Below are 56606 nucleotides of genomic sequence, written 5' to 3'. Positions count from 1 at the left end.
TGCGCTGGCCGACGAGGCGATCGCCCGACGCGAGGCGATCGAGCAGTTCCTGCGCCAGGCCGAAGGCGGCTGCAGCCAGCCAGAGATGCTGCGCCAGATGCGCAAGGTGCTGGCATGACCCCCGGGGATCTGCAACGGCTGCACGCCGTTCGCCAGCGCCGCGAGCAGCAGGCGGCCACGGCCAGCGCGCTGCAGCGCCAGGCGTGCGCGCAGGCCGCCGTGGCGCTTGGCGACGCCGGTGAGCAGGCCCGGGCGCAGCGGGCTCGCCTTTGCCAGCAGGCCGAAGCGCTGCACGCCAGAGCCTCGGCCGCGGCGCTGCCGGTGCGCCAGTGGCAATCGGCGCAGGCCGAGGTCGAGGCGCAGCGCGAGCACCACGCCGCGTCGCTGCAGGCGGTCGAGGCGGCGCGGCAGGCGCATGCCGAGCAGCTCGACCGGCAGGCCGCGCTGGATGTCGAGCTGCGGCGCTGCCAGCGGCGCCTGCAGGCCTGGGCCAGCCTGATCGAGCGCGAGCGGCTGGCCGCGCGGCGCTTCGAGGAGTGCCATGACGAGCAGGAACAGGGCGAGCGGCCCTGGTCGTTCAAGGAGGTGATCCGATGATGCTGGCCGAGCCGATACCGGGACTCGCGGTGCTGCCCTATGTCCCGGCCGAGCGACTCGAACCCCGCTGGGTCGATCTGCACAATCGCCTCCACCGGCGCCGGCAGTTGCCGCCGCTGCGCTATCGGGGCGAGGACCTGCGGGTGCAATGGCCGGGCGTGGCGCTGCCGATCGAGCAGCCGCTGACCCTGTCGCTCACCCTGGATGGCGAGCCGCTGCGCCTGAGCCTGCCCGGCGCGCTGCTCGCCTCGCCCCATGGCGTGCCGTCGGGCCTGGCGCGTGCCCTGCTGGCCGAGCAGGCGCTGCTGGCGCTGATCGAGCCGCTCGAACGGACGCTCGGTTGCACGCTGCGGGTGGTGGACGTGGCGCCTGACGGTGAATGGCCGTTGCCGCTGTCCTTGTGGCTGGGCGTCGCCCTGGGCGATGCGCCGGCCGCGGCCCTGGAACTGCGGCTGGGCGCTGCCGCGGCGCGGCGGCTGGTCGAGGCGCTGGAGCGCGACTGCCCGGTGGCGCCACGGCCCTTCGATGCGCTGCGATTGACCGCGCGCGTCCAGCCCGGCTGGCAGTGGCTGACGCTGGGCGAGCTGCGCAGCCTCGCCCCGGGCGACGTGGTGATGCTCGAACACCCCGGCGAGGGCGCGCTGCGCCTGTCCATCCAGGATCAATTGCAGGCGCGCTGCAGGCGCCAGGCCGACGGCCTGCGCCTCGAACACTTCCCGCAACCCTCAGTGGAGACCCCCATGAACAACGAAGCCGCCGCCCTGGGCGTGGACGCATCGCTCGACGACCTGCAACTCCAGCTGGTGTGCCAGCTGGGCAGCAGCCAGTTGTCGCTCGCCGAGCTGCGCGAGCTGGGCGAGGGGAGCGTGCTGCCGCTGGCGGCCCGCGAACCCGATGCGGTCGATCTCACGGTCAACGGCTGTCGCGTCGGGCGCGGCCAGCTGGTGCGCATCGGCGAAGGCCTGGGCGTTCGCATCATCAGTCTCGCGCGCCCATGACCGACTACCAGCCCAATCTGATCGAGATCATCCTGGTCGTCGCGACGATCGGGCTGATCCCCCTGGCCGTGGTCACGCTCACCGGGTTTCTGAAGATATCGGTGGTGCTGTTCCTGATCCGCAACGCCCTGGGCGTGCAGCAGACGCCGCCGAACCTGGTGCTCTACGGCATCGCGCTGATCCTCTCGGTTTACGTGACCACGCCCCTGATCGGCGACATGTACCGCGCGGTGGAAGGGCGCCCGCTGAGCGTCGAGCGGGTCGACGACCTCAAGGAGCTGGGCAGCGCATTGCGCGGGCCGCTGCAGGCGCACCTGTCGCGCTACGCCAACGACTCCGAGCGGCAGTTCTTCCTGCAGGCCACCGAGACGATCTGGTCCGAGGAGGCGCGCGCGGATCTGGCGGACGACGACCTGTTGGTGCTGATTCCCGCGTTCGTCAGTTCGGAGCTGACCCGGGCCTTCGAGATCGGCTTCCTGCTGTACATCCCGTTTCTGGTGATCGACCTGCTGGTGTCCAACGTGCTGATGGCGATGGGCATGATGATGGTCTCGCCGACGCTGATCTCCATTCCCCTGAAAATCTTTCTGTTCGTGGCGTTGAGCGGCTGGTCGCGCCTGATGCACGGGCTGATCCTCAGCTACGGGTGACCCATGGGGCAGGACGTCTTTCTCTCGGTGATGAACCAGGCGCTGATGACGGTGCTGTTGCTCTCGGCCCCGGCGCTGGGGCTGGCGATCGTCATCGGCCTGAGCGTGGGGCTGGTGCAGGCCCTGACCCAGGTCCAGGACCAGACGCTGCCGCAGGCGGTGAAGCTGGTCGGCGTGCTCCTGCTGCTGATCTTCACCGGGCCGCTGCTGGCCGGGCAGATCGCCGCCCTGGGGGACCTGGTGCTGGACAACTTCGCCGCCTGGACCCGCTGAACCCATGGATGCCGGCCTTGGACTCAGCATCGTCGAGGTCGCCTACCCGGTGATCGCCGCGGCCGCGCTGGCGGCGGCGCGCGCCCTGGGCATGGTGATGATCACGCCGGCGTTCAATCGCCTGGGGCTCACCGGCATGCTGCGTTCGTGCGTGGCCGTCGCCCTCTCGATTCCCATGTTCCTGCCGGTGTTCACCTCGCTCTCCGCGGAGCCTGAGCAGGGCGGGATGTTCCTCGCCGGGCTGCTGGTCAAGGAGCTGTTGATCGGCCTGACGGTCGGCCTTCTGTTCGGCATCCCGTTCTGGGCGGCCGAGGTTGCCGGGGAGCTGATCGACCTGCAGCGTGGATCGACCATGGCGCAGCTGCTCGAGCCGCTCTCGAGCGGCGAGTCGGGCGTATCGGCGACCCTGCTCACCGTCACCCTGATCACGCTGTTCTTCATGTCCGGTGGGTTCATCCTCATGGTGGACGGCTACTACCACAGCTACCGCTTCTGGCCGGTCACCTCCTTCACGCCGGTCATCGCGGCGCCGGCGCTGGAGGCGGTGCTGGCGATTCTCGACCAGGTGATGCACATCGGCGTGCTGCTCGTGGTGCCGCTGATCATCGCCTTGCTGGTGACCGACCTGATGCTGGCCTACCTCGCGCGCATGGCGCCGCAGCTGAATATGTTCGACCTGTCGTTGTCGGTGAAGAACCTGATCTTCGCCGTGCTGATGGTGCTCTACGCCGGCTTCCTGATCCCGCTGATGCTCGACCAGCTGAGCGAATTCCGCGGCACCGTCGAGCTGCTCAAGACCCTGGCCGGCGCCGATGGCTGAGCCCAGTGAAGAGAAATCCCAGCCGGCCTCGCAGAAGAAGCTGCGTGACGCGCGGCAGAAAGGGCAGGTGGCCAAGAGCCAGGACATGGTCTCGGCCATGTCGCTGCTCGGCTGCACCCTCTGCCTGGTGGTGCTGGTGCCGCGAGCCGAGGCGCAGCTGCGCGAATTGATCGACCTGGCGGCGCTGATCTACGTCGAGCCCTTCGCCACGGTCTGGCCGCGGCTGCTGGACAGCGCGCAGCAGTTGGTGCTGGCGCTGACCCTGCCGTTGTTCGCGGTGACGCTGGGCACCAGCGTGCTGACCAACGTCATTACCATGGGCGGCGCGCTGTTTTCGGTCGAGCCGGTCAAGCCGGACTTCCAGCGGATCAACCCGGCCGATGGGCTCAAGCGCATCTTCTCGATGCGCAACCTGGTGGAGTTCCTCAAGGGGCTGTTCAAGGTCGTCGCCCTGGCCAGCGCCTTCTACGTGGTGGGCCGCCTGGCGCTGCAGGCCTTGCTGAGCTCCTCAGCGTGCGGCGCCGGCTGCATCGAGGCGACCTTCCATGCGCTGCTCACGCCGCTGGTGGTCACCGTGATCCTGGCGTTCCTGCTGGTGGGCGGCCTCGACATCCTGATGCAGCGCTGGCTGTTCGGCCGCGACATGCGCATGACCCGATCCGAGCACAAGCGCGAGCGAAAGGACGTCGAGGGCGACCCCTTGATCAAGCGCGAGCGAAACCGGCTGCGCCAGCAGATGCAGGCGCTGGGCACCGCCAGAGTCGGTGTGGCGCAGGCGACGCTGATGGTCGCAGGCGCCGACGGCTGGCTGGTGGGGCTGCGCTACGTGCGCGGCGAGACGCCCGTGCCGGTGGTGGTCTGCCGCGCCGAGGGCGAGCAGGCCCGGGCGCTGCTCGCCGAGGCCTCGGCGCTGGGGATCGCCCAGGCGCTCAACCCCGACCTCGCGGCACGCATCGCGAGGCAGGCGAGGCCTGGCGATCCGGTACCCGACACCACCTTTCAGGAAGTCGCCGATCTGTTGGTCGCCGCCCGCCTGATCTAGCGGGCGGCGTCCCGTCGGTTGGACGCGGCAGCCCTCAGCCCGCCGACAGACGCAGCACGTCGAGCGGCGGGCGCGCCAGCGAGCGGTCGCCGCCTGGTGTCTGGCGGGCGGCGTCAGGGGAGGGCACCTCGGCCTCGAGGGCCGCGCTCAGATCGTCGACGGTCGTTTCCAGCTGGCTGCCGGCGTCCTTGATCAACCGCAGGCAATAGCTGGCGTAGCGGGCAATCGCCGTCCTGGCTTCGCCTGCCTGTTCGAGCTTGCCCAGCGCATAGGCGCGGGTGGTCTCGCTCATGCAGTAGCGTCGGGCGCTGGCGTTCTTGCGGATCTGCAGCAGCGACTTGTCCACCAGGCGCTCGATCAGCCACAGCAGGTCGTCCTGCCCGGCGGCGCCCGGAACCACGGACCTGACCGCGCCGAGGGTGAACGAGCCGCGGAACACCGCGAGCTGGCGCAGCAGGGCCTGCTCGGTCGGGCACAGCGCCGTGTAGGACCAGTCGTGCAGGGCCTCCAGGCTGCTGTGGCGAGGGTCGGCGGTACGCCGGCCCTTCATCTGCAGGTGGCAGCCCGTTTCCAGCAGTTGCGCAAGATCGCGCAGGCCGCAGACGCGGACCCGCGCGGCGGCGATGTCCAACGCCAGCGGGTTGCCGTCGAGCTTGCGGCAGACGCGCAGCATCGGTTCGAGGTCGGTCTCCTGCAGCACGAAGCCGGCGTCATGGGCGGTCATCCGTTCGACCAGCAGGCGCACGGCCGAATGCCCGAGAGCCTGCTCCAGGGTCAGCGGCTGGCCGGGCTCCGGGCAGTCCAGCGGCATGATGCGATGGACCCGTTCGCCCTCGACGTTCAGCGGCTCGCGGCTGGTCACCAGCAGCCGGCAAGCGGGCACCCAGCGCAACAGCGCCTGGGCGGCACCGGCCACCGGTTCCAGGCAGTGGTCGCAGTTGTCCAGCAGAAGCAGGCTGTGCGGTGCCGAGGCGCCGTCGGCCTGCGGCTGCGGTTGGTCCAGCGGCATGCGCAGGTTGAGTTCGGCCGCGATCCGTTCGGCCAGCGCGTGGGCATCGACGAGGCGCGAGGCGTCCAGGTAGTGCCGACGGTCGAACCGCTGCGCCGCCTCGCCGTTGAGCAGTGCCAGCGCCACGCTGCTCTTGCCGATGCCGCCGGCGCCGGTCAGGGTCACCAGGCGGCGGTGGCGCAGGTCCTCGGCGAGGGTGTCGAGCGCCGCCTGGCGGCCCACCAGTTCGCTGACCAGGGCCGGTACGCCGGTGGCTTCGGCGGGCTCGATCGGCTCGTCGGCCGTGGCGCCCTCGGGAATCAGGAAACGGTAGCCACGCCCGGGCACCGTGACGATGTAGTTGAAGCCACTGTCGTCGACCAGCACCCGGCGCAGCGCCACGATCTGCGCGCGCAGGTTGCATTCCTCGACGATCACGCGGGGCCAGGCCCGCGCCATCAGCTCGTTCTTCTCGACCAGCTCGCCGGCCCGCTCGACCAGCGCGACGAGAAGGTCCAGGGCGCGGCCGCCGAGGACGAGGCGGTTGCCATGCTTGAGCAGCAGGTGCTGGTGGGGTAGCAGGGTGAAAGGGCCGAAGCGATAGAGGGTCTCCGGTCCGCGACCGGAGGGGAAATCGAAGGTCTTGCTCGGGATCATGCCTACACCTTTTTCAGGTAGAGGCGCTCGGATCAGAGTCGAGCGCCACGTATTGCCGACCGCCTGAATCGGTCACCGGAGTCAGGGGTTGAACGCAGTTCTGCCGATGATCACGACGACCCGTGGAGCGCAGCGCAGGGGTGCATGGTCTTGCCTCTTTGTTGGTTTTGTCCGTTAACCAAAGCAGAACGCGTGCCAGTGCCTGCGCAGAAACTGGTCATGCACAGGTCGTTGATATCAAAGATATTTATTCTTGGCGCCGGGAAATGTTCGGCCGCTGATTCGCGTGGCCGAACGTGACCGGTCGCGGCGTTCGGAAATCCGAATCGCTCAGGTCGCCGCTCCGGTGGCGGGACGCCGCGCGTCCCGCCACCGGGCCTGCTCAAGAGCCTACGGTCGACCCCCGGTCCATCAGGGTTTCGAGGTTATCGCCGTCGCCCCTGTAGTCCTCGTGCTGGTCGTTCCAGTAGGTATGGCCCTTCTCCTTGAAGTAGGCGTACTCGTCGCTGCGGTAATCGAAGATCGATTGGTCATCGGGCGCGTCGCGCTGGCCGTACTGCTCGATATACACGTTGAGGAACTCGTAGCGCTTGCCGCCCTCCTGGGTGAGCAGGCCATCGGCCCCAAAGGCCTTGAACAGGTCGAGCAGTGCCTTCTGGTTGTCCTTCAGGGCGTTGTTGAGCTTGATGTCGTGATAGATCGAGAAGCCCAGGGTGACGAACGCGACGAACGCACCGGCCCAGAAGAAGGGCGCGGTCAGCGCCCTGGCCAGGGTCAACCCGAGCGCGTTGCCCAGGCTCGCGCCGGCGCCAAGGGTGGTTAGCCCGCCGGCGGCGATGGTCAGCGAGGCTTCGGCGGTCAGCACCTTGTCGCCGTTGGCCTTGCCCAGCTTGAGCGCGCCGATCACCAGGTCGGCCACGCCCGAGAAGCCATCGCCGACCAGGTTGAGCACCTTGAGGGCCGAGGTGAAGATGCGCGAGTTGCGCGTCGCGTCCGGCAGGCCCGAGATATAGCCGCCGGCACCGCCCTTGTAGCCCTTGAGCACCTGCTTCATCTGCTCGTCGGTGAGGTTGGCGCGCGTGCGCAGGTCATCGGCGTTGGCCGGATTGGCGTCGAGGATGTTGCGCAGCTGCTCCTGGACCTTGGTCCGTGGCGTATCGGCGTTTTCGCCCTCGCCAGGCACCCATGCCGGCGCCGGCTTGCTGTCTCCGGTCCAGATTTCCTGGAAGGTGCGATCCAGGCCGAGGGTATCCAGCGCGCTCTTGACCGAGGCCGAGTCGCGCCCGGCGACGTTGTGGAACAGCGTGGTGAAGTGTTGCCCGGCGCCGACGAAGGAGACGAAGTCCCGCGCGATGGAGACGCGCTCTTCGGGGGTATCGGCGAGCGTGCCGCCCTTGCCGGTCAGCTGGTAGATGCCGGAGAACAGCGAAATCATCCCGCCGGCCGAGCCCAGCATGCCGACCTTGTTCAATTGCGCCAGGGTATTGAGCAGGCCGCCATCGGTGGCCTTGTCCAGCGAGGTGTAGGTCGGGTTGTTCTTCACCAGCTCGCGCAGGTCTTTTTCCGTCAGGGTGCCGTGGCGGGCCCGGTCGCCAAGCTCGACCAGCAGCTTGTTCAGCGCATCGGCGGTCTTGGAATCCTTGAGCAGCTCGTTGATGAACTTGTCGATGCTCTCCACGGTGCGTCGCGGGATGTCCACGCCGGCTTTCTTGAGTGCCGAGAACAGCGTCTTGAGGGTATCGGCGGCGGCCAACGAGAGGTTTTCCGGCGAGATCGAGCCGGGATCGTTGAGGATGTTCGCCAGATCGAGGGTGACCGTGTCGAGTTGAAGCTGCTGCAGGAAGGCATCGGCCTTCTTTGGGTCGATGGCATGCAGCGAGGCGTAGGTCTTGGCGATGTTGGCTTCGGCCACGTCGCCCTTGCCCTGGGCCTTGAGCAGCTCCAGGTGCCTTGCGTAATCGGGGCTCATCGCGTCGCGCTCGATGCGCTCGAACACTTCCTGCTTGTTCGGCAGCTGATCGAGCGCCGCCTTGCGTGCCTTGTTGTAGTCCTTGCTGACGGCATCGGTCTGCAGCAATTCGTCGATCTTCGCGTCGAGCTTGTCGCGATCGATGATGTGCTCCAGGTCCTTTTGGCCGACGTGGGTCAGCGAGCGGCCGCTGCGGATGTCCAGCGAGGTCATGTCGATGCCGCTTTCCAGCGCGCCCTTGGCCTGCAGGGCGCGCATCAGTTTGGCGCGGTCGTCGTCGTGCTTGATCTTGCCGGCGTCCACATCGGCCTTCCAGCTGTCGAGCAGCTGCTGCCAGGTCAGCTCGTCCACCGTCAGGGGCTTGCCGTCCTTGTCCTTGGCCGTGGTTTCCAGCGTGCCGATGTCCAGAGCGGTGTAGCCCGCGCTGGACGCCTTCTTGGTGTCCATCACCTTGTCGTAGAGCGCCTTGTTGCCCAGCTCCGCGACGGCGAACTTGCCCTGGCCCTCGACCTCGAAGGTCACCACGCCATCTTCCGGGAAGCTCACGTTGCGGATCTTGCCGCTGTCGAAGTCGACCCCGGCGCCGAGGCTGACCCAGCCATCGGCTGCCAGGTCGCTGAGCTTGAAACGGGCCTTGGCGATCGTTTCGATCTTGGCGTAGAGCTCGGGCGTCATGAACTTGGACACCACCACCTTCTTGTCGCGGGTGGTGTAGGCGATGGCGCCGGTGCTGCCCAGCTCGGTCGTGTAGGCGAAGGAGGTGAAGTCGGAGAACGCCGGTAGTTCGCCTTCGCGCCTGGCCAGAGCATAGCCTTCGCTTACGTAGCCTTCCACCGCGTCGCGGGCCTGCGGATCGTCTATCAGCGCCCTGAGCTTGGCCAGGTACTCGAACAGTTTGGGGTTGTCCTTCTTGTAGACGATCACCTTGTCGCCGTCGTGCTCGAAGCGGATCAGGTCCTTGCCCATCTCGTCCAGCGGGCCGACGATGGTGCCGCCGGCCGGTGGCCAGACCTCGTTGTCGGTGGCGCGCCGGTAGCCGTCCTCCTCGCTGGCACGAATACCTTCGAGGATGTCCTTGTGGGCCATGACGCCCTCGAACATCTGCGGGTTGTCGCCCTTGGCCACGACGATCCAGTCGCCACCCCGGGTCATGCGAAAGCGCAGCACTTCGGGCGCCACCTGCTCGATCGCCAGGTAGTCGTCGATGCTGCCGGGCGCCTTGTCGCCTTCACCGGCGCGCCGGTAATCGTCGGCCACCGCATCGTTGACCGCCTTGAGGTTCTCGTAGTCGCGGCATACCTGCTCGTACAGCTCGGGGGTGACGGCCTGGGAGACCAGCACCCTTTCGCCATCCCGGGTTTCGTAGCGGATCACGCCCGCGCCGGTGGCGTCGGGCGCTTCGATGTCCTTGTAGTGCTTGAACGCGGGCGCCTTGTCACCCGCGCTGGCCTGGTTGTACGGCCCGTCCGCCTGGGGTTTCAGACGCTGCAGCGCGGTTCTGATCGCGCGATTGAAGATGATTGTCGAGCCCGAGGAGGATTCGCCTGAGGGGGTCTGTACGCGCTGTACGCCTGGGGTATTCATAGCCTTGTTTCCAGTTCCGAAGGAGTGGATTCAAGCTAGACAGCAGCCGCTTTCCGGGTTTTTTGGCACTAGCTCGGGGAAGCACCGGTTAGGTCCGCACACTGTCGGCGACCGGCGTGACATCCATGTTGCAGACGGGGGCCGCTCGTCGCCATCCGGTCACGAAGGGACGTGGCGGTCACTCTCAGGCGGAACGCAGCAGATCAAGCGCGCGCAGGGTCAGAAAGAATTGGTCACGTATTGGTCGTCCGGCTAACGACCATTCGTATGTTAGGGTCGCGCCCCATGTCCATTTCCACAACCGGCGATCGCACCATGAGCAAGGCGGCGGCACCGCAGGCATCCGGCAAGGCGCCCGCACGGGCGAAGAAGCGCACCCGTCTGGCGGCGGACGTGCGCCGTCGGCAGATCCTCGATGCCGCGCTCGAGGAATTCAGCGCGGTCGGTTTCCAGGGCGCCACCGTCGAGAAGATCGCGCAGCGGGTGGGGCTGACCAAGGCCGGGTTGTATGCGCATTTCATGAGCAAGGACGCGATATTCGATGAACTCCTGGCCAACACCCTGTTCTCGCCTTCCATGCCCAACCACTGGCAATGGTCCGAAGGCGCCTCGCTGGACGAAACCGTGGACCGGTACCTGGACCGGGTCTACGCCTTCGTCGGCGACCCGCGGACCCAGGCAATCTTTCGATTGCTGATCTCCGAATCCGGCCGGGCGCCCGAGCGCGCGCGTCACTGGCACGAGCAGATCTTCCAGCCCCATGCCTCGCGACGGCAGGGCGAGCTGGACGAATGCGTGGCCAAGGGCGTGCTGCCCGAGAATCCCTTCTCCCGCAAGTTCGCCCTGGCGTCGGCCCCGGCGCTGCTGGCGCTGGTCACCCAGCTGCTGGTGGGCGGGCAGGCCGCCGAGGATGAAATCGCCGAGATCCGCGAGGCGCATCGGCTGATGCTATTGACCCTGTTCACTCCAAAAGGCGCCTGATGATCGCTTGTCGCTCCCGTCTCCCTGCCTCCCTCATGACCCTCGCCGCGGTGGCCGTTCTGGCGAGCGGCTGCGCGAGCGTGCAGCCGGAGCCCGCACGGACCCCGTTTCAGTTGCCTCCCGAATTCATCGCCTCGTCCTCCACGGGCTATTCGTCCGTGGATGGCTGGTGGCGCACGTTCGGCGACGCGCAGCTCGACGCCTTCGTCGAGACCGCGCTGGTGAAGAATCCGGCGCTGGCCCAGGCGCTGGCGCGCTCGCGCATGGCCGAAGCCCAGGTCCGCCTGAGCCGGGGCGACCAGCTGCCGCAGATCGGCCTGGGCGTCGGGGCCTCCCGCCAGCGGCAGAACATGCCCGACCTCACGGGGCAGAACGCCGCGGTCATCGGCAACAACTACGATGCGGGCCTGGACGTGAGCTGGGAGCTGGACCTGTGGGGACGGCTCTCGGCGCTCACGGCCTCGGCGCGGGCCGATTACCTCGCCAGTACCGAGCAGCTGCGCGGCGTGCGGCAGTCGGTCGCGGCGCAGGCGGTCCAGCTGTATTTCGACATCGTGCACGCGCAAGCCCAGGTCGACCTGTCCCGGCGTACCGTCGCCGCCCTGGACGAGATGGCGCGACAGATCAACAACCGCGTGACGGTCGGGATCGCGTCGCCGGCGGACGGCATGCTGGCCACCGCCAACCTGGAGTCGGCGCGGGCCGGACTCGAACAGCGCCTGGAGACCCTCGAGCGCAGCCTGCGGCAGTTGCAGGTGCTGATGGGCGACTATCCCTCGGGCAGCGTTCCCACCGCGATGGCGCTGCCCGACGTGCCGCCCGCGCCGTCTGCCGGCGTCCCCGCCGATCTGCTGGCGCGCCGCCCGGACGTGCGCGCGGCGGAGCTGACCCTGCTCAGCGCCGGTTACCAGCTGGGCGCGGCGCAGCGCTCGTTCCTGCCGTCGCTGTCGTTGACCGGCTCGGCCGGCTACAGCGCCAGCGCCTTCTCGGAGCTGTTCAACAGCGCCAACCTGGCCTGGTCCATCGCCGGGCGGGTGCTGCAGCCGGTGTTCCAGGGCGGGCGGCTGGTCGCCCAGGTGGACATTTCCGAAGGCCTGCGCGACGAAGCGCTGCATGCCTATGCCGAAACGGCGCTCGGCGCCCTGGCCGAGGTCGAAAGCGCGCTGGCGGTCGATACGTTGCTGACGCGCCGCGAGGCCGCGCTGGAGGCCTCGGCCAGTTCGGCCGAGGAGGCGGTGACGGTCTCCTTCAATCGCTACCGGCAGGGCATCGATCCGTTCCTCAACGTGCTGGAAAGCCAGCAGCGCGCGCTCGACGGGCGCAGCGCGCAGATCAGCGCGCGCTATGCCCGCCTGGAAAACCGCATCGCGCTGCATCTGGCACTGGGCGGTGGGTTCGAGAACACCCTGCCGCCAACCGAATCCACCCCGGCGTCATCGCCTTCGCCTACCACTCGATAAAAGACCACCTCCATGAGCAAGCATCGTATTACGGCCTTAGGCGTAGTCATCCTGTTGGGGCTGATGGGCTGCGGCGACAGCGCCGAACCGGCCGGGAACGGCAGCGGTTCGTCTGCAACCGAGCCACCGAAGAACGCCGCGAGTGGCACGCCTCCGGTCAGCGTCAATGTCGAGGCCGTGGAGCGCCGCCCGATCCAGGGCTGGGTCTACGGCCAGGGCACGGCGCGTTCCAGGCAGCGCGAGTTCCTCACCTTCACCCAGCAAGGGGTGGTGTCCCATGTCGACGAACGCCTGCGTGTCGGCGTTCCGGTGAAGGCCGGGCAGCTGATCGCGCACCAGGCACCGGAGCGCGTCACGGCGGATCTGCAGGCGGCCAAGGCTTCCCTGGCCGAAGCGCAGGCCAACCTCACCCTGGCCAACGTGACCCAGCAGCGATACGAACGGCTGCTCGAACAGCGTTCGGCCTCGCGGCAGGAGCTGGACGAGGCGATCGTGCAGGTGCAGCAGGCCAAGGCGGCCCGCGACAGCGCGCGGGCCGAGCTTGCGCAGGCGCAGCTGAGCGTGGACGAGTCGCGGCTGGTCTCGCCCATGGACGGCGTCCTGGCGCGGCTCAACATCGAGAAGGGCCGCTACTTCATGCCCAGCACGGTACAGACCGACACCGAGCAGAACGCCTTGCGCACGGTGCCGGCGATGGTGATCGACCCGCGCCGCTTCGAGGTCCGGGTCGACATACCGTCCTACGACTACCGCCAGATCAGGACCGAAGCCCGCGCGCTGATCGGTGAGAACGCCTCGGTGTCGGCGCAGAGCATCGACCCCGAACGCCGCGGCGGTGTGGTGGAAGGCCAGGTCTATGCGATCAGCCCGTCGCTGGACCCCGAGACCCGTACGTTCCAGGTCATCATCCATACCCGGGACGACGATCCCGGCCTGCAGGATGGCGAGTTCGTCGCGGTATGGATCGCCGAGCAGGCGGTCGACGATGCGCTGGTGGTGCCACTGGAAGCGCTGCGTTTTCGCAACGACCAGTCGTTCGTGTTCGTCGTCGACGAGCAGACCGGCAAGGTCACCGAACGGCGCGTCGAGCTGGGCCGGCAGTCGGGCGACTACCGTGCGGTCAGCGCCGGCGTGGAGGCGGGCGAACTGGTGGTGACCGACGGCCGCGCGGCCCTGCATGACGGCCAGCCGGTGCGCATCCTGCAACGTGGCGGGAACACCCCATGAGCCTGGACAGAGACGGCGACGAGCAGCGCCAGGCCGTACCCGACGCGGTGAGCGGCCCTGCGCGACCCGGCTCCCACGAGGTGCGCAACGCCCATCCCCTGGCGCGCTTCTTCTTCCTGCAGCCGATCTTCGGCATCCTGCTGATGGTGACCCTGGCCCTGGGCGGCGTGATGGCCTACACCCAACTGGTCAAGGAGTCCCTGCCGGACCTGAACATCCCCCAGGCGACCATCACCACCAGCTGGCCGGGCGCCGATCCGCAGACCATGGAAGAGCAGGTGACCGACGTCATCGAGGACGAGGTCACCACGCTGCAGGGGGTACGGCGGGTCGAGAGTGCCTCGTTCGATTCCTTCTCGATCATCTCCGTCGAGTTCGACGCCGCCGCGGACCCGCTGGACGCCATGACGCGGCTGCGCGCGGCGGTGGCCGATGCCGAGGCCGACCTGCCGGCCGACGTCGAGCGCCCTACCATCGCCCAGGCGTCGGTGGACGACCGGCCGATCTTCACCTTCACGCTGCACGGCGACGCCGGATCGACGGTGATGAACGAGCAGGCGCGGCGGATCCGCGACACGCTCGAACGCCTGCCCGGCGTGAACGAGGTGAACATCGGCGGCGAGCGCGAGGAGATCGTGCAGATTCTGCTGCGCCCCGAGCGGTTGCTGGCGCTGGGCCTGTCGCCGGCGGCGGTGCGCAACGCCGTGCAGCAGGCCAACATCGAGCAACCCTTCGGCGAGATCCGCAGCGACAGCATCGGCGCCGTGGTCCGCCTGGAAGGGCGCTTCCGTGACGTGGACGACCTGCGCGCGCTGCCGGTGGCCCGCAGCGGTCCGGGGCGCGCCATACGGCTCGACGAGATCGCCTCGGTGCATCGCACGCAGGAGACGGAAAGGACGCGGGCCTTCTTCGCCGAGCAGGGCGGTGGCTTCGAGCCGTCGCTGGAAATGTCCGTGCGCAAGTCGCCGGGGGCCGATACGGTCAAGCTGGTGGAGTCGCTTCGCGCGACCCTGGCGCAGATGGAAGGCGCGGGTGGCTGGCCGGCGGGGCTGGAATACACCGTCACCCAGGACGAGGCGACGCAGATCTGGGACGCGCTGTCGGACGTCTTCGTCAGCGCCGTGCAAACCATGGGCATCGTGTTCGCCATCCTGCTGCTGACCATCGCCTGGCGCGAGGCGATCGTGGCGGGCCTGTCGGTCCCGGTCACCTTCGCCGGGGTACTGCTGTGCATCATGGTGATGGGCTATTCGCTCAACGAGCTGGTGGTCATCGGCATGGTGATCGCGCTGGTGATGATCATCGACGTGTTCATCCTGCTCATGGAGGGCCTGCACGACGAGATCTACGTCCAGGGCAAAACCTTCGGCCAGGGCGTGCTGGCCACGGTCAAGCGCTATGCGATGCCGGCCTTCGCCGCGCAGCTGACCACCATCCTGGCGCTGGCGCCGCTGATGTCCATCGGCGGCACGATCGGCGCGTTCATCCGGGTGCTGCCCACCACGATCGTGATCTGCCTGGTCCTCTCGTTCATCGTCGCCATGCTGTGCTCGCTGCCGCTGTCCCGGGCGTTGCTGGGCAAGCAACGGCGTTCGGACAACCCGAAGCACCAGGGGGCTTCCGACCGGGTGACGCAATGGGCGGTGAACGGGCTGGAGCGCTGGAACGGCCGCTGGGTGGTCCGGTCGCGCAAGCTGGCGTGGCTGTGGGTGCTGGGCGGCGTCGGCCTGTTCGTGCTGGCGATGGTGGCGTTCACCCAGGCCCGGATCGAGCTGTTCCCGCCGAGCGACGGCGAGCGCCTGGGCATCAACATCGAACTGCCGCCGACCGCGCAGCTCGCCACCTCGCAGCAGGTGGCGGACGAGGTGGGCGAGCTGCTGAGGGACAAGGTCTATTTCCAGAGCGTGGTGAAGCTGGTGGGCCTGAAGAGCCCGTTCGCCGGTGGCTCGACGGCGTCGGCGCTGCAGCCGAGCGAGGCGGAGAACTACATCGGCTTCTCGGCCATCTTCCGCCCGCGCGAGGAGCGCGACGCGGATTCCCATGTCCTGGCCGACGAACTGCGCCGGGAGCTCTCGGCGTACCTGCAGGAAAACGTGGCCGCCGCGCAGCTGCTGGTGGTGCCCGAGGGCAGCGGTCCGACCTCGGGCGATCCGATCGAGATCCAGCTCCTGGGCGCCGACATGGACCAGTTGCAGGTGTTCTCCCGCCAGGTGCAGGGGTTGCTGTCGGATATCGACGGCGTGGTCGATGTGCGTGACAACATCGGCATGCTCAAGCCCCAGATGGCCCTGCGGCCCAACCGCGAGGCCGCCGACTTCTTCGGCATCTCCCAGGAAAACCTCGCCTCGCAGGTCCGTATCGCCTTCAGCTCCGACATCATCGGCACCTTCATCACCGCCGCCGGGATGGACAACATCGACATCCGCCTGGGGACCGAATGGCCGAGCCGACCCGGCGAGGCGGGTGGGCCGCGCAACACCGAGGAGCTGTCCCGCGTGCGCGCCTTCACCGACGACGGCACCTCCATTGCGCTGAACCAGCTGCTGAAGCCGATCCAGTCCGAAGCGGCCATCGCCATCTCCCACAGCGACGGCGAGCGCGCGCTCACGGTGATGGCCAAGAACGAAGGGCGCACCGTGGGCGAGGTGATGGCCGAGCTGATGCCGCAGCTGACCGAGCTGCAGCGGGAGTGGCCCGCCGGCTACCGTGTGGTGATCGGTGGCGAGTCCGCCGATACCGCGGAGACCTTCACCTCGGCGCTGATCGCCATGCTCATCGCGGTGGTGCTGATCGTGGGCGTGCTGGTCATCGTGCTCAGCAGCTTCCGCCAGGCGTTCATCATCTTCGCCACCATGCCCCTGGCCATCGTCGGCGCGGCCCTGGGCTTCTGGGCTTTCGACATCACCTTTTCGTTCTTCGCCATGATCGGCCTGGTGTCGCTGATCGGCATCGCCATCAACAACGGCATCATCATGGTCGACACCATGAACGGCTATCTCAAGGACGGGATGAGCATCAACCAGGCGGCCGCGGCCGGTTCGGCGCGTCGCCTGCGACCCTTGCTGACCACGGCCATCACCACCATCGTCGGGTTGATACCGCTGGCCATCAGCAGCGCGTTCTATCGGCCGCTGACCCTGGTGATCATCTTCGGGCTGATCTCGGTGTCGATCCTGGCGCTGTTCGTCGTGCCCGCGCTGTACCTGGTGCTCACGCCGGCGGATGCCGGGCAGGAGAAGTCCCTGGATTGAGTCCTGGCGGGTGGTGAGAGGAGATTGCGTCGTGCGGGGGTTCGACGGGGAGGGTGTGCGTCTGGCGTAGCGGAGAACGCTCGTGATCCCTGGTTCTCTCCCGGAGCGGGCGAGGGGAGCGTGCGGATGTTGGCGTGTGAAACCTGGGGGCCGAAAAGGCGAAGGCCATCCGCTGGCCACGATCCTTCCTGAAGGAGAGACTGTCAGTGCGTGCCTGGCTCGCAGGCGCTCGCGGTCAGAACTTGAACCGATTCACCAGGTCGTTCAGTTCGACGGCCAGCCGCGAGAGGTCCTGGCTGGCGGCATTGGTCTGGCTCGCGCCGGCAGAGCTGTGGGCGGCTAGGTCGCGGATGTTGACCAGGTTGCGGTCGACCTCGCGGGCCACCTGGGCCTGTTCTTCCGAGGCGCTGGCGATCACCAGGTTGCGCTCGCTGATCTGGCTGATGGCATCGGTGATTTCCTGCAGCGCCTGGCCTGCCGCTTCCGCGATGCGGAGCGTGGCGGTGGCGCGTTCGGTACTCGCATCCATCGACGCCTTGGCCTGGTCGGCCCCCGTGCGGATGTTGCCGATCATCTGCTCGATCTCCAGCGTCGACTGCTGGGTGCGATGAGCCAGGGCACGAACTTCGTCGGCCACCACCGCAAAGCCTCGGCCGGCATCCCCCGCGCGGGCGGCTTCGATCGCGGCGTTGAGGGCGAGCAGGTTGGTCTGCTCGGCGATCGAGCGGATGACGTCGAGCACCTTGCTGATGTCATGCACCTTGTCGGCGAGATCCTTCACCTGCACCGAGGTGCCGCCTATTTCACCGGCGAGCTGGGAAATCGAGTTGACCGTGCCGTTGACCTGCTGCTGGCCCTTCTTGGCGTTGTCGTCCGAGGCCCTCGAAGCTTCGGAGGTGCTGACCGCGTTGCGTGCGACCTCGTCCACCGCCGCGGTCATTTCGTTGACCGCGGTGGCGGCCTGTTCCAGTTCGTTGTTCTGCTGTTCGAGCCCGCGTGCCGAATCCTCGGTGATCACGTTCAGCTCTTCGGCGGCCGATGCCAGCTGGTCCGAGGACAGGGCGATGCGCTCCAGGGTTTCGCGTAGCTTGGCCTGCATGGTCTTGAGCGCCGTCAGCAACATGGCCGGTTCGTCACGGCCTTCGATGTCGATCGTCTTGCTCAGATCCCCCGAGGCGACCGTCTCGGCGACGGACACCGCCAGGCGAAGCGGCTGCACGATGCTGCGCGTCAGCAGGTAGGCCAGGATCACGGTCAGCATCGCGGCGGCCAGGAGCATGCCCACGACCACGGCGATGGAAAATTCGTAGGCATCGGCCGCTTTCTTTCCGGAGTCGGCGGCGCCGGTCTTGTTGATCTGCAGGAGCTTGTCGAGCTCATGGCCGAGCTGGTCGGAGAGCGTCGCGTATTTCGAACCCTGCAGTTCCTGCATCTCGTCGATGCGGTCCTGGTCGGAAAGCGACAGGAGCTGCTGGTTCACCTGGAAGTAGTCGTTCAGCGCCTTGTCGAACACACGGTATTGCGCGCGTTCGTCGTCATCGGAGATCAACCCCTCATAGCGGAGCTCCACATCCTTGACCTGCTGGGCCAGCTCGTTCGAGCTCCTTGCGCTCTGCGCAAGTTCCGCCGGATCGCGATTGACCAGGACCCGGAGCGAAACGACACGCATGCGGAGCAGTTTCTCCTTCATGTCGGCCAGCGCTTCATAGCTCGGCAGACGGTTGTCCACCATGTCCAGGGTGGCCATCCGGATGTTCTTCATCTGTAGCAGCGCAAAAGCGCCCAACGCCACGACGAGCAGTGCAACGATTGAAAAGCTGAAAGCTGATCGGGACGCGATCTTGTAATGCCTGAGCACGATTAGGTCACTCTTGTATGCAGGGGGAAGGAGCAGGCGTGCTTCGTAGCTCGCATGCGTCGCGCGGACGTATCGACTGGAGTGTGATGCGCTTCAATGCCGTCCGTCGGGAAAATGGTTGAACCTTTTCCGATTGTTTTGGTAACGCCACGGGAGCCGCCATAGGCCGGCATTAGCGAGCCATACGTTTTTCTTATGACGCAACATTGACGTCATAAATGTTGCCTCAAGACGGATCGATCCATTCGCTGCGCTCACGGTCTCAAGGATGACGCAGACGAAAACGGACTCCCCATGAAGGGTGCGCAAGCCCATTTCCTCTCCCTGACGTGCATCGACGCTCGAGGCGCTCGACCCTCGGCCGTCGCCGATCCTTCCGGCGCAACGGCGGGCAGGCAGCCCCCCCGACCCCGATGGAGCAGCGCATGACTCCCTTCGATTGGCAGCGCATGCTGCTCGACGAATTCCCCGTGCTCTTCCTCGGGGAGGTCGCGCTTCGCGCCTTCTTCGCTTTCGTCGTGGTGTTCCTGTTCCTGAAGGTGAGCGGTCGGCGGGGCATCCGCCAGCTGTCGCTGTTCGAGCTGGTGGTGATCCTGACGCTCGGTTCGGCCGCCGGCGACGTGTCGTTCTACGAGGACGTGCCGCTGCTGCCCATCGCGATGGTGTTCGCGACCCTGCTGCTGCTCTACCGCTTCACCGTCCTGGCCATGAGCCACAGCGTGCGGTTCTCCAACTGGATGGAAGGCAAGCCGGTGACCATCATCGAGGACGGGCTGTACGAGCTGGACAGCCTGAACCGCTACAAGATCTCGTCCGACGAGTTCTTCATGGAGCTGCGCCAGCAGGGCGTCGAACACCTCGGTCAGGTCCGCCTCGGCATTCTCGAAACCGACGGCGACGTCAGCCTCTACTTCAACCCGCCGGAGGCCACCAAACCGGGGCTGTCGGTGTTGCCGCCCGAGCACCGGCCGGTGTACGAGCGGGTGCCGGCCGGTGGCATCTATGCCTGTACCCGCTGCGGCCATACGCAGCTCCTGAACGACCGGCAGCAGGCGCATTGCCCCCGCTGCGAAAACGCCATCTGGTCGCTCGCCCTGAGTCACGGCCGCCTGCGCTGATCCTGCGGACGGCTGAACCGGGCGCCGACAAGACAGCTGCCCCGGGGCGGCTGGAAGGGAGCGAGCGCTCATCTAGAAGTAGTAGCCGATGTTGAGGTTGGTCCGGTAATACCAGTCGTTGCTGCCCGAGGAGGTGGTGGAGGTCCAGCCGGTTCCGTTCTCCGCGCCGCCGAAGGGGTTGGCGTTCTTGGCCCAGGTCAGGTCCAGCCAGGCGATGATCGGCAGGGCGAGGAACTGGATGCCGGCGGTGTACATCTGCGAGTCGGCCCAGCCGCTTTCGTCCTTGAACAGCCGGCTGTAGTCGTTGTAGAGCTTGATCTTCTTCAGCATGCCCAGGCCCGGGGTGGCGATGTCGTAGCCGACGTTGAGCGAGGCGATGGTGCCTTCGGCGGCGATCATGAAGGCCGGCGTCAGGCCGTTGCCGCCCATCAGGATCTGGTTGTCGGCCACCCCGGCCGGGTTCTTCGGATCGAATTCGTAGCGGATGCCCTGGGTCGTCAGGGTCCAGGGGCCGTGGTTGACGACCGCATGCAGGCCGGCGGCCCAGTAGTCCCCGTCGTCACGGGTGGTGGCGTTGTACAGCCGGGCGCCGGCCAGCGAGCCGCCGACCTCGGCCTTCCAGTCGTCGCCGGCGAAGGTGCGGGCCAGGCGCAGGTTGAGCTGGTCGCGCTTCTCGTTGTCCTGGCCGCCATGCACGGCGGCGATGGCGTTTTCATCCAGGTCCTTGTAGCGGCCCACTTCCGGCGAGTACCGGAGGCTCGACGGCAGCATGCGCGGGAAGTAGCCGGCCTGCAGGTCCCAGTCGGCGTCCTTGTAGTTGTACTTGATGCCCGCGCCGGCGCTCACGCCATAACCCAGGAAGAACGGGATGTGATAGCTCCAGCCGAACTGCGGATAGGGCTCCAGGCCGAACGGCTTGAAAGGGGCGCCGAGCTGGATGCTCGACTGGGGGCTCAGGTTGTAACCCATGTAGCCGCGGTCGATGGAGCGCTTGCCGTCGTCCTGGAACCAGTAGTTCACGTCGGCGAAGAAGGCCTGGTGCCTGGCCTTGAGGTCGACGCGGAAGGTGTCGAACAGGAAGCGCCCATTGTTCTCGGTGCTGTCCCAGTCCTCGTCGCGGTAGTTCATCCGCAGGGCGCCGCCGATATCCAGCGCCGTCGCGCCATCGTCGCTTTGCCAGGAAACGTGGGGAAAGGGCTTGCGCGGCCCGGCTGGCGGTGCCGCCGCCTGGGTCGCTGCGGGTTCGGAAACGGAAGCGGGCGCGGGCACGCCGGACGCCTGGGCGAGGGCCAGGGCGGGAACATTGGCCAGCGCGAGTGCAAGCAGAGTTCTTTTCATGTCAGCAGCCTCAAATAATTAACCAAGCAAATTTCAGCCAATAGAAAACCCGCCCCTCTTTTGAAGAAGTTCAAAAAATGAAGTGGGTTGAAGCCAGTCAAGGGGAATCTGGGCGCTTGGAATCGTCCATGCTTGTTTCATATATGGCTAAGCGTTTTTTGCATGAACCATGCCACGCTCCGCTTAGTGTTCAGGTTTCTTGTAAGTCCTTGTTTTTCAATGTGTTATATGGAAAACATGCTGACTTGTGCCAGGCATGGAACAGACCGGATTGAACATATGGAGCGCCGCACTGCATGGGTGCAGATAAGTAACGTCTGAGTTATCGCAGTGCGCGTTGTAACCTTTGGTCGCACCGGATGCATATATAAAAACGCCCGGCATGACCGGGCGTAATCATATGTAACGGCGTTGAACTGACTCCGGTCGAATCGATAACTAGGCGTCCAGTACCAGGCGGCTGCTGCGGCAGCCCGATACACAGACCATCATCGACTTGTTGGCCTGCCGTTCCGCCTTGCTCAGCACGCCGTCGCGGTGATCGGGCTCACCTTCGAGCACGCGGGTCTCGCAGGCACCGCAGACCCCTTCGCGGCAGCTGTTTTCGATGTCGCAGCCGGCGTTCAGCAGGGCTTCCAGCAGGTTGTCCCCCGGCCCGATCTCCAGCGTCTTGCCCGAGCGCTTGAGTTCGACGCTGTAGCTGCCCTGGGCGTCGGCCGCGGGCGGCAGCTCGGCGGCGGCGAAGCGCTCGATGTGCGCGTGCGGGTAGCCCAGCCGTTCGCAGGTCTGCTCGAAGGCATCGAGCATCGGCGTCGGTCCGCAGCAGTAGAAGTGCGTGTCGGCGGGCTTGCCGGCGAGGTAGTTCGCCAGGTCAGGCGAAACGCCTTTCTCATCGTCGAAGTGATAGACGACCTGGCCTTCGAGGCCTGAGATTTCCTCCAGCAGCGCCGCCTCGCGACGCGAGCGGGCGCAGTAGATCAGTTCGGCCGAGCGCCCGAGCGCCAGCAGCTGGCGGTACATGCAGTAGATCGGGGTGATGCCGATGCCGCCGGCGACCAGCACGCTGTGGCTGGCGGCGGTGTCCAGGTGGAAGTTGTTGCGCGGTTGGGAAATGGTCAGTTGCATCCCGACCCGCAGCTGGCTGTGGATGAATTCCGAGCCGCCACGGCTCTTGCGGTCGCGCAGGATGCCGACCACGTAACGTCCCCGATCGCTCGGCGAGTTGAGCAGCGAGTAGCTGCGCACCAGCCCGTTGGGCAGGTGCAGGTCGATGTGCGAGCCGGCTTCGAAGGGAGCGAACACGGTGTCGCCCCACGGCCGGAGTTCCACGCTGATGATGCCTTCCGCCTCGTAGCGCAGCGTGTGCACCAGGGCGGTCGTGGTCGCGGTAGACATGATGCTTGCCTCAGGCTGTAGCGCGCAGATCGACGTCCAGGCGGGCGCTGGCTTCGATCTCCACGCAGAGTTCGGGAAAGACCAGACCGCTGACCTCGACCAGGGTCGAGGTCGGCAGGGTCGTCTGGCCGGCAAAGAAATCGCGGCGGGCGCGACCCACCTCGTCCTTGTCGGCGATGCGGGTGAGGTACAGGGTCAGCCGGTAGATGTTGTGGATGCCGCCCCCGGCGGCCTCGACCAGCGCCTTGCACTTGTTCAGCACCACCAGGGTCTGGGTGTAGGCGTCCAGGGGTTCGCCCCGTTCCGTCGCCTGGCGGGTGGCGGGATGCCCGGTCATGCCGGACATCACCACCTCGTTGTCGATCAGCAGCGCGTTGGACCAGCTGGCGGTGGCCAGTTCGGCCACCGCGTCCGCGCGAACGCGGCGCACGGAGGTCAGGCTCACAGCTGCTTCGCCTCGATCAGTTCCAGCTGCTCGCGGGCCTTGCCCTTGAGGTAGCGGCGCAGGCGCACCAGGCCCAGGTCGTGCTGGTAGAGGTTCTCGCGGGCGTTGGCATCCGGTTCCATGTTTTCCAGCAGTACCCGGTCCTGCTCCAGCACCGCCCAGTGGCGGGCTTCCAGGCGATTCTTGTAGAGGAAGCGCCAGGTGTCGCGCTGCCAGCCGGTCAGCGGGCGGCAGCGCCAGTGGAAGACGGCGCACAGGGCCGGGCTGCTCGGGGTGTAGCTGCCGATGATGGTGAAGTTGCCGCCCGGGCCGCCGGTCTTCGGATAGGGGATTTCCAGGCGCAGCCAGTGGCAGCCGTTGTCGACGAATTCGGTCCAGTCGAAGTTGACCCCCCGCTGGCCTTCCTTCTCGAAGATGAAGCCGCTGTCGGTGTCGCGGGTGATGAACTTCGCGGTGCTCTCACCCTCGCTCATCGAATGCGACATCTTGTGCAGGTAGGTGCCGTGCATCGGGTCCATGACGTTGTCGATGACGTAGCGGTAGTCGCCCTTCCACTCGGTGTAGCAGAGGAAGCTGCTCCATTGCGGCGAGGTCAGCTGCTCGGGCAGCACCAGCTCCGGCGGCTCGGCCACGTGCGGCTCGGCGGCGTTGTAGAGAAAGATCGCGCCGGCCGCCTCGCGCACGTGGAACATCCGCGTCGGGCGGCTGCCTTCGAGCTTGCAGCCAGGGCTGCCGGGGACCTTGGTGACGGTGCCGTCGCAACGCACTTCGATGCCATGGTAGGGGCACTGCAGGCGGTCGCCGAGCACCGGGCCGAGCGACAGCGGGGCGCCGCGGTGCGGGCAGTGGTCTTCCAGCGCGTGGACGCTGCCGTCGTTGTCGCGCCAGAGGGCGATCTTGTAGCCCAGGCGGCGGATGGACACCGGCTTGTCCTCCAGCAGGGCGGAAGGCAGTACCGGGAACCAGAGGTTCTTCAGGCCGTTGGCGAGCAGCTGTTCGACCGGATCGATGTTGGCTTGCATGTTCATGTTCGGTTCCTCATTCGCCCAGCCGGGCCATCAGCGTCTTGAAGCTTTCCTCGTCCCACTCGCCGGTGTTCAGCGGGCAGGGCGGGCCGGCCAGGTTCAGGTGTGCCAGCAGGCTCGGCAGGTCGTGCTTGCCGGCAGCGTAGGCGCGCTCGATGGAGTCGCCGAGCAAGTCCTCGAAGGGCGTGCTGGGGCGGGTGCGGGCCTGATGGGTTTCGTTGTAGGGCAGGGTCATGTCATTGGCCTCCATTGCGGACCCGCTCGCGGATCATTTCGCGAACCGGGACGAAGTCGTAGGTGGGGTAGCATTCGGTGCGGAACACGCCCCAGGCGGAGCGCTCCAGTTCCACGTTGATCTTGGGTAGCAATGCCGGCGGCAGGCGCAGCGTCACGATCTGGCCCAGGCCCATGGCGACGGTCCAGGAGACGATCTCCACCCCCTCGACCGGAAAGCGGTTCCACCAGTCCATTCTTTTCATGTGGCCCTGGATGTCGTCGAGGTTCTTCGACTGATCGTGCCGGAGCAGCACCGTCAGCAGCATCGTCTCGCTCATGGCTTGCTCGGCGTCCTGGGTTTGTCGGTGAGGAACTTGCCCTGGGGCGCCTCCACGTGCCGCTGCCGGCGGGTCACGCCGTCGATGCCGCCGGCGATGGCCCATTCGGCGAAGACCGTCGGGCCGGGCTCGAACTCGCGCGGCTGCCATTCGGCGGTCAGGTGGTCCTCGTCCGCGTAGTACTCCACCAGCGCGCCGGCCGGATTCTTGAAGTACCAGAAGAACGCCGAGGACACCGGGTGGCGGCCCGGGCCGATCTCGGTGTCCCAGCCGCAGCGGGAGACGTGCATGCCGCCGCCGAACACCTCGTGGATGTCGCGCACGGTGAAGGCAACGTGGTTCAGGCCCGCGCGCGGCTCGGGCAGCTGGAGCATGAAGAGGTCGTGGTGGCCGCCTTCCTCTGCGGTGCGCATGAAGGCGCCGCGGTTCGGGTAGCGGTCCGAGGACTGGAAGCCGAAGCGGTCGTGGTAGAAGGCTTCGCAGGCGTTCACGTCCTTGACGAAGAACACCACATGGCCGACTTCCACCGGCGTGGCGCGCTCGTAGACCGGGCTCGGCTTGTTGATCCGGCCCTTGCTGTTCCAGGTGTTGTGGGCGCCGCATTCCTCCAGTTCGAGGTCGCACTTGCGGGTGACCTGGAAGCGGATCGCCAGGCCGTTGGGGTCGGTGCAGCCGACGCGGCCGTTGCCCTCGACGAAGCCCGGGTCCTGGGCGATTCGGCTGGCGTAGAGCGCCAGGTCCGCCTCGCTCTCGACGCCCCAGACCACCTCGCGGATGGTCGGGCCGGATTCGATCGCCGCCGGCAGGCCGGCCTTGTTCAGGTCGGCGACGATCACCCGGCAGCCGTTGAGGGTTTCGAAGATCGCCTCGTCGGGCTGCTCGCTGACCAGCGCCAGCCCCCAGTCCTTGAAGAAGGTGATGCAGCGGGGCAGGTCTTCGACCCCGTAGGTGATCTCGTCGATGCCAAGTACGCTCATTGCTTTGCTCCCGCCCAGGCGATGGGCTGTTCGTTCAGGCCCCAGTAGAGGGACTTCTGCTCCATGTACTGGAGAATGCCGAGACGTCCCTTCTCGCGCCCCAGGCCGCTGTCGCGCCAGCCGCCGAAGGGGGTGGAGATGGAGAACTGCTTGTAGGTGTTGATCCAGACGGTGCCGGCCTGGATGGCGCGGCCGAGCTTCCAGGCCTTCTGGAAGTCGCGGGTCCAGATGCCGGCGGCCAGCGCGTAGACGCTGTCGTTGGCCTGGTCGATCAGGTCGGCCTCGTCGTCGAAGGGCAGGGCCACCAGCACCGGGCCGAAGACTTCCTCCTGGCACAGGCGGGCCGTGTTGGGCAGCCCTTCCAGGATGGTCGGGCTGTAGAAGTGACCCTTGTCGAAGGTCGCGCCCTGCGGACGCTGGCCGCCGCAGAGCAGGCGGCCGCCTTCGGACAGGCCGATGTCCACGTAGCGCTCGACGCTCTCGCGGTGGGCGGCGGAAATCAGCGGGCCCATCTGCGTGGCCTCGTCGGCCGGGTCGCCGACGCGGATGCCCCGGGCACCTTCGACCAGGCGGTCCATGAAGGTGCCGTAGAGCGCGCGGGCGACGAACAGGCGGGAGCCGGCGATGCAGGATTCGCCCGAGCTGCTGAAGATGCCGTAGAGCACGCCGGCGATCGCGTGGTCGAGGTCGGCATCCTCCAGCACGATGGTCGGCGACTTGCCGCCCAGCTCCATCGACACCGGCATCATCTTGTCGGCGGCGATGCGCGCGATGTGCTTGCCGGTGCTGGTGCCGCCGGTGAAGGACACGCGCTTGACCAGCGGGTGACGGGTCAGCGCGTCGCCGATCAGCGAACCCTTGCCCGGCAGTACGCTGATCAGCCCGCGCGGTACGCCGGCTTCCTCGCAGATCCGCGCCAGCGCCAGGGCGGCCAGCGGCGTGATTTCCGCCGGCTTGACCACCACCGCGTTGCCGGCGGCCAGGGCCGGGGCCATCTTCTGCGCCTCGGAGGCGATCGGTGAATTCCAAGGGGTGATCGCGGCCACCACGCCCATGGGCTCGTAGACGCTCATGGTCATGAAGTCGCCGCGCGACGGGGTGATGGCTTCTTCGAGCGTCTCGCAGGCCGCGGCGAAGAACTGGAAGGTCCCGGCGGCGCTGGCCACCAGGTTGCGGGTTTCCTTGATCGGCTTGCCGTTGTCCAGGCGCTGCAGCTGGGCCAGCTCCTCGCTCCGCTCGCGGATCAGCTGGGCCACGCGGTAGAGCACCGTGGCCCGCTCGTGGGGCTTGCGCTGCGCCCAGCCGCTATGGACGAAGGCGTGCTGGGCGCCCTGGATCGCCTGCTCGACATCGTCGAGGCCGGCGGCATGCAGTTGCGTGACCACTTCGCCGGTCGCCGGGTAGGTGGTGGCGTAGAGTGCCCCGGAGCCCAGGCGCCATTGGCCGGCGATGCAGATGGGTTGGATGTCGTCGAGGTTCATGGGCGGGCCTCAGATGGAAATGGCATGGGCATGGTTGCCCAGGGCGCGGACCACGCTGTAGACGGTCAGCGCGGAAGTCTTCGGGTTGGCGGCCAGCGGCTTGCCACGCAGGGTCAGCTCGAAGCCGCCGAAGGCGCCGCGGGCTTCCACCTGGTGGACGTTCTCGCTGCTGTGCGGGTCGGCGATCAGCTGCACCTCGGTGCGGTCGAGGCCGAGCCCGGCCAGCGACAGGGTGGCGGCGACGTTGGCGTTCTTCGGATAGAGGAGCGCCGCCTCGCGGGCGCTGCCCTTGAAGATCACCGTCGCCTCAGCCAGGTTGTCCAGGTCGCAGGCCTGCTCGGCGGGCGTGCCCTTCCAGGCGCCGGCGGGTTTGCGGCCGGTGTAGAGCACCGACTCCAGCCCGCCGACCTTGGCCGCCGACAGCGCGTCGATGCCGCCGATGGCGCCGGGCAGCAGCTCGATCCGGGTGCCGCCCTCGCGTGCCGCCGCTTCCAGGCGTTCAGCCAGGCCGTACTCGGACAGCGCGCCGACCGAGACCACCAGGCACGGAATACCGCGCGCCAGGGCCGGCAGCACGTGCTGCTCGATGGCCCGGTGCCCGGCGCACTCGACCAGAAGGTCGGGGCGCGCGTCGGCCGGCAGCTCGGTCAGCACGGTCGGCGGATGCTCGAAGCTCGCCAGGCGCTGACGGATCAGCTCCTGCGATTCGGCGGGCACGACCACCGCGTCGACCCGCAGGTCCGGGTCCTTCTCCAGCAGTTCCAGCGCACCGATGCCGATGGCACCGCAGCCGATCATGGTGATGTTGAGCATGGTCTGGCTCCTCAGGCGCTGGCCTTCTGGGATCGGGTGGCGCTGTTCGGCGGTCCGGCGAACTGGGTGTTGAAGGGGCCGACGCTGAGCATGTCCACTTCCAGCAGGAAGGGGCCAGGCTGGCTCAGGGCGCTGTCCAGCGCGCCGGCGAAGTCCTTCAGGTCGCCCACCCGCGCATGGCGCAGGCCGAGGGATTCGGACAGCTTGGCATAGTCCGGGGTGGTCAGCTCCACGTAGCAGTGGCGGCTGCCGTACACCGCGTCCTGGATGTTCTTGATGACCCCGTAGCGCTGGTCGTTCATCAGCAGGATGACCATGTTGGCGCGCTCCTGGACCATGGTCGCCAGCTCGCCGAGGTTGAGGATGAAGCCGCCGTCGCCGACCAGAGTGAAGACCTTGCGCTCGGGCGCGGTTTGCGCCGCCGCGACCGCCGCGCCGATCCCCATCGCCAGGCCCTGGCCGATGCCGCCGCCCAGGGCGTGGATGCCGGAACGCGGGTGGAACAGGTTGAGCAGGCGGTTGCCCCAGATGCTGTTGGACAGGGTCACGTCGCGGACCCAGGAGAAGTTGCGCCCAGCCAGGGCCTGCAGCTGCTCGACCTGCACCGCGTAGGGCCCGAGTTCGTCGACCAGCTGGTCGCGGGCCTGCTGGCGCACCTCGCGCAACTCGGCGAGGTAGCCGGGCTCGACCCGCAGGCGCCCCTGCAGGCGATCGGCCAGGCCGTCCAGGGCCAGCGCCGCGTCGCCGCAGATGAACAGGTCGCTGTGGTAGCAGCGGCCTTCGATCGCCGGGTTGGCGTCGATCCGGTAGGTGGCCTCGGGCAGCTTGAGCGCGTATTTGAAGGTCTCGTTGCTGCGCAGCCGCGAACCGGCCACCAGCAGGGCGTCGCAGCTCTGGAAGAAGCGCTCGACGCGCTTGTTCTGCGAGAAGGCGCCGAGGCAGCGCGGATCGTCCTCGTTGACCACGCCGCGGCCCTGGGTCGAGGTGACCACGCCGACGCCCATGTCCATCAGGCGCTTGACCTGCGCGCCGGCGTGACGGGCGCCGCCGCCCAGCCAGAGCAGCGGGCGCCTGGCGCCGGCAAGGCGCTCGGCGACCCGGTCCAGGGCCTCGTCCGAGGGCACCGCGACGGGAATCGGCAGGGGCGCGAGGTCGGTCGGCATGGGGATGAAGCTTGACTGGATGTCGATCGGGATTTCCACGCTGACCGGACCGGTGGGCGCGGTCAGGGCCGTCTGCACGGCGAGTTTCAGGGTGCTGATCGCGGTCTCCGCGCTGCGCACGCGGAAGGCGGCCTTGGACACCGCCTTGAGCATGGTCAGCTGGTCGCGGGCCTCGTGGATGTAGGCCAGGTCCTGGTCCAGGTAGGGCGTCTCGATCTGCCCGGTCAGGTGCAGCAGCGGCGTGCCGGCGGTCTGCGCCTCGACCATCGCGCCGGCGGCGTTGCCCGCCGCGGTGCCGGTGGAGGTCAGGCAGACGCCGAGGCCGCCGACCGCGCGAGCATAGGCGTCGGCCATGTTGGTCGCACCGGCCTCGCCACGGGCCATCACGAAGCGGATGTTCTGGCGAATGCCGAACGCATCGAGGATCGGCATGTTGTGGATGGAAATGACGCCGAAGGCGGCCTTGACCCCACAGTGTTCGAGAAAGGCGGTGATCGCGGTGCCGACGGTGACCATCGGCTTCTCGTTGCGGACTTCTTCAGACATGACGGGACAAGCCTCCGGAAACATCGATATGGCTACCCGTGGTGTAGGCGGACAGCGGGGAAACGAGGAAGAACAGCGCGCGAGCCGCCTCGAGGGGCAGGCCCAGGCGCGCCAGGGGAATCTGTTTGCCGCGGGCGAGCCGGGCGGTCCATTGCGTCCAGTCGAGGTCGCGCTCCTCGCGGGCCTCGAAACGGCGCTGCCATTGGCCCGACTCGACCAGGCCGATGAGGATGCCGTTGACCCGGATGCCCTTGGGGGCGAACTCGACGGCCAGCGAGCGCACCAGGTTCTTCACCCCGGCGCGGGCGGCGGAAGTGGCCACCATGTGCGGCTCAGGCTGGCTGGCCAGCAGCGAGTTGGCGCAGGCGATGGCCGCGTCCGGCTGGCTTTCCAGCTGCGCCAGGAAGGCGCGCACCGGCCGGATGATGGAGAAGAACTTCAGGTTCAGCTCGTCCTGCCAGGCTTCGTCGCTGGTGGTGGCGAAGGTCGAGACGCGGCCCTGGCCGGCATTGCAGACCAGCATGCTGGCGGCGCCGAGTTTCGCCTGGCTGTCCGCGGCGAAGCGCTGCATCTGCCCGGCGTCGAGCACGTCGCAGCACTGCGTGTGCAGCGCGGCTTCGGGGAAGCGCTGGCGCAGGGCCGCTTCGGCGCTGGCCAGGCGATCGGCGTCGCGGCCACAGAAGGCCACCGCGGCGCCGGCCTCGAGCAGCAGCTCGACAGTGGCCAGGCCGATGCCGGACGAACCGCCGGTCACGACCGCGACCTTGCCGGAGAGGTTGTGCATGCTCATCTTCAGCCCCTCATCAGGGTCGCGGCCTGGGCGACGTTCGGGTTGTAGTTCAGCAGGCGCGACAGCTCTTCGGCGCTGTGGCGCACCTGGCGGACGAGCTCGTCGATGCGGTCGCCGCCGATGTGGGACGAGGGAATCGTCGCGCCGAGGGCGGCCACCACCTTGCCGCTGTGGTTGCGCACCGGCGCGGCGACGGTGGAGATGGTCGATTCGAAGAAGCCCTCGCCCATCACGTAGCCGCGCTGGCGATCGCTCTGCACCAGGTCGAACAGGTCCATCACGGTCTTGGGCGTGCAGGGCGAGTGGCTTTCCAGCACCTCTTCGGGGTACAGGTCGCGCAGGTCGGCCAGCGACAGGTCTTCGAGCAGGATGCGGCCGAGCACCGTGGCGTGGGCCGGCAGGCGGGTGCCGACATTCACCGCGCTGCTGAACACGGTGGGCGGCGAGACCTTGGCGACGTAGACGATCGAGCGGCCGTCGCGCACCACCAGGTTGCAGGGGTAGTGGATGGCGTTGCTCAGCTGCGTCAGCAGCGGCTGGCCGAGCTCGGTCAGTTCCAGCGAGGCGAGGTACTCGAAGCCCAGGCGCAGCACCGACATGCCCAGGCGGTACTCGTTGCCGCTGCGGGTGACGAAGCCCATGGTCTCCAGGGTGGTGAGCAGGCGGAAGATGGTCGAACGTGGCAGCTTCAGGCGTCGCGCCAGCTCCGGCGCGGTCAGGGTGCGGTTCTGTCGGCTGAACTCGCAGAGCAGCAACAGCCCGCGCTCCAGACCGGGAACGATGTATTTTTCTTGCGTCTCTTTGAGCGATTCGAGATCGGTCATGGACGTGTTCCTTCCAGTGAGGCCTTGAGGGCGGAGGCGATGCGTTCGGTCACCGCCTCGGGTTGTTCGATCGGGCTGGCATGACCGGCCCGGGGTATCAGGGAAAAGCGTGCATGCAGGTGGTCGGCGATCAGCTGGCACTCGCCCGGCTGGGTGATGCCGTCGTCCTCGCCGCAATGCACCTCGCAGGGCATCGTCAGGGGCGGGAAGCGCAGCAGGTCGTCCCCGCAGAGCAGCTCGACGGCCTGCCGGTAGCCGGCCGGGTTGAGCCGCGCCATGTTCCAGCGCACCCAGTCCAGCTGGCTGGCCGAGGCGCGCGTGGAGAGCAGGCGATGGCTGCGCTCCTCGGCCATCGCCTCGACCCCGTGCCGCTCCAGGTGGTCGAGCCGACCGGCACGCACCTGCTCGCCGATGGCCCGGCGCGCGGCGGCGCCGTAACCGCGCGCCGGGCTGATCAGCATCACCCGGGCGATGCGCGATGCCGCCTGGCCGGTGGCGCAGGCCAGCGCGGTCATCGCGCCCAGGGAATGGCCGACCAGCACGCAGCGCTCGATCTCGAGGGCTTCGAGCACATGCTCCAGGCGCCGGGCATAGGACTCGGCGCGCGGACGCGCCTCGGCCAGCGGCGAGGACCGGCCGTAACCCGGTGCGTCCCAGGCGATCACCCGGGCCTGTCCGGACAGTTGCCGGGCCACCTGCAACCAGGACGCCGCACCCGAGCCGATCCCGTGCAGCAGCACCACGGTCGGCCCCTGGCCGCACTCGCGCACGGCCGTGCGCGCTTCGGGAAACACCAGGTGGCGCAGGGGAAACGCCATGTCCAGCTGGTCCAGTAGCGGGCGTTCCACCGCAGGGATCGAAGAGACGGATGCGAGCGTCATGGCGATCAACCGCGCTTGATCTTCGCCAGCGGGGATTCCGGCGGATAGGTGGGGGTGATCGGCTTCTTGGCGCCGAGCATCACGCACATCAGCGCGTCCTCTTCGCCGATGTTGTGCTCTTCGCGGTAGACGCCCGGCGGCACCGAGATGATGTCGCGATCGGTGAGGATCGCCTCGAAGCGCTCGCCATCCTTCTCCATGATGACCTTCATCTTGCCGCGCAGGACGAAGAACACTTCTTCGACGTCGATGTGGATGTGCGACGGGCCGATGTTGCCGGCCGGGATGATCATGGTGGAGAAGGTGAAGTGTTCGGACGGGATGGTGTTGGTGTCCGCCGTCACGCCGGTGCCGCCGGTGCCGATGTAGCGCATCTGCGCGCGGCGGTATTTGGGGTCGTAGTCGGCCTGGAACTTCAGCGCGTCCCAGTCGTAGCGACGGGTCGAGAAGCGGGCGATGCGCGACTCGCACCATTCGGCGAAGCTGGCGCCCTCGGGACGGTCGTAGGACTTGGGGGCAGCCTGTTGATTGAGATCAGTCATGTCGGTTCTCCAGGTCAAGGCATGACGAACCCGCCGTTTACCGGCAGGGTCTGTCCAGTGATGAAGCGGGAAAGGTCGGAGAGGGCGAACAGCACCGCGCCGTTCACGTCCTCGGGAAGTTGCGCGCGCCGGATCGCCCGGTGCTGCTTGTAGTGCTGGTGGCGGGCCTCGGGTACGTAGGCGGTGGCTTCCACTTCCACCAGACCGGGCGCGATGGCATTGACGGTGACGCCGTCGTCGCCGACCTCGCGGGCGATCGAGCGGGTCATGGCGATGACCGCGCCCTTGCTGGCCACGTAGGCCAGCAGGTTCGGCGCGCCCCACAGCGGCGTGTCGGACGCCAGGTTGACCACCGCGCCGCGACCGCTGGCGCGCAGGGCCGGCAGGCAGGCCCGGGTCATCAGCCAGGTGCCGCGCACGTTCACCTGCAGGACCCGGTCGAACATCTCGATCTCCAGCTCGTCCAGGCCCTTGCCGCCGGAATTGGTGATCGAGGCGTTGTTGACCAGCCCGTCCAGCCCGCCGAGCAGTTCGACGGTCCGGGCGGCGCACGCCTCGACCGAGGCCGGGTCGGCCAGGTCCAGCCGCAGCGCCTGCACGTCGAGGTCGCGTTGGCGCAGGTTCTGCGCCGCCGCCTCGAGCGGTTCGGCGAGGATGTCGGCGATGACCACCCGGGCGCCGGCGCCGGCGATCGCCTCGGCGAAGGCCAGGCCCAGCCCGCGGGCGCCGCCGGTGACCAGTACGCGGCGACCATTGAGAAGGTTGTGCATGATCGGCTCCCTCACACCGTGCTCAGGTTGGCTTTGGGCAGGTAGTGCAGGACGCGCTTCTCCGCCCAGACCACCGCCGCGTAGGCCAGCACGCCGATCAGGGTCAGCATGACGATGGCGACGAACACGCCGGCGGTGTTGCCCTGGCCCTCGGAGTTCACCAGCAGGAAGCCGAGGCCCTTGTTGCCGCCGACCAGCTCGCCCACGGTCACGCCGATCACCGCCAGGGTGGAGGCAATGCGCAACCCGGAGAACAGCGCGGCCATGGCCGAGGGGAACTCCACCAGGCGGAAGATCTGCCAGCGGTTGGCGTTCATCGCGCGGACCAGGTTGACCATGTCCGGATCGACGGTGCGGATCGCCGAGAGCACGTTGATCATCACCGGGAAGAACACGATCAGGATCGCGATGAGAATCTTCGGGTAGATGGTGTAGCCCAGCCACATCACGAACAGCGGGGCGAAGGCCACCTTCGGCGCGATCTGCAGCGCGAGGATGTAGGGCGAGAGAATGGCCTCGGCATTCGGCGAGAGGCCGAGGCTGACGCCGATGAGGATGCCCAGCAGTGCCCCCAGGGCGAAGCCCACGATGATTTCGAACGCGGTGATCAGGGTGTGCTCCAGCAGGTTGCTGTGCTGCCACATCGCGCCGAACTCGGCGATCACGCGGGTCAGGTTGGGCATGACGAATTCGGGCATGCCCATGAGGCCCGGGCCCCATTGCCAGAGTGCGAGGAACACGGCCAGCAGGATCAGGCTGCCAGCCACCGGGTTGTTGAGGCTTTTCATCGACGACGTACCTTTCGAACGGCGGGAGCGTTATTTCGTGGCGACCTGGGCCGCCTCCACGAACTGGTTGGTGTAGAGCTCGTCCAGGGGCGTCTCGCGAGTGACGATGCCCTCGCTGACGTAGAACTGGCGGACGCTTTCCAGGCGCTGCGGATCGATTTTTCCGGGCGTGGCCTGGTCGGCGTAGACGTGTTCGCGGTAGAGGCTGAAGATCTTCTCCAGGCTCGCTTCCTTGCCCTTGTAGGAGGGCACGGCCTCGGCGAAGGTGACGGCCGCAGCCGCGGGGTCCTGCATGATGTCGCGCATGCCGCGCAGGGTGGCCTGGACCACGCCGCCGACCACCTCGGGCTGGCTCTCGATCGCCTTGTCCGAGGCGAGGATCGCCTGGGCCATGCTCTCGAAGATCTCCGTCTGCGGGATCAGGCGGACGTTCACGCCGGCTTCCTCGGCGCTCACCACCCAGTCCGGCACGCCGGCCATGGCCACGGCTTTCTTGGCCGAGAACAGCTGCCAGACGCCGGCGGGCCCGGCGGCCTGCACGTTGACGTCGTTGGCCGAGAGACCGGCCTTCTTCAGCGAGGCGAGCAGCGCGTAGTAGGTGGTGTCCGAGTAGGACATCACGGTCATGGTCTTGCCCTTGAGCGCGGCGATGGAGTCGATCTTCTGGTCGGCATCGGTGGCGACCATGGTCACGCCGCCGGCGCCGAGCACCGCCACGGCCTTGACCGGGACGCCGTTGGCGCGCACCACGATGGGGGTGTCACCGAGGGCGCCGCCGACCAGGGCGTTGCCCGCACCGATCTGCTTGGCCACGTCGACGCCGCCCTTGCCGGCGACGAAGGTCACCTGCAGGCCTTTCTCGCCGTAGTAGCCCTTGTGCTGGGCAATGATCCAGGGCGCGAAGGCCGGGGAGTTCGGCGGGGCCGGCAGCAGGTAGGTGATCTTCTTCAGATCGGCCGCCTGGGCGCCCAGGGCGGTACTCAGGGCCACGGCCAGAAGGGCGTGCTTGCCCACACGTGCAGCGAAATTCTTGCTCATGCTCGTCTCCGAAAAGGGATGCGTGTTCAGTGCAGATCCGTGCTCTCGCCAACCTTGAGCAGCTCCATCAGGCGCCCGGCCAGGGGGCCGATCTCCGGAAGCTTGCGGCGTTCGAGCGGGTTCTCGCGTAGCGGCAGATTCACTTTGATTTCTTCGATGAGCGTCCCGGGGCGGGCGCTCATGACCAGGATGCGATCGGACATGGCGATCGCCTCGACGAGGTCATGGGTGATGAACAGCGCGGTCTTCTGCTGTTCGTGAAGCATCAGGGCCAGGTCCTGCTGCAGGATCATCTTGGTCTGCGCATCGAGCGCCGAGAACGGCTCGTCGAGGAACAGCACCTGCGGGTCGATGGCCAGGGTGCGAGCCAGCGCGGCGCGCTGGCGCATCCCGCCGGAGAGCTGGAAGGGGTAGTGGTCGCCGAAGCCTTCCAGATGGCACTTGACCAGCAACGCGTTGGCGACTTCGGCGCGACGCGCGCTCGGCACGCCTTCGATCTCCAGGCCCAGTTCGATGTTGCGGCGAATGGTCCGCCAGGGCATCAGCAGGTCCTTCTGCAGCATGAAGGCGACCTTGCGCACCGGCCCGCTGACCTTCTCGCCGGAGATGAACACCTCGCCTGCGCTCGGCATGTAGAGACCCGAGCCCATGTTGAGCATGGTGCTCTTGCCGCAGCCGGACGGGCCGATGATCGACACCACTTCGCCGCGCCGAATGCTGAAATTCACCTCTTGAACCACGGGCATCGCGTCCGGGCTGCCCTTCTTGGGAAAGGACTTTGCGACGCCACGAAATTCGATCTCGACGGGGGCGGACGTCGTGCGGCTGGTCACGGAAGCCGGTGAGGTGCGGTACGCCTGGAGTTCGGAAATGGCCATGAATAGTCTCTGGTTCGTTTCATATACGGTACGTTGTCTTAAGCATGAACAATGCCAGTGAACGGCCGATTTGGGCCTTAAATAAAAATCGTTGCAGATCAGTGACTTATTTATTTCACAGACGAAACGCGTGATTCGTTTCACAGAAGAGACGGTTCGGCAGGGAAGCGGGGCGGGTCGTGCACCCATGCGGTACCTATCAACACCGTCACGCCACAACTTCGTGCACGAAGCGTTACGCTCGGTAGCGGGCACAGGTGACAGGCCCGCAGGGTCGCGGGATTGCGGGCGTTACCCGCAGGTTCGTCGGCTCGGCAGCCCAAAGGCCGCCGATGGCGGCATCCCTGAAGGCGCGGTGGCGCGGGGCCGGAAGGAGAATGGGCGGGCGAGCGGCGCCCATCCGGCATCGGGGCGGGCCTGCCTGAGGCCCTTCCTTATATAGAGGTGAAAGCGCGGGAGTGACGAGTGCATGCGCTGGTTCGGCCGGAGCGTCGAGCCGCGGCCGACCGACTCGCAGCGCGGCCGCGTCACGGGGTGGGCGTCACCCCTTCGGGGACATAGATCATGCGCCCGTCGTTCAGGCGGTAGGTGATGCCCGCCTTGGCACCCTGGCCCTCGCCGATCTCACCGCTGGACTCATACTGGGTGAGTTCCTGGCCTTCCTTGATGAGCATCCGCATGTTCGCCTCGCCCGGGTTCTCGATCACCACCACGCGATCCTGGCTGAAGGGGTTGAGCGGGTTCTGCACGATGACGATCAGCAGAATGCCGATCACCACCAGGAACAGGTCGATCAGGTTGACCACCGAAAGGAGCGGATCATCGTCGTCGTCATGGTCGAGAAAGCGCATCAGAGCACCGCTCCGGCGCGTTCGATCGCCCGCAGTTCCTGCAGCAGCCAGCGGCGCCGCACGGTGAGGACGAAGAAGGTGATGCTCGAGGCGATGAGCGCGAGGATCACCGAGGAAAAGGCGACCACCAGATTCTCGCCGATGCCTTTCGCGTCGCTCTGGGTCAATGCCAGCAGCGCCGGGCCCATGGGGATCATGGTGGCGACCAGGCCGAGCATCGGCGCGCTGCGGGAGGTCACGCGCAACCATTCCAGGCGTTGCATGATCCAGAGTTCGAGGTCGTCGCTGGTGCCGCCGCTGGCCGCCTGGTGGGCCGCGAGCACGGAGCGGTAACGCCCGCTGCGGCGCTGCCAGGCTTCCATGGCGAAGCTGCCCAGGGCGAGGAAGGCATAGGCCAGCGCCGCCAGGATCAGCAGCAGGACGGGCACGAGGAAGATGCGGGTGAGTTCGTAAAGGCTGGTTTCAAGTGCGTTCATGGGGCTCGGTTCGCTTGTTCGGATTCATTCATTCGTTCAGGGGGCCCGGCACGCGCCGGTTGGCATGGAGCTGGCGCAGGGCGCCGGCCAGCAGGCAGGCCACCAGGACCGCGAGGCCGAGCAGAAGCCGCCAGGGGCTCGGCGCCTCCTCTGGCTCGTCGACCACCGGCTCCATCACCTGGCCGCGTACCGTCTCGGCCGTGGCGGTGCCGTTTTCGGGGGAAGAGGGCGTGTCGGCGTTCGGGGGCGTGCCCGGCGCAAGGCCGTAGCCGGTGGCCATCCCTTCGATGAATTCGCGGGTGACCGGCTCGCCGCCATCGGCGCCGTGCTCGCGGATGAGCGCCTGCCAGCGTTCAGCCAGTTCGCGGCGGGTCTCGTCCGATGCGTCCCAGTAGCCCTTGCGGATCGCCTCGGCCATGCGTTCGATCAGCTGCGCCTGGGCCGTGGGGTTGTGCGCCTCGAACCATTCATCGAGGCCGAGCTCGCGCCGGTCCATCACGAAGGTGTCGTGCAGGGCCTGCCACTGATCGGCGCGGACCATGCTGCGATCGGCGGCCTGCCAGCCCCAGAGGTTGTTCGCGACGTCCAGCACCTGCAGCGTTCCGGCGTAGCCCTCCTGCTGCATCGCCGCGATCCACTGCGGGTTGAGGTAACGGCTGCGCAGCTCGCCGGCGAGGTAGCTGGCGGCGCCTTCGGTTCGGGGTTCGGCCTTGCGCAGGTCGGAGATGTAGAGCGACGGGCTCGCGCCATCGAGGTGGCGAACCGCGAGCGACAGCCCGCCGAGAAACTCGAACGGATGGTCCGTCGACAGCACGCCGTTGAGCTCGCTGGAGCGGGCCATGACGGCGGCCTGGACGCCCTTGAGCTGCTCGGCGAACAGGTTCTGCCCCGCGATCTTCTCGCCCCAGCTGCCGCTGCCGTATCCGTATTGCAGGCGCGACAGGAACTGCTCGGCCAGCGCCGACTCGTTCTCCCAGCGCGTCGAGTCCAGGGTCAGCTGGGACACGCCGGTGCCGTAATCGCCGGGCTCGTTGCCGAATATCCGCAGCTGCGAGAGGCGCTCGGCGCGGGCGTCGTCGATGCCCTGATCCTGTAGCCGCCGGGCCACGGCGCGGCTGTTCGCGGCCAGCGCATTGCCCGGTTCGTCGAGCACCGCCAGGCGTTCCACGACATCGGCCAGCAGGCGCATGAAGCCGTCGAACTGGTCGCGGTAGACGCTGGTGACCTGGACCACGACGTCGATCCGGGCCCTGCCGAGCTCGGCCGCCGGGACGATCTCCAGGGTACGCACCCGTCCTCCCTCGTCCCAGACCGGCCGCACGCCCAGCGCATGCAGGACCTGGCTTTCGAGGATGCCGAGGTGACGCATGGCTTCGGAGGACCACAGGCTGAACGCGAGCTTTTCCGGCTGCGCGCCGTCGTGTTCGTCGCGGTAGCGGGCGATCAGCTGTTCCAGCGCCTTGCCGCCTGCCTCGTAGGCCGCGCGGGTCGGCAGCTTGTCCGCCTCGAAGGCGTAGAGATTGCGGCCGCTGGGCACCTCCGGATTGCGTACCGGATCGCCGCCGGGACCGGGCGCGACGAAGCCGCCGGCCAGCCCCGCCAGCAGGGCTTCCATTTCGCCCGGGTCGGCGAGCCGTGCATCGAGCACGCGGGCCCGTTCGATCTGCTCGCGCAGCCGGGCATCGGTGATCGACGCCGGGTCTTCCCCGTCGCGCACGTAGCGCTGCAGGGTACGGTAGGGAAGGCTCGCCTGCAGTCCGGCGAGATCCTCGGCCAGGGGTTCGTCGTCACTGATTCCCAACGCCTCGCGGAAGGGCTCGCCCAGTTGCTGCAGCACCGTGGCCAGGCGGTGCTCGGGCGAAGCCGGTTCGCCGAAGGTATGCAGGCCGAGCGGCAGATTGGCCTCGGCCATGGCGTGAAGGTGGTCGTGCAACGCCTGCAGGAAGGCTTCGGGTTCGGCCCGCATCCGTGCCTCGTCCCAGCCCAGGTCGCCGGTCAGCCCGCTCTGCAGGGACGCCTGGCGGATGCTAGCGGCCGTCTTCTCCCGCACCGCCCCTTCATCGAGCTGCTGGTATTCGTGGATGAGCGCATGCAGGTCGCGCAGCTCGTCATACAGCCCGGCGGGGGCGAAGGGGGGCGTCTGGTGGCTGATGATGACGGCACGGCCACGGCGGCGCGCCTGGATGGCCTCGCCGATGTTGTCCTGAATGTAGGGGTAGAACACCGGCAGGTCGCCCAGCGCCAGGAAGGGGTAATCGCTCGCGGCCAGGCCGCGGTCCTTGCCCGGCAGCCATTCCTGGGTGCCGTGGGTGCCGAAATGGATGAGCGCGTCGGCTTCGAAGCCTTCGCGCACCGCCTGATAGGCCGCCAGGTAGAGGTGATCCGGCGGGATCTTGCTGTCGTGATAGGCCTCGCCGGGGCGGCCGGCGCGTGGCGGTTGCGGCAGCAGCAACAGCTTGCCCAGGCGCGCGGCCGGGATGACGAACCGGGCCTGCCCATCGACCTTGCGCAAGGCCCAATGGTCGGCCGGCTCGCCCCAGCGCTGGAGCAGGGCCTGGCGGCTCGGGTCGGGCAACTGGTCCAGCCAGCGCTGGTAGTCCGCCAGGGGCAGGGTCACCGCCAGGCCGTCTTCGAGCAGGCCGTCGAGCGATTCGGGCCGGTAGTAGCCGCCCAGCAGGCGCTGCGCGGTCTCGATCAGCTCCGCCTCATCCGTCTTCGGTACGTCATGGCCGGCCTGCTGCAGCGCCACCGTGAGATGGGCGAGGCTGCGCGGCACGTTGAGGTTGGAGGCGGCGAGGTTCCTCTCGCCGTCCGGGTGGTTCCAGAACATCAGTGCCAAGTGCTTGTCGGCAGGGGCGAGCCGACGCAGCCGGGCGAGGCGGGCGACCTTGTGCAGCAACGCGTCCACCTGTTCCGGAATCGGCATGGGCTCGCCGTCTTCCACCGCTGCGATCACCAGTGGATCGGTCATGCCCCAACTTTCCGGCACCGTCAGCAGCGTCGCGGTGGTGCGTGGAGACACACCGCTGGGGGACGCCAGCCATTGTGCCCGGTCGCCTTCGCGGAAGGTCAGCGTCGACAGCACGGGGATGTTCAGCGCGAGAAATTCCGCCTGGCGCGCCGGGCCGTTCTGCATGTGCTGGAGGTTGACCAGCACCTCGCTGCGCGCGGGCGCGAGGACTCTGGCCAGTGCGTCGGGCGCCCGGTCGTCCATCCAGAACGCCAGGGGCGCCAGCCCCAGGGCTTCGCTGCGCGCGATCAGTGCGTCGATCAGCCGGAGCTGGTCGTCGACGAGGGCGCCCCGGTGAATGGCGAACGCCACCCGGGGTGCCTCCGGCGTCCAGCGTCCGGCGGCCCAGGCCAGATAACCGTCGAGGTCGTCGAAGGGCTGCGCCGCCGCCGGATGGTAGAAGCCGACCTTGCCGAGCGCGGTGGGCAGGGGAATCGCCTCGGTGGAGGTGCCGTCGTGCCAGGCCCGCAGGTAGGCGAACAGAGGGCGCAGGTTGCGTTCGCCACCGTTGGCGTAATAGGCGATCAGGCGCCTGGCCACGGGCTCGGGCAGTTGGCCGAAGGCCGGCGGGCCGCCTCCGATCCGAATCCATGGCGTGTTCCCCGTCGCGATCGATTCACCGAAGGCCTGCTGCACGGCGGCGAGGTCGGCAGGGCGCGGCGTATCGAGGATGAACAGGCTGGGGGGCGGCGCGTCCCGGTGCGCTTCGGGCAGGGCGCCCCGGGTGGCCGAGAGCGTGACGCCGGATTCTGCCGCCCAGGTCGCCAGGCGGTCGAACTTGCCCTGCAGGACGAAGTCGGTGGTCAGCACCTGCACATGCAGCGCGTCCTGGGCAGGCGAATCGCCGGAGGCGCTCGTTCCCCAGCCGGCCAGCGCCAGGAGCGCCAGGCCGGTCCGAATCAGGTTGCGCATGTCAGAAACTCAGGCTCACGCCAAGGTGGTAGGTCCGCCCCGGCTCGGCGAATGTGAAGTTGTCGGAGGTATCGCTGAACGCCTTGTCGGTGAGGTTTTCGATACCGCCGCGAATGCTCAGGGCGTCGGTGATGCGCTGGCTCAGCTCCAGGTGCCACAGGCTGTAGGCTGGCACCGAGCTGGCCGTGTTGCTGGAGTAGGTCAGCTGGCTTCCGACGTATTCGCCCCGCACCTGGGCGCTGAACGCGGCGGTCGGCGTCCACTGCAGCCGGGTGTTGGCCAGGTGGCGGGCGCGATCGCCCAGGCGCCGGTCGGCGCTACGGTCGATGGCGTCGAGGTAGGTGTAGTTCAGGTCCCAGCGCAGGTCGGCCGGCAGGTCGAGGCCGCCGCCGAGCTCCAGCCCGCGAATCCGCGCCTCGTCGACGTTTTCGTAGTTGCGCACTTCGCGGCCGCGAAGTCCGCAGCTCGACACGCACACCGTCTGGATCAGGCCGCGCACGTTGTTCTGGAACAGCCCGGCCGTGAGCGACCAGCCATCGGCCCGGTAGTCCGCGCTGAGTTCGTAGGTGGTGTTGATCTCCGGCTCGAGGGCGGGGTTGCCGTAGATGGTGAACATCCCGCCGCCGCCGATGGCCGAATAGCCCGGCGAGAGCTGCTTGAGCGACGGTGCCTTGAAACCGCGCCCCCCGCCGCCCTTGATCGTCAGCGCATCGTTCACGTGGTGGACCAGGTAGGCGCGCGGGCTGTTGTGCCAGCCGTATTCCTCGTGACGGTCGAAACGGTTGCCCAATACCAGCGACCAGGCGGGGTCGAATTCGATCTCGTCCTGCAGGAACAGCGCGCGGTGGATGATCCGGGCCTCGCCGGCCGTGAATCCGCCGTCCTCCAGTTGCTCCTTGCGCCACTCACCGCCGAAGGTGAAGAGATGCGCGCCGGCCAGCGGCAGGCTCAGGCTGCCATCGACGATGTCGTCGGTGAGTTCCTGGCGTGGCGAGGTGGGGACCACGCCATTGGTGTAGCGGTTGGTGCGCTCCAGCGTGTTGCGGTAGGCGCGCAGGCTGCTGCGGCCCCAGGACCAGTCGCCACTGTGGGCCACGGAGAAACGCTCGCGCTCGATGCGGTCACTGGACTCGTAGTCTCTCCCCGCCGCGCCGGCGCTGCGCGTATTGCGCCAGCGATCCTCCAGGCCGTTCGCGTAGCTGAAATCGACCCGCTGCGCCGTGTCGGGGGTCCAGCTCAGGGTCAGTTCTCCGTTCTGGGCGTCGCGCCCTTCGATCTCCGATTGCGTGGCGTTGCCGTGCAACGGCGTTTCCTGGCGCCGCCGTGTCTCGCCGCTCAAGGAAAGCCCGAGCACGCCGGGCACGAGCGGGCCGCCGGCGTAGACGCCCAGCTGGTGGGTCTGGCCGCCTCGACCATCCTCCCGCACGCCGCCATTGAGCTGCGCCGCGCCATGCCAGGCGTCCGTGGCCCGCCGCGTGATGACGTTGACCACGCCCCCGAGCGCCTCGGAGCCGTAAAGCGAAGACATCGGGCCGCGAATCACCTCGATGCACTCGATGGCCTCCACCGGCACCCAGCCCAGATCGAAGTCGGCGTGCGCGACGGCACCGGCCGCCGTGTTGATCCGCTGCCCGTTCACCAGCACCAGGGTGTGCTCGCTGTCCATCCCGCGGATGCTGACGCCGCGGCGCGTCATGCCGACCCCGGTGAACTGCAGCCCCGGCGTTCCGCGCAGCGCATCCTCCAGGTCCTGGACGGGCCGCATGCTCAGGTCCTCACGGCTGATGACGGTGACGCTCGCCGGCGCGTCGCCGAGCTGTCGCGCCGTGGCGGTAGCGGTGACGACCGTGGGTTCGAGATCCAGCACCTTTTCGAAGCCCAGGGCGCCCAGGGGCAACAGGGCGAGGGCGGACAGCAATCGGGCGGGTGTGCGGGCGGTGCGTAGGCGGGGACTGCGGAGCATCGAAACGTCTTCCGTGGCTTGGATAGGCGCGGTTGGCGCGAAAAAAAACGACCCGCTCGGCTATCGGAGCGGATCGTTCGGTGTCGTCTAGAAGGCGATCACTTCGTCGTGGCGAATCCGGCGAAGCGCTTGTTGAAGCCCGCGATGCGGCCTTCGGTTTTGGTCTGGCGCTGCTGGCCGGTGTAGACCGGGTGCGAAGCGCTGGACACGTCGAGCACGACGTAGGGGTAGGTGTTGCCGTCGCTGTGCCGGTGCGTGCGGTCGGTCTCGACGGTCGAGCCGATCAGGAAGTAGGCGTCCGCGGCGGTGTCATGGAACAGCACGGGGCGATAGTTGGGATGAATGCTCGGTTTCATAGGCAGCTCCTAATCCGTGTTCAGGGCGGCGATGGCCGACAGGTCATTGAGTCATACGTTATATCATAACAATTAGCGTGGCGAGTAGCGCTCTGCCGGGGACGGTCAGGTGCACGCCACACCACCCGCGGTGGCTGGCGCCGCGGGAGCGATGGGGCCTCTGTCACGGACCGGACCGATGAGCATCGCCTCGTCCGCGGGCGATGCTTAAGCTGCGACGCGAAACCGGCCGTCACCTTCCTGCCCAAGAAAAGGCGGCTGCCGGGGAGCGATCGGGCCCTGCGCCAGTCGAAAAACCAGCATGTTTACACACAGCCGAGCAGTGAGAGCGCGATGAGCCGAACCCGTGGCGTCCTTCTATGGTTCCTGGGCACCCTTGCCGTATTGGTCGTGGTGCTGGTCGTCTTCCTGGCAACCTTCGACTGGAACCGGCTCAAGCCCACCCTCAACGAGCGGGTGTCCGAAACCCTCGGCCGGCCGTTCGCCGTCCAGGGCGATCTCGACGTGCGCTGGCAGCGCGACCGCGAAGCACCTGGCTGGCGCTCGTGGTTTCCCCATCCGACCCTGACCGCCGAAGACATCACCCTGGGCAACGCCGAGTGGGGCCAGGCGCCTTATTTCGTCCACCTCGACAGTGTCGCGGCGGAGCTGCGCCCGCTGGCGCTGCTGGGCAAGCGCGTCAGCATCCCGGCCATCACCCTGGGCGGGCCGTCGGCGCACATCGAGCGACTCGATGACGGCCGCGCCAACTGGACCTTCGAGAAACTGGCCGCCAGCGAAGAGGGCGAAGAAGAGAAGCCCTCCGCCTGGGTGCTGGACATTGGCACCATCGGCTTCGACAAGGGCAGCGTCAGCCTCGACGACCAGATCCTGCGTGCGCAGGTGCAGGTGAACGTCACCCCGCTGGGCGAACCGGTGCCCTACAGCCAGATCATGGCGGCGGCGCAGGGCGAGGGCGCGCAAGAAGAGCAGGCGCAAGCGGCCGCGACCCAGGACTACGCCTTCGCCTGGAATGCGGAAGGGCGCTACGGCGGCCAGCCGGTCTCCGGCGAGGGTCGGGTGGGCGGCCTGCTGGCGCTGCAGGACGCGGCGCAGCCGTTCCCGCTGCAGGTCGACCTGCGTGCCGGCAAGACCCGGGTGACGGTGGAGGGCACCCTGAGCGATCCGCGCAACCTGGGCGCGCTGGACCTGCGTCTGCGCCTGTCCGGCGACAGCCTGGGCAATCTCTATCCGCTGATCGGCGTGACCCTGCCCGATACCGGTGCCTACTCCACCGATGGCCGCCTGCGCGCCGACCTGCAGGACCCGGGCGGCGCCTCCTTCCTCTACGAGGGCTTCAACGGTCGCATCGGCGGCAGCGATATCAGTGGCGATCTCGCCTATGTGGCCCTCGAACCGCGCCCCAAGCTGACCGGCGAGCTGACCTCCAACCAGCTGCGTTTCGCCGACCTTGCGCCGCTGATTGGCGCCGACTCGGAGCAGTCCCGCCAGGCGCGCGGCGCGACCCGCAAGCAGCCGGCGGACAGGGCGCTGCCGGTGGAGGAATTCCGTACCGATCGCTGGCGCGACATGGACGCCGACGTGCGTTTCGTCGGCAGGCGCATCATCCATGACGAGGCGTTGCCGATCCGTGACCTGAACGCCCACGTCGTGCTCGACGACGGCGTACTGAGCCTGCAGCCCCTGAGCTTCGGGCTCGCCGGGGGGCGTCTGGAAACCGACGTGCGCCTCGATGGCCAGCGCACGCCGCTGGCCGGGCGGGTACGGCTGGAGGCCCGTGCGCTCAAGCTCAACCAGCTGTTCCCGACGGTCGAGACCATGCAGAAAAGCCTGGGCGAGCTGAACGGCAATGCGGACATCCAGGGCACCGGCAACTCGGTGGCCGCGTTGCTCGGCAGCGCCAACGGCGAGCTGCGCCTGCTGATGAACGACGGCACCGTCAGCCGCAGCCTGATGGAGCTGGCTGGGCTCAACGTCGGCAACTACCTGGTCGGCCGGCTGTTCGGCGACGAAGAAGTGCAGATCAACTGCGCGGTCATCGACCTGGGCATGAAGAACGGCCTGGCCGAGCCCCGGCTGTTCGTGTTCGACACCGAGAACGCCGTGATCAACGTCACCGGCCGGGTCAACTTCAAGAACGAAAACATGGACCTGGACATCGTGCCGCGCTCCAAGGGCATCCGCATCATCTCGCTACGCTCACCGCTCTACGTCCGGGGCACCCTGAAGGACCCCCGCCCGGGCGTCCATGCCGGCCCGCTGGCGCTGCGTGGCGCGGGCATGATCGTACTGGGCGCCACCGTCGGTCCGGCCGCCGGCCTGCTGGCCCTGGTCGCACCCAGCGGTGGCCAGGCCGACCAGTGCGGTCCGCTGCTGGAGCAGGTGAGGAAGTTGCCGCGCTAGGGCCGCTCCGGGTTCGTAAAACGAAAAGCGGGCCACGGATGACGCTCCGCTGAAGCCAGCAGTCGCAGCCAACGGCGCCTTGCAGGCGGGGCTCACGCGCGAGTGTCGTTCGCCTGAGCCTCGGCCGCAGCCAGCTGGAACCAAGCCAGCACGGCCTGCAAGTGCGCGGCGCCGTACACCTCGGCGAATCGCTGCGTCTCGTATTCGTTGGGGTTGGCGAGGATTGCGAGGCGTCGGCTGATGTAATCGGCCGTCAGAGGGATGCCGCATTCGACGGTGATGCAGTGTCGCCAAACGGCATAGCTGTCAGGGATGGCGGGTGTGTTCTTCATGGAAAGTCCTTAGAGCATCGCAGGCGGCTGCGGGATTTACCTCTCTGTACGTCAGGCCTGGAGGCAGAGCGCGCTACGACTTGTGAACTTAGATGTTATAACGTAACTTTTCTACTTTCCATTATCTGAAGGGTGCGCTTTTCGCCCCGACGTCAGACGCCAAGAACAAAAAATGATCAATTCGACAGTATTCAATCGGCCTCGACTGCTTGCCGGTGCGTTCTCCCTCTGCGCTTGCGCGGCGCAGGCTCAAACCGCTCAGGAGCGTTTGGAGCTGAACGCGACGGAAGTGGTCGGGACCCGGGAGCGGGGTTATCGGGCGACGGTAGCGCCCACCGCGAACAAGAGCGATACGGCCGTCAAGGAGACGCCGTTCTCGATCCAGACCGTGACGCGGGAGCTGATCGAAGATCGCGGCGTAACGACCTTCGGCGAGGCTATTCGCACGGTGCCCGGGGTCACCAACCAGGTTGGATTCGGCGGGATGAACGATCGCTTCCGCCTGCGGGGCTTCGGGACGGAAACCAATCTGAAGAATGGTGTGCGCCGCGCCAACTTCGTGGCCATCGACGACCTCGCCAACATCGAGCAGATCGAAGTGCTCAAGGGGCCGGCCTCGGCGCTCTACGGTCGCTTCGAGCCGGGTGGGGTGGTCAATCTGGTGACCAAGAAGCCGCTGGCCGAGCAGCGAACCCAGGTCGACTTCAGCGCCGGGCGCTACGACTTCTATCGCTCGACGCTGGATACCTCGGGGCCGCTGGGTGACGACCTGGGTTATCGCCTGACGGCCGCCTGGCAGGACAACGGCAGCTACCGTGACTTCGTCGATAACCGGAGCCAGTTCATTTCACCGGTGCTGACCTGGCAACTGGCGCCGCAGACCTCCCTGACGTTCGAATTCGAGTATGCCCGCAAGGTCGCGGACATGGATCGCGGTTTCGGCAACCACCCGCTCTATCTGCGCGCGCCCATCGAGCGAAACTTCGCCGAGCCCGACACGCGTGCCAGCGCCATCAGCAAGCTGGCCTCGGTGGCCCTGGACCATGCGCTCGACGACAACTGGGACCTGCACGCGGCGGTGCAGGCCTCCGACGCGCGGCTCGATGCCTATTGGTATTCCTATGGCTTCCTCAACGGCGGCATCGGCGGCACGCCGGAAAACCCGACCGTGTCGCGGCGGCCTCAGCTCAACCACGATCGACAGATCGACGCCACGGCGCTGGTCGAGGTCAGCCGGCACTTTCGCACCGGCGCGATCGGTCATCGCATCCTGCTGGGCACCGAATACAGTCGCGATTGGTGGGACTACGACTCCGCCGTCGGCTCGACCAGCATCGTCGACTTCCACAACCCGGTGTATGGCACGCCGCCGTCGGCGCTCTCGCCCGCGGGTGAGGGGCGCTTCGTCAACGACTCCTGGGCGCTCTATGTGCAGGACGAGATGACCTTCGGTGACGAGGCGCGCTGGCGGCTGCTGCTGGGCGGGCGTTACGACCGTATCGATGCGTCGGCGATCGATGATTTCTACGGTCTCGAAGACCCTTCAGAAAAGAGCTTCAGCGCCTTTTCACCGCGGGTGGGGCTGACCTGGACGCCGGTCGATCCGGTCTCGTTGTATGCCAGCTGGTCGCGCTCGATGCGTACCGAACTGAACAACGGCATCCTGCACGGCGGCGAGCTGCCGTCACCAGTGAAGGGCGAGCAGTACGAGGTCGGCGCCAAGTTGAATCTGCTCGACGGCCGCCTGACACCGACGCTCGCCTACTTCGACATGCGCCGCAAGGATGGGCTGGTGTCGGACCCCAACGATCCGACCTTCACCTACAGCATCCAGGTGGGCGAGCAGCGCAGCAAAGGCTGGGAGATCGACGTTCCGTTCATGATCACCCCGCGCTGGCGCCTGCTGGCCAGCTATACCCGCCTGAACGCCACCATCAGCGACGACACCGACGCGGGCCTGGAGGGCAATCGCCTGGCCAACGCGCCCCGGACCAATGCCAGCCTTTGGTCCAGCTACGATCTGGTTGCCATCGCCCAGGGGCTCAGCATGGGTGTCGGCGCCAACTACGTGGGCGAGCGCGAGGCGAACAACGCCAACAGCTTCACGCTGCCGTCCTACACGCGCTGGGACGCCAACCTGACGTACCGATTTGGCCAGGCGCAGCGCTATCGCGCGCAGCTCAACGTGCAGAACCTGTTCGACAAGCGCTACTACGACTCCGGCGGCAGTTTCGTACCGACCTATCCGGGCGCACCGCGCACCGCGGTGTTGACCCTGGGGGCGACCTTCTAGGATGTTGCGCACCGAAGCATTGGGCGTCGGCTATGGCGGGCAGACGCTCCTCGGTCCCCTGGATCTGGAACTCAAGGCGGGGCGCATGGTTTGCCTGCTGGGCGCCAACGGCGCCGGCAAGTCCACCTTGATCCGTACCCTCACCGGCATGCAGCCGGCCACCGCTGGCCGGGTGCTGCTCGACGGAGTCGAACTGCACGCGCTCGGCGCAGCCGAAAGGGCGCGGCAGCTCGCCGTCGTGCTGACCGACCGGGTCGAGGTGGGGCTTCTGACCGGCTTCGAACTCGCCGCCCTGGGGCGCTACCCGCACTTGGGCTGGAGCGGGCGGCTGGGGCCCGCCGACCGGCGGCAGGTCTGCCAGGCGCTGGAGGCCGTCGACGCCATGGGGTTGGCCGGCAAGGCGGTGGCCGCGATGTCGGACGGCGAGCGGCAGCGGATCATGCTGGCAAGGGCATTGGCGCAGGCGCCCAAGGTATTGCTGCTGGACGAGATCACGGCGTTTCTGGATCTGCCCAGGCGCATCGAAGTGCTGCACCTGTTGCAGCGTCTCGCGCGCGAGCAACGGCTCGCGGTGCTGCTGTCCTGTCATGATCTGGACCTCGCCCTGCGTTGTGCCGACGTGCTCTGGCTGCTGGATAGCCAGCGGCAGATGCACGTCGGCGCGCCGGAAGATCTGGTGCTCGACGGCAGCCTGGGCAAGGCTTTCCTCTCATCCGGCCTGCGCTTCGACAGCGAGCGTGGCGAATGGGGCGTGACCCGCGCGGTCGGCAAACCCGTGCGGCTGGTCGGCGAGGGCCAGGCACGCACCTGGGCTTTACGCGCGCTGGAGCGGATCGGCTTCCATGAGGCGGGCACGGCAGCGCTGACGGTGCAGGTCGAGCCAGGCGTCTATCGCCTGCTGAGCGCGGGCCGCGAGCAGGCCTTCGCCCGGCTCGGCGAGCTGGTCGAAGCGGTCGAGGCGTTGCGGTGAGGTTCAAGTCTCTGCTGGTGATCGCGACCCTGCTGCATGCCGGTTGCGAACGCATGGACGCCCCTCCACTGGGGCAGTACCCCGCGCAGGCGGTCGGTGAGGCGCCCGCGCGCAATCTCGATGCGGCCTGCGTGGGCGATTACCGCGAAGGCGTCGACTACTTCCCCGAGCGCACCCGGTTCGACTGGTCCGGCCAGCTTTCAGTCGAGTACGCCGGGCACTACAAACGGGTGCGCTTCAGGCCGAGCGTGAATACCGGCGAGACGCTGAACATCCTGCTGGTGCAATGCGGCACGCCGGTACCCGAGCACGATGCCATGACGGTGGTGGTGCAGGTGCCGATCCGTCGTCTGGCCACCGGCAACTCGGCGATGCTCGGCGCGGCGGACGAGTTGGGCATCGTCGACCGGCTGGTGGGCATCGAAAACGTCCGGACCCCCACCGTCGAAAGCGTACGCCGACGCATCGCGCAAGGCGGTATCCAGGAGTTGTGGGGCTACGCCCATGCCAACATCGAGCCGATCATGACGGTCCGGCCCGACGTCTACCTGAGCTTCTATTCGGCGTATCCGCAGTTCAACCTGCACCCGCAGCTACAGCGGGTCGGTGTGCGCGCGCTGCCGCAGGCCGATCATCTGGAAGGCCATCCCCTGGGCCGCGCCGAGTGGCTCAAGTTCCTGGCGCTGCTGGTCAACCGCGAGGTCGAAGCCAACCGGCATTTCGCTCGGGTTGAACGGGAGTATCTGCACTGGCGGGACCTGGCCGCACAGGCACCGCAGCGCCCGGCTGTCATGGCTGGCTTTCCTTCCGGGCGGGACAGCTTCGAAGTCTTCGGCGCGCTGAACCAGCGCGCTCAACTGCTGGCCGATGCGGGGGGCGATTACGTGCTGTCGGGCCTGCGCAAGCACGGCAGTCTGTTGCAGCTGGGCTTCGAGGAAGTCTACGTCGCCGGCGCCGAGGCGCCCGTGTGGATCGGCGTCCAGTCCGGCCATGCGTCGCTGGCGCAAATGCTCGAGGTCACGCCCCGCGCCGCCTGGTTCGCCTCCGTCCGGAAAGGGCAGGTCTATGCCTTCGACAGAGGCTACATCGGCGCCTGGGCATCGCCGGCGCACGACAACGGCATGACCCGTCCGCACCTGGCACTCGCCGAGCTGGTGCAGGCGCTGCATCCCGACCTTCTCCAGTCGCCCGTACCACCCACTTTCCTGCGGCGTTTGCCATGACCGACTTCACTGCCGAGCTCGATGACCCGTCAACCCGACAGGCCTGGTTGCCCTACGTCGGACTTGGCCTGTGCGTCGCCCTGCTGTTCGTGGCCGAACTCAGCATCGGCGTGGTGGCCATTCCGCTGGAAGCCGTGATGGGCGCGCTGCTGGGGCAGGACGTGGGCGAGGTGTGGCGCAACATCCTGTTCGACTTCCGCCTGCCTCGGGCACTCAATGCCTTGTGCTCCGGGGCTGCGCTGGGCGCCGCCGGCCTGCTGTTGCAGACCCTGTTCCGCAACCCGCTGGCGGATCCGTTCGTGCTCGGCATCGTGCACAGCGCGCGGCTGGGGGCGGCGGTGTTGGTCACCTTCGCCGGCGTCGCCGGCAACGCGTTGCTGGTCCGTTTCGGCCTGCTCGGCGATCTGGGCCTCGCGCTCGCCTCGGTGGCGGGCTCGACCCTGCTGCTCAGTCTGCTGGCCGTGCTCTCGAGCCGGTTGAACGCCATCACCCTGCTGATCTGCGGGCTGATGCTGGGCTACCTGGCCGTGGGCCTGATCAGCGTGCTGATGCACTTCATCGACGAAAACCAGGCCCGCGCGTTCAAGGCCTGGGACGATGCCAGCTTCGCCGGCGCAACGGTAGACCAGCTGCGTCTGCTGATCCCCGGCGTGGCCCTGGGGTTGCTGGCGCTGGCAGCGCTGATCAAGCCGTTGAACGCCCTGTTGCTCGGCGAGCGCTACGCGGCCTCGATGGGCATGCCGGTCCAGCGGGTCCGGCGCTGTTCCCTGTTCGTCGCGGCCTGGCTATGTGGTCTGGTGACCGCCTTCTGCGGGCCGGTCGCGTTTCTCGGGCTGGTGGCGGCCCAGGTGACCCGGGGCCTTTTCGGCAGTGCCGATCACCGGGTGCTCCTGCCCGGCGTGGTGTTGACCGGTGCCGCCCTGGGGCTCGCGGCGGATCTGGTCACGCACCTGCCATGGAGCCGCCACGTCCTGCACCTGAACGCCGTCATCGGGTTGGTCGGGGCGCCTGTGGCGCTCTACGTCCTGCTCCGTGGAAGGCGACCGAGCGCAGAACTCAGCTGAGCCTTCGACGCGTCAGCCGCCCCCGTTCTCGAACGCCCTAACGCACGTCTGCAGTCTGCTGCGAGCGAAGCGGTCGTCGCCGCGTCTGTCGTCTATGTTGGATTGAGTACCGCCCCCGATCATCGCCGGGGAGGCCGCAATCACAACAAGAAGGATGAGCACGATGCGTTTGCTTCACATCACCCAGCTGACCCTTGGCGCGGCGATCGCCGCCACGAGCCACGTCGCCTTCGGGGCCGCCCTTGAAGGTGGCGCGGTCGCCGCGCCCGACGAGTACAGCGCCAAGGTCGCCGCTCAGGTGCTCCAGTCCGGCGGTAATGCCGTGGACGCCGCGGTGGCGGCCGCCTTCACGCTGGCCGTCACCTATCCCGAGGCGGGCAACATTGGTGGCGGCGGGTTCATGACCTTGTACGTCGAAGGCAAGCCGTACTTTCTGGACTACCGGGAAGTCGCGCCCAAGGCCGCCGGCAAGGCCATGTACCTGGACGACCAGGGGGAGGTGATCGAAAACCTGAGCCTGGTCGGCGCCAAGGCGGCCGGCGTGCCCGGCACCGTACTGGGTATGTGGGAGGCGCACCGGCGCTTCGGCAAATTGCCCTGGAGCGAACTCATCACCCCGGCGGTCGGCTATGCCCGCGAGGGCTTCACGGTGGCCGACCAGCAGTACCAGTACCGCGAGGACGCCATCGGGCTGTTCGACGGGAAGACCAACTTCGAAAATTACTTCGGCAGCATGCGATCGGGCTCCACCTTCCGCCAGGCAGAGCTGGCCGAGACACTGGAGCGCATCGCCGACAAGGGGCCCGATGACTTCTACAAGGGCAGGACGGCCGACCTGCTGGTGGCCCAGATGCAGCGTGACGGTGGGCTCATCTCCAAGGAGGATCTGGCCGACTACCGTATCAAATGGCGCGAGCCGATGCGTGTCGACTGGCAGGGCAACAGTCTCTACACCGCGCCGCTGCCCAGCTCCGGTGGCATTGCGCTGGCACAGCTGATCGGCATCAAGGAGCAGCGCGCCGCTGATTTCAAAGGCGTCGAGCTGAACTCGGCGCGCTACATCCATCTGCTCGCGGAGATCGAGAAGCGCGTCTTTGCCGACCGTGCCGACTACCTGGGCGATCCGGACTTCTCCGACGTGCCGGTGGCGCAGCTGACCGCGCCGGACTATCTGAAGCAGCGCGCCGCCGAGATCGACCCTTCGGCGATCTCCGAAACGGAGCAGGTGCGCCCCGGCCTGGAGCCGAGGCAGACGACCCATTTCTCGATCGTCGACGCACAAGGGAATGCAGTGAGCAACACCTATACGCTCAATCTGGACTACGGCAGCGGGGTAGTGGTCGAGGGCGCCGGATTCCTGCTCAACAACGAGATGGACGACTTCAGCGCCAAACCCGGTGTCGCCAATGCCTTCGGCGTGGTCGGCAGTGACGCCAATGCCATCGAACCCGGCAAGCGCATGCTGTCGTCCATGAGCCCGAGCATCGTCACGCGCGACGGCAAGGTCAGCCTGGTGCTCGGCACGCCGGGCGGCTCGCGCATATTCACCTCGATCTTCCAGGTGCTGAACAACGTCTATGACTTCGGCCTGCCGTTGGAGCAGGCCGTCGCCGCGCAGCGCGTGCACCATCAGTTGTTGCCCAAGGACACCATCTACTACGACGCCTACGCGCCGCTGACCGGTCAGGTCGCGGACGAGCTCAAAGCCATGGGCTACACGCTCGAGGATCAGGGCTGGCTGATGGGGGACATCCAGGCGATAGGTGTCGATGGCAACGGCCTGAAAACCGCCTCGGACCCGCGCGGGCGCGGCGTCGGCCTGGTGGTCAAACCCTGATGAGGTGACCTGGCCAAGTGAGGTGGCGGTCGGTTGTCCTGGAGGGCGACCAGCCTCCTGCGTAGGTTCTGGCGCTGGAAATGAATCATCCGGCGGCTTCGGCAGAGCACTAGGGGATGGTGACCTGGCCTTCCTTTCCCGCCTCCCGATACCGCGCCTTCAGGATGGCGGCCAGACGCTGCTTGGCCTGGGCTTCGCCATGGATCAGGCGGATTTCCTTGGGCCACTGCTTCATGCGCGTCACGAAGCCGACCAGATCGGCCTGGTCGGCGTGGGCGGAATAGCCGCCTACGCTGTCGATGCCGGCGCGGATGTCGATGCGCTCCCCGTCCAGGTCGACGAAACCGCCCTCCGGTCCATGGGTCTGGATCTCCCGCCCCGGCGTCCCCTTGCCCTGGTAGCCGACGAACACCACGTTATGCCGGGGGTCGCCCAGCATGGCCTTCAGGTAGTTCACGATCCGCCCGCCCGAGCACATGCCGTTGCCGGCGATGACGATGGCGGGGCGCGCGGTGTCGGCGAGGTGCTCGACGATGCGCATGTGCTCGTCGTGGGCGTCCACCCTGATGAGCTGCTTGAACGACAGCGGCTTGCGTCCTTCGTCCAGGCGATGCCGGGCGTCCTCGTCCCAGTAGCCCTGCAGCTCCTTGTAGGTTTTGGTGAATCGGCTGGCCAGGGGCGAGTCGAGAATGATGGGCAGCTGGGGCCAGTCGATATCGGGCGCGCCGTCCTTGCGCGGCTTTCCGGGCTCGCCATGCGTGCCGCTCGCCTCGGTCGACTCGGCCTTCTCGTGAAGGATCTCCTCCAGCTCGTACAGCAGCTCCTGCGTCCGGCCAATGCTGAACGAGGGAATCAGCACCGTGCCCTGGTCCGCCAGCGCCCGCTCGATGGCGGCCTGCAGGCGCTCGCGGCGGTGCGCGCGGTCCTCGTGGCGGCGGTCGCCGTAGGTGCTTTCCAAAATCAGCAGGTCCGCGCGCTCGGGTGGCACGAGGTCCGGCAGGATCGGCGAATGGGGTGCGCCCAGATCGCCGCTGAACACGACACGCATCTCCGGCGACGCGGGACCGCTCAGCTCCAGCTCGACATAGGCCGACCCCAGCACATGACCCGCCGGCTGCAGACGCACCTTGCAGGTGGCCGTCTCGGTCTCATGCAGGCTGAACCAGTGGTCGTAGGGCAGGGCGATGATGCGCTGCTCCACGACCTTGAGGTAGTGCTCCAGCTGCTCCTGATCCCGGCTGATGGAGAGACGGAACGCATCCTCCAGCACGATGGGCAACAGCCGGGCGGAAGGCTCGCTGCACAGGATCGGCCCGCTGAACCCCGCCGCCAGCAGGTTCGGAATACGCCCGACATGGTCGATGTGCACATGGGTCACGATCAACGCCTTGATGCCCTCGATGGAAAAATCCAGCCCCAGCGCGTCGCCGTGCAGCCCCTCGTCCTCCCCCTGAAACTGGCCGCAATCGATCAGCAGACTGCAGTCCTCGTCCATCCACAGCTGATGGCACGACCCGGTGACGCCTTCGCGGGCGCCGTGGTGAATGAGTTTCGGATGGGGCATCGGGTTTCCTTGGCGGGCGGGGCGATATCGAACCGCTGCTGATTCGGAGGGGAGGGAACAATGGTTGCCGTGATGCATCTTGGGCAACCGTGCGGTCGGCAGAGTTTCCAGCGTAGCGCTGATTCCGATGAGCTCTGTTTAGCGAGCGTGGTGGCGATTCGGTCTGCTGGCCCAGTTCTGGTAGATGGCTTCGGCAAAAATCATGACGGACACGAGACGGGTGATCGGCATTGCCGTCACGACGCCCACGCTCAGGTGCAAAGCTCCTACCATCAGATACATTTCGGTGCCGCTGCCGGGCATCATCGAAGGCGGCAACTCTTCGTAGAAACCCAGGCACATTCCTACTGAAGTCGCAGTCGATGACACTGCCCAAACGAGAAGGCTCACCGCATCTACAGCGTCACTCTCTTAAACCGGATTTTTGTATGAGGAACATGGACATGAACATCGCATTTGTGGGTTTAGGGCAAATGGGGCGTCCTATGGCGTTGAATTTGCTGCGCTCACATCCGGGCCTGGTCGTACATTCGCGCAGCGGGCGGTCATACGAAGAATTTCAGGGCCTGGGCGCGCGCGTCACTGATGATCCCAAGGTATTGGCCAACTGCGATCTGGTTTTTCTTTCACTTCCCGACGATGCGGCTGTCAGCGAGGTACTGTTTGGTGCCAGCGGAATAGTCCAGTGGATGCGCGCCGGAAGCACCGTTGTCGACACCAGCACGATCGGTTACACGAGAACGCTCGACATACAGCAGCAACTCGCTGCGGCCGGGGTCGATTTCATGGATGCGCCTGTCTCCGGTATGGCATCACGAGCGGTCGCCGGAACCCTGACGGCCATGTGCGGGGGCAGCGAGGACGTCTTCGCCAGAGTTCGCCCCGTTCTGAGCAGCATGGCGTCGCACATCGAACGCATGGGGGCGGTGGGGGCCGGTCAACTTAGCAAACTCGTCAATCAACTATTGTTCGATATCAACTGTGCAGCGCTGGCCGAAATCATGCCAATGGCCGTCAAGCTGGGGCTGGACGCGCAAAAAATCACAACCATCGTCAACGGCGGCACCGGGCGCAGCCACGCCTCGGAGTTCTTTCTCCCGCACATACTCAAGGGCGATTTTGGCAACGGATACCCCCTCAAAGATGCCTACAAGGATCTTGTCCATGGTGCGCAAATGAGCGTCCAGATGGGGATACCACTTCCTGTTCTGGCTGCCGCAACCGCCACCTATCAGGCGGCACTTCTGCAAGGCCATGGTGGCGACGACAAGGGAGCCATGATCAAGGTTTACGAGCAGTTGCTGGGGGTCCAGTTCCGCTCGCAACAACCCTAAGGGCTTGCCGATGCAAGGCTCCCCGATAGCGACAGACGCTCGCAGCGGGTGTCGTTGGTCCGCTGAACGCTATCTGGGAGGCGGCCCGGTATTTACGGGCTTCTTTCAGGCATAAAAAAAGACGTCCTGAGACGTCTTTTAAGGATTGGTGGAGCCGGGGGGATTTGAATCCCAAACTTCAATATCCCGGCCAAATCAAGGCTTCAGCGCATTATGCAAGAAACCTTGATTTGTTGGATTGCTCACAGTGAGCGCGAGTATATGAACCTTTCGAGCCTTGTCAAGCATCGCAGTCAC

48 protein-coding genes (1 of these 48 running past the window's edge) are annotated in these 56606 nt (G+C 67.1%); 19 read left to right on the top strand and 29 right to left on the bottom strand.

Annotated features, from left to right (window positions below; all coding sequences use genetic code 11):
• The 7 genes in view from DN824_RS13655 to DN824_RS13625 are tightly spaced (at most 4 nt apart) and all read left to right on the top strand, a layout consistent with a single transcriptional unit that may run on beyond the window.
• Nucleotides 1–118: the final stretch of a FliI/YscN family ATPase gene (locus DN824_RS13655; RefSeq protein WP_138408952.1), read on the top strand. 1208 nt of this gene lie to the left of the window's left edge; the window shows 118 of its 1326 coding nt (coding positions 1209–1326); the start codon falls outside the window, past its left edge; it ends in the stop codon at nucleotides 116–118.
• Nucleotides 115–597 carry a hypothetical protein gene (locus tag DN824_RS13650; protein ID WP_138408951.1) on the top strand — a complete coding sequence of 161 codons (483 nt, stop codon included), beginning with the start codon at nucleotides 115–117 and terminating at the stop codon, nucleotides 595–597. The genes DN824_RS13655 and DN824_RS13650 overlap by 4 nt, the downstream gene beginning before the upstream one ends.
• Nucleotides 594–1595, top strand: a complete 1002-nt coding sequence (sctQ, locus tag DN824_RS13645; protein WP_138408950.1) for a type III secretion system cytoplasmic ring protein SctQ — start codon at nucleotides 594–596, stop codon at nucleotides 1593–1595. Before DN824_RS13650 ends, sctQ begins: the two co-directional genes overlap by 4 nt.
• Nucleotides 1592–2245, top strand: coding sequence for a type III secretion system export apparatus subunit SctR (gene sctR / locus DN824_RS13640; RefSeq protein ID WP_138408949.1), 654 nt, complete (start codon nucleotides 1592–1594; stop codon nucleotides 2243–2245). Before sctQ ends, sctR begins: the two co-directional genes overlap by 4 nt.
• 3 nt (nucleotides 2246–2248) lie before the next feature.
• A complete protein-coding gene (locus DN824_RS13635) occupies nucleotides 2249–2518 on the top strand; it encodes an EscS/YscS/HrcS family type III secretion system export apparatus protein (RefSeq protein ID WP_138408948.1) in 270 nt (89 codons plus the stop codon).
• A 4-nt stretch (nucleotides 2519–2522) separates the two neighbouring features.
• Nucleotides 2523–3338 (top strand): type III secretion system export apparatus subunit SctT, encoded by an 816-nt coding sequence (sctT, locus tag DN824_RS13630; protein ID WP_138408947.1) that lies wholly within the window; start codon nucleotides 2523–2525, stop codon nucleotides 3336–3338.
• A complete protein-coding gene (locus tag DN824_RS13625; RefSeq protein WP_138408946.1) occupies nucleotides 3331–4380 on the top strand; it encodes an EscU/YscU/HrcU family type III secretion system export apparatus switch protein in 1050 nt (349 codons plus the stop codon). Before sctT ends, DN824_RS13625 begins: the two co-directional genes overlap by 8 nt.
• Before the next feature lie 34 nt (nucleotides 4381–4414).
• Here DN824_RS13625 and DN824_RS13620 read toward each other — a convergent pair whose 3' ends face one another.
• Together DN824_RS13620 and DN824_RS13615 are read right to left on the bottom strand one after the other, a co-directional pair.
• Nucleotides 4415–6025 (bottom strand): ATP-binding protein, encoded by a 1611-nt coding sequence (locus DN824_RS13620; RefSeq protein WP_138408945.1) that lies wholly within the window; start codon nucleotides 6023–6025, stop codon nucleotides 4415–4417.
• Between the two features lie 382 nt (nucleotides 6026–6407).
• Nucleotides 6408–9578, bottom strand: coding sequence for a hypothetical protein (locus DN824_RS13615; protein WP_138408944.1), 3171 nt, complete (start codon nucleotides 9576–9578; stop codon nucleotides 6408–6410).
• Nucleotides 9579–9863: 285 nt separating this feature from the next.
• On the opposite strand from DN824_RS13615, the gene DN824_RS13610 reads away from it, so the two are divergent.
• Genes DN824_RS13610 through DN824_RS13595 form a run of 4 tightly spaced genes read left to right on the top strand, consistent with a single transcriptional unit; the run spans nucleotide 9864 to nucleotide 16497 of the window.
• Complete coding sequence (locus DN824_RS13610; protein WP_158295385.1) at nucleotides 9864–10559, top strand: TetR/AcrR family transcriptional regulator; 696 nt, start codon at nucleotides 9864–9866, stop codon at nucleotides 10557–10559.
• A complete protein-coding gene (locus DN824_RS13605; protein WP_138408942.1) occupies nucleotides 10559–12019 on the top strand; it encodes an efflux transporter outer membrane subunit in 1461 nt (486 codons plus the stop codon). The genes DN824_RS13610 and DN824_RS13605 overlap by 1 nt, the downstream gene beginning before the upstream one ends.
• Before the next feature lie 12 nt (nucleotides 12020–12031).
• Entirely contained in the window at nucleotides 12032–13246 is a 1215-nt protein-coding gene (locus DN824_RS13600) for an efflux RND transporter periplasmic adaptor subunit (RefSeq protein ID WP_138408941.1), read from the top strand.
• Nucleotides 13243–16497, top strand: a complete 3255-nt coding sequence (locus tag DN824_RS13595; RefSeq protein ID WP_138408940.1) for an efflux RND transporter permease subunit — start codon at nucleotides 13243–13245, stop codon at nucleotides 16495–16497. Before DN824_RS13600 ends, DN824_RS13595 begins: the two co-directional genes overlap by 4 nt.
• 235 nt (nucleotides 16498–16732) lie before the next feature.
• Here DN824_RS13595 and DN824_RS13590 read toward each other — a convergent pair whose 3' ends face one another.
• On the bottom strand, nucleotides 16733–18358 hold the full coding sequence (locus tag DN824_RS13590) for a methyl-accepting chemotaxis protein (RefSeq protein WP_138408939.1): 1626 nt from the start codon (nucleotides 18356–18358) through the stop codon (nucleotides 16733–16735).
• A gap of 422 nt (nucleotides 18359–18780) precedes the next feature.
• Between DN824_RS13590 and DN824_RS13585 the strand changes: the two genes are divergently transcribed.
• A complete protein-coding gene (locus tag DN824_RS13585; RefSeq protein ID WP_138408938.1) occupies nucleotides 18781–19473 on the top strand; it encodes a YetF domain-containing protein in 693 nt (230 codons plus the stop codon).
• Nucleotides 19474–19545: 72 nt separating this feature from the next.
• Here DN824_RS13585 and DN824_RS13580 read toward each other — a convergent pair whose 3' ends face one another.
• The 23 genes from DN824_RS13580 to DN824_RS13470 form a co-directional block, all read right to left on the bottom strand.
• Complete coding sequence (locus DN824_RS13580; RefSeq protein ID WP_138408937.1) at nucleotides 19546–20811, bottom strand: hypothetical protein; 1266 nt, start codon at nucleotides 20809–20811, stop codon at nucleotides 19546–19548.
• 438 nt (nucleotides 20812–21249) lie between these two features.
• Nucleotides 21250–22206 (bottom strand): PDR/VanB family oxidoreductase, encoded by a 957-nt coding sequence (locus tag DN824_RS13575; protein ID WP_138408936.1) that lies wholly within the window; start codon nucleotides 22204–22206, stop codon nucleotides 21250–21252.
• Nucleotides 22207–22216: 10 nt separating this feature from the next.
• Nucleotides 22217–22645, bottom strand: a complete 429-nt coding sequence (locus DN824_RS13570) for a Rid family hydrolase (protein WP_138408981.1) — start codon at nucleotides 22643–22645, stop codon at nucleotides 22217–22219.
• A 2-nt stretch (nucleotides 22646–22647) separates the two neighbouring features.
• Entirely contained in the window at nucleotides 22648–23679 is a 1032-nt protein-coding gene (locus tag DN824_RS13565) for an aromatic ring-hydroxylating oxygenase subunit alpha (protein ID WP_138408935.1), read from the bottom strand.
• A gap of 10 nt (nucleotides 23680–23689) precedes the next feature.
• On the bottom strand, nucleotides 23690–23911 hold the full coding sequence (locus DN824_RS13560; protein ID WP_138408934.1) for a recombinase-like helix-turn-helix domain-containing protein: 222 nt from the start codon (nucleotides 23909–23911) through the stop codon (nucleotides 23690–23692).
• Between the two features lies 1 nt (nucleotide 23912).
• Nucleotides 23913–24230, bottom strand: a complete 318-nt coding sequence (locus tag DN824_RS13555) for a hypothetical protein (protein ID WP_138408933.1) — start codon at nucleotides 24228–24230, stop codon at nucleotides 23913–23915.
• Nucleotides 24227–25207, bottom strand: a complete 981-nt coding sequence (locus tag DN824_RS13550; RefSeq protein ID WP_138408932.1) for a VOC family protein — start codon at nucleotides 25205–25207, stop codon at nucleotides 24227–24229. Before DN824_RS13550 ends, DN824_RS13555 begins: the two co-directional genes overlap by 4 nt.
• Nucleotides 25204–26688, bottom strand: a complete 1485-nt coding sequence (locus DN824_RS13545) for an aldehyde dehydrogenase (protein WP_138408931.1) — start codon at nucleotides 26686–26688, stop codon at nucleotides 25204–25206. Before DN824_RS13545 ends, DN824_RS13550 begins: the two co-directional genes overlap by 4 nt.
• Before the next feature lie 9 nt (nucleotides 26689–26697).
• Entirely contained in the window at nucleotides 26698–27501 is an 804-nt protein-coding gene (locus DN824_RS13540; protein ID WP_138408930.1) for an aspartate dehydrogenase, read from the bottom strand.
• Between the two features lie 11 nt (nucleotides 27502–27512).
• The gene (locus DN824_RS13535) at nucleotides 27513–29180 is read right to left on the bottom strand and encodes a thiamine pyrophosphate-binding protein (RefSeq protein WP_174236516.1); all 1668 of its coding nucleotides are present in this window, start codon (nucleotides 29178–29180) and stop codon (nucleotides 27513–27515) included.
• Nucleotides 29181–29202: 22 nt separating this feature from the next.
• The gene (locus DN824_RS13530; protein ID WP_138408928.1) at nucleotides 29203–30000 is read right to left on the bottom strand and encodes an SDR family oxidoreductase; all 798 of its coding nucleotides are present in this window, start codon (nucleotides 29998–30000) and stop codon (nucleotides 29203–29205) included.
• Nucleotides 30001–30002: 2 nt separating this feature from the next.
• Nucleotides 30003–30824 carry an IclR family transcriptional regulator gene (locus DN824_RS13525; protein ID WP_138408927.1) on the bottom strand — a complete coding sequence of 274 codons (822 nt, stop codon included), beginning with the start codon at nucleotides 30822–30824 and terminating at the stop codon, nucleotides 30003–30005.
• A complete protein-coding gene (locus DN824_RS13520) occupies nucleotides 30821–31705 on the bottom strand; it encodes an alpha/beta fold hydrolase (RefSeq protein ID WP_138408926.1) in 885 nt (294 codons plus the stop codon). Before DN824_RS13520 ends, DN824_RS13525 begins: the two co-directional genes overlap by 4 nt.
• A 5-nt stretch (nucleotides 31706–31710) precedes the next feature.
• Nucleotides 31711–32247 carry a cupin domain-containing protein gene (locus DN824_RS13515; protein WP_138408925.1) on the bottom strand — a complete coding sequence of 179 codons (537 nt, stop codon included), beginning with the start codon at nucleotides 32245–32247 and terminating at the stop codon, nucleotides 31711–31713.
• 14 nt (nucleotides 32248–32261) lie between these two features.
• Entirely contained in the window at nucleotides 32262–33017 is a 756-nt protein-coding gene (locus DN824_RS13510) for an SDR family oxidoreductase (protein ID WP_138408924.1), read from the bottom strand.
• Nucleotides 33018–33028: 11 nt separating this feature from the next.
• Nucleotides 33029–33805 (bottom strand): ABC transporter permease, encoded by a 777-nt coding sequence (locus tag DN824_RS13505; protein ID WP_138408923.1) that lies wholly within the window; start codon nucleotides 33803–33805, stop codon nucleotides 33029–33031.
• 30 nt (nucleotides 33806–33835) lie between these two features.
• Nucleotides 33836–34843 (bottom strand): ABC transporter substrate-binding protein, encoded by a 1008-nt coding sequence (locus tag DN824_RS13500; RefSeq protein ID WP_138408922.1) that lies wholly within the window; start codon nucleotides 34841–34843, stop codon nucleotides 33836–33838.
• Between the two features lie 26 nt (nucleotides 34844–34869).
• The gene (locus DN824_RS13495; RefSeq protein ID WP_138408921.1) at nucleotides 34870–35721 is read right to left on the bottom strand and encodes an ABC transporter ATP-binding protein; all 852 of its coding nucleotides are present in this window, start codon (nucleotides 35719–35721) and stop codon (nucleotides 34870–34872) included.
• Between the two features lie 527 nt (nucleotides 35722–36248).
• On the bottom strand, nucleotides 36249–36572 hold the full coding sequence (locus DN824_RS13490; RefSeq protein ID WP_138408920.1) for a DUF2149 domain-containing protein: 324 nt from the start codon (nucleotides 36570–36572) through the stop codon (nucleotides 36249–36251).
• Nucleotides 36572–37048: a MotA/TolQ/ExbB proton channel family protein gene (locus DN824_RS13485; protein ID WP_138408919.1), complete on the bottom strand. Its 477-nt coding sequence runs from the start codon at nucleotides 37046–37048 to the stop codon at nucleotides 36572–36574. The genes DN824_RS13490 and DN824_RS13485 overlap by 1 nt, the downstream gene beginning before the upstream one ends.
• A 28-nt stretch (nucleotides 37049–37076) precedes the next feature.
• Nucleotides 37077–40970 (bottom strand): cobaltochelatase subunit CobN, encoded by a 3894-nt coding sequence (gene cobN / locus DN824_RS13480; protein ID WP_138408918.1) that lies wholly within the window; start codon nucleotides 40968–40970, stop codon nucleotides 37077–37079.
• A gap of 1 nt (nucleotide 40971) precedes the next feature.
• Entirely contained in the window at nucleotides 40972–42933 is a 1962-nt protein-coding gene (locus DN824_RS13475) for a TonB-dependent receptor domain-containing protein (protein ID WP_138408917.1), read from the bottom strand.
• Between the two features lie 98 nt (nucleotides 42934–43031).
• Nucleotides 43032–43289, bottom strand: a complete 258-nt coding sequence (locus DN824_RS13470; protein ID WP_138408916.1) for a type B 50S ribosomal protein L31 — start codon at nucleotides 43287–43289, stop codon at nucleotides 43032–43034.
• A 333-nt stretch (nucleotides 43290–43622) separates the two neighbouring features.
• Here DN824_RS13470 and DN824_RS13465 point away from each other — a divergent pair, with 333 nt between their 5' ends.
• Complete coding sequence (locus tag DN824_RS13465; RefSeq protein ID WP_138408915.1) at nucleotides 43623–45692, top strand: AsmA family protein; 2070 nt, start codon at nucleotides 43623–43625, stop codon at nucleotides 45690–45692.
• 92 nt (nucleotides 45693–45784) lie between these two features.
• Here the strand turns inward: DN824_RS13465 and DN824_RS13460 are convergent, their stop codons facing one another.
• Nucleotides 45785–46024 carry a hypothetical protein gene (locus DN824_RS13460; protein ID WP_138408914.1) on the bottom strand — a complete coding sequence of 80 codons (240 nt, stop codon included), beginning with the start codon at nucleotides 46022–46024 and terminating at the stop codon, nucleotides 45785–45787.
• Nucleotides 46025–46196: 172 nt separating this feature from the next.
• Between DN824_RS13460 and DN824_RS13455 the strand changes: the two genes are divergently transcribed.
• The 5 genes from DN824_RS13455 to ggt all read left to right on the top strand — a co-directional run bounded on the left by DN824_RS13455 (nucleotide 46197) and on the right by ggt (nucleotide 53411).
• Nucleotides 46197–48317, top strand: a complete 2121-nt coding sequence (locus DN824_RS13455; protein ID WP_138408913.1) for a TonB-dependent siderophore receptor — start codon at nucleotides 46197–46199, stop codon at nucleotides 48315–48317.
• A 1-nt stretch (nucleotide 48318) separates the two neighbouring features.
• Complete coding sequence (locus tag DN824_RS13450; protein WP_138408912.1) at nucleotides 48319–49287, top strand: ABC transporter ATP-binding protein; 969 nt, start codon at nucleotides 48319–48321, stop codon at nucleotides 49285–49287.
• Nucleotides 49284–50510, top strand: coding sequence for an ABC transporter substrate-binding protein (locus tag DN824_RS13445; protein ID WP_138408911.1), 1227 nt, complete (start codon nucleotides 49284–49286; stop codon nucleotides 50508–50510). Before DN824_RS13450 ends, DN824_RS13445 begins: the two co-directional genes overlap by 4 nt.
• Entirely contained in the window at nucleotides 50507–51574 is a 1068-nt protein-coding gene (locus tag DN824_RS13440; RefSeq protein WP_138408910.1) for a FecCD family ABC transporter permease, read from the top strand. Before DN824_RS13445 ends, DN824_RS13440 begins: the two co-directional genes overlap by 4 nt.
• A gap of 163 nt (nucleotides 51575–51737) precedes the next feature.
• Entirely contained in the window at nucleotides 51738–53411 is a 1674-nt protein-coding gene (gene ggt / locus DN824_RS13435; RefSeq protein WP_138408909.1) for a gamma-glutamyltransferase, read from the top strand.
• Nucleotides 53412–53520: 109 nt separating this feature from the next.
• On the opposite strand, the gene DN824_RS13430 is transcribed toward ggt, so the two are convergent.
• Together DN824_RS13430 and DN824_RS13425 are read right to left on the bottom strand one after the other, a co-directional pair.
• A complete protein-coding gene (locus DN824_RS13430; protein WP_138408908.1) occupies nucleotides 53521–54975 on the bottom strand; it encodes an MBL fold metallo-hydrolase in 1455 nt (484 codons plus the stop codon).
• 138 nt (nucleotides 54976–55113) lie between these two features.
• Nucleotides 55114–55317 (bottom strand): AbrB family transcriptional regulator, encoded by a 204-nt coding sequence (locus DN824_RS13425; RefSeq protein WP_138408907.1) that lies wholly within the window; start codon nucleotides 55315–55317, stop codon nucleotides 55114–55116.
• A 101-nt stretch (nucleotides 55318–55418) separates the two neighbouring features.
• On the opposite strand from DN824_RS13425, the gene DN824_RS13420 reads away from it, so the two are divergent.
• Complete coding sequence (locus tag DN824_RS13420) at nucleotides 55419–56309, top strand: NAD(P)-dependent oxidoreductase (RefSeq protein WP_138408906.1); 891 nt, start codon at nucleotides 55419–55421, stop codon at nucleotides 56307–56309.
• Nucleotides 56310–56606 lie beyond the last annotated feature (297 nt).

The sequence above is a fragment of the Stutzerimonas nosocomialis genome, from assembly GCF_005876855.1.
Taxonomy (GTDB): domain Bacteria; phylum Pseudomonadota; class Gammaproteobacteria; order Pseudomonadales; family Pseudomonadaceae; genus Stutzerimonas; species Stutzerimonas nosocomialis.
Note: the sequence above shows the minus strand (reverse complement) of the source record. Positions and strands in the feature narration are given on the sequence as shown.

What these genes read in the sequence shown, in the direction of transcription:
- DN824_RS13650 (WP_138408951.1), top strand. Translation starts at nt 115, where the DNA reads ATGACCCCCGGGGATCTGCAACGGCTGCACGCCGTTCGCCAGCGCCGC.
- sctQ (WP_138408950.1), top strand. Translation starts at nt 594, where the DNA reads ATGATGCTGGCCGAGCCGATACCGGGACTCGCGGTGCTGCCCTATGTC.
- sctR (WP_138408949.1), top strand. Translation starts at nt 1,592, where the DNA reads ATGACCGACTACCAGCCCAATCTGATCGAGATCATCCTGGTCGTCGCG.
- DN824_RS13635 (WP_138408948.1), top strand. Translation starts at nt 2,249, where the DNA reads ATGGGGCAGGACGTCTTTCTCTCGGTGATGAACCAGGCGCTGATGACG.
- sctT (WP_138408947.1), top strand. Translation starts at nt 2,523, where the DNA reads ATGGATGCCGGCCTTGGACTCAGCATCGTCGAGGTCGCCTACCCGGTG.
- DN824_RS13625 (WP_138408946.1), top strand. Translation starts at nt 3,331, where the DNA reads ATGGCTGAGCCCAGTGAAGAGAAATCCCAGCCGGCCTCGCAGAAGAAG.
- DN824_RS13620 (WP_138408945.1), bottom strand. Translation starts at nt 6,025, where the DNA reads ATGATCCCGAGCAAGACCTTCGATTTCCCCTCCGGTCGCGGACCGGAG.
- DN824_RS13615 (WP_138408944.1), bottom strand. Translation starts at nt 9,578, where the DNA reads ATGAATACCCCAGGCGTACAGCGCGTACAGACCCCCTCAGGCGAATCC.
- DN824_RS13610 (WP_158295385.1), top strand. Translation starts at nt 9,864, where the DNA reads ATGTCCATTTCCACAACCGGCGATCGCACCATGAGCAAGGCGGCGGCA.
- DN824_RS13605 (WP_138408942.1), top strand. Translation starts at nt 10,559, where the DNA reads ATGATCGCTTGTCGCTCCCGTCTCCCTGCCTCCCTCATGACCCTCGCC.
- DN824_RS13600 (WP_138408941.1), top strand. Translation starts at nt 12,032, where the DNA reads ATGAGCAAGCATCGTATTACGGCCTTAGGCGTAGTCATCCTGTTGGGG.
- DN824_RS13595 (WP_138408940.1), top strand. Translation starts at nt 13,243, where the DNA reads ATGAGCCTGGACAGAGACGGCGACGAGCAGCGCCAGGCCGTACCCGAC.
- DN824_RS13585 (WP_138408938.1), top strand. Translation starts at nt 18,781, where the DNA reads ATGACTCCCTTCGATTGGCAGCGCATGCTGCTCGACGAATTCCCCGTG.
- DN824_RS13580 (WP_138408937.1), bottom strand. Translation starts at nt 20,811, where the DNA reads ATGAAAAGAACTCTGCTTGCACTCGCGCTGGCCAATGTTCCCGCCCTG.
- DN824_RS13575 (WP_138408936.1), bottom strand. Translation starts at nt 22,206, where the DNA reads ATGTCTACCGCGACCACGACCGCCCTGGTGCACACGCTGCGCTACGAG.
- DN824_RS13565 (WP_138408935.1), bottom strand. Translation starts at nt 23,679, where the DNA reads ATGAACATGCAAGCCAACATCGATCCGGTCGAACAGCTGCTCGCCAAC.
- DN824_RS13560 (WP_138408934.1), bottom strand. Translation starts at nt 23,911, where the DNA reads ATGACCCTGCCCTACAACGAAACCCATCAGGCCCGCACCCGCCCCAGC.
- DN824_RS13555 (WP_138408933.1), bottom strand. Translation starts at nt 24,230, where the DNA reads ATGAGCGAGACGATGCTGCTGACGGTGCTGCTCCGGCACGATCAGTCG.
- DN824_RS13550 (WP_138408932.1), bottom strand. Translation starts at nt 25,207, where the DNA reads ATGAGCGTACTTGGCATCGACGAGATCACCTACGGGGTCGAAGACCTG.
- DN824_RS13545 (WP_138408931.1), bottom strand. Translation starts at nt 26,688, where the DNA reads ATGAACCTCGACGACATCCAACCCATCTGCATCGCCGGCCAATGGCGC.
- DN824_RS13540 (WP_138408930.1), bottom strand. Translation starts at nt 27,501, where the DNA reads ATGCTCAACATCACCATGATCGGCTGCGGTGCCATCGGCATCGGTGCG.
- DN824_RS13535 (WP_174236516.1), bottom strand. Translation starts at nt 29,180, where the DNA reads ATGGTCACCGTCGGCACCGCGATCACCGCCTTTCTCGAACACTGTGGG.
- DN824_RS13530 (WP_138408928.1), bottom strand. Translation starts at nt 30,000, where the DNA reads ATGAGCATGCACAACCTCTCCGGCAAGGTCGCGGTCGTGACCGGCGGT.
- DN824_RS13525 (WP_138408927.1), bottom strand. Translation starts at nt 30,824, where the DNA reads ATGACCGATCTCGAATCGCTCAAAGAGACGCAAGAAAAATACATCGTT.
- DN824_RS13520 (WP_138408926.1), bottom strand. Translation starts at nt 31,705, where the DNA reads ATGACGCTCGCATCCGTCTCTTCGATCCCTGCGGTGGAACGCCCGCTA.
- DN824_RS13515 (WP_138408925.1), bottom strand. Translation starts at nt 32,247, where the DNA reads ATGACTGATCTCAATCAACAGGCTGCCCCCAAGTCCTACGACCGTCCC.
- DN824_RS13510 (WP_138408924.1), bottom strand. Translation starts at nt 33,017, where the DNA reads ATGCACAACCTTCTCAATGGTCGCCGCGTACTGGTCACCGGCGGCGCC.
- DN824_RS13505 (WP_138408923.1), bottom strand. Translation starts at nt 33,805, where the DNA reads ATGAAAAGCCTCAACAACCCGGTGGCTGGCAGCCTGATCCTGCTGGCC.
- DN824_RS13500 (WP_138408922.1), bottom strand. Translation starts at nt 34,843, where the DNA reads ATGAGCAAGAATTTCGCTGCACGTGTGGGCAAGCACGCCCTTCTGGCC.
- DN824_RS13495 (WP_138408921.1), bottom strand. Translation starts at nt 35,721, where the DNA reads ATGGCCATTTCCGAACTCCAGGCGTACCGCACCTCACCGGCTTCCGTG.
- DN824_RS13490 (WP_138408920.1), bottom strand. Translation starts at nt 36,572, where the DNA reads ATGCGCTTTCTCGACCATGACGACGACGATGATCCGCTCCTTTCGGTG.
- DN824_RS13485 (WP_138408919.1), bottom strand. Translation starts at nt 37,048, where the DNA reads ATGAACGCACTTGAAACCAGCCTTTACGAACTCACCCGCATCTTCCTC.
- cobN (WP_138408918.1), bottom strand. Translation starts at nt 40,970, where the DNA reads ATGCGCAACCTGATTCGGACCGGCCTGGCGCTCCTGGCGCTGGCCGGC.
- DN824_RS13475 (WP_138408917.1), bottom strand. Translation starts at nt 42,933, where the DNA reads ATGCTCCGCAGTCCCCGCCTACGCACCGCCCGCACACCCGCCCGATTG.
- DN824_RS13470 (WP_138408916.1), bottom strand. Translation starts at nt 43,289, where the DNA reads ATGAAACCGAGCATTCATCCCAACTATCGCCCCGTGCTGTTCCATGAC.
- DN824_RS13465 (WP_138408915.1), top strand. Translation starts at nt 43,623, where the DNA reads ATGAGCCGAACCCGTGGCGTCCTTCTATGGTTCCTGGGCACCCTTGCC.
- DN824_RS13460 (WP_138408914.1), bottom strand. Translation starts at nt 46,024, where the DNA reads ATGAAGAACACACCCGCCATCCCTGACAGCTATGCCGTTTGGCGACAC.
- DN824_RS13455 (WP_138408913.1), top strand. Translation starts at nt 46,197, where the DNA reads ATGATCAATTCGACAGTATTCAATCGGCCTCGACTGCTTGCCGGTGCG.
- DN824_RS13450 (WP_138408912.1), top strand. Translation starts at nt 48,319, where the DNA reads ATGTTGCGCACCGAAGCATTGGGCGTCGGCTATGGCGGGCAGACGCTC.
- DN824_RS13440 (WP_138408910.1), top strand. Translation starts at nt 50,507, where the DNA reads ATGACCGACTTCACTGCCGAGCTCGATGACCCGTCAACCCGACAGGCC.
- ggt (WP_138408909.1), top strand. Translation starts at nt 51,738, where the DNA reads ATGCGTTTGCTTCACATCACCCAGCTGACCCTTGGCGCGGCGATCGCC.
- DN824_RS13430 (WP_138408908.1), bottom strand. Translation starts at nt 54,975, where the DNA reads ATGCCCCATCCGAAACTCATTCACCACGGCGCCCGCGAAGGCGTCACC.
- DN824_RS13425 (WP_138408907.1), bottom strand. Translation starts at nt 55,317, where the DNA reads ATGTGCCTGGGTTTCTACGAAGAGTTGCCGCCTTCGATGATGCCCGGC.
- DN824_RS13420 (WP_138408906.1), top strand. Translation starts at nt 55,419, where the DNA reads ATGAACATCGCATTTGTGGGTTTAGGGCAAATGGGGCGTCCTATGGCG.